We start from the raw sequence: 56,871 nt of genomic DNA, 5'->3' as shown, positions 1-56,871 counted from the left end.
GCTATTGCGGCAACGTCGTGGCCGGCAGCGTGCGCGTCGGCGAGCGCATCCGCGTGCTGCCCTCGGGCCAGCAGAGCGAGATCAGCGGCATCCTTGGCAGCGCCGGGGAGCAGCAGCAAGCCCTGTGCGGCCAGGCCGTGACCCTGACCCTCAAGGACGAGATCGATATCAGCCGCGGCGACCTGATCGCCCTGGCCGACACCCCGCCGGCGGTGGCCGACCAGTTCGAAGCGACCCTGGTATGGATGGACGAACAGCCCCTGCTGCCGGGGCGCCCGTACCTGATGAAGATCGGTTGCCGCACCGTCGGCATGAGCTGCGCCAACCTCAAGCACCGGGTCGATGTGAATAGCCTCGAGCACCTGGCGGCCAAGACCCTGGAGCTGAACGGCATTGGCGTATGCAACCTGCACCTGGACCGGCCGATCGCCTTCGATGCTTATGCCGACAACCGCGATACCGGGGGCTTTATCGTTATCGACCGCCTGAGCAATCGCACGGTCGGTGCCGGTATGCTGCACTTCGCCTTGCGTCGTGCGCAGAACGTGCACTGGCAGGCCATCGACGTCAACCGCGAGGCCCACGCCGCGCTCAAGGGCCAGTCGCCACGGGTGCTGTGGTTTACCGGTTTGTCCGGCGCGGGTAAATCGACCATCGCCAACCTGGTCGAGCGCAAGCTGCATGCCCTGGGCCGGCACACCTATCTGCTCGACGGCGACAACGTGCGCCACGGCCTGAACCGCGACCTGGGCTTTACCGAAGCCGACCGGGTGGAAAACATCCGCCGGGTCGCGGAGGTGGCCAGGCTGATGCTTGATGCCGGACTGATCACCCTGGTCTCGTTCATCTCGCCGTTCCGGGCCGAGCGTGACATGGCCCGCAGCCTGGCCGGTGACGGCAACTTCCTCGAGATCTTCATCGATGCGCCGCTGGCCCTGGCCGAGCAGCGCGACCCCAAGGGCCTGTACCTCAAAGCCCGGCGCGGTGAGCTGAAGAACTTCACCGGCATCGACTCGCCCTACCAGCCGCCAGTGGCGCCGGATATCCATATCGACACCCGGCACGAGTCTGCCGAGGCCGCCGCCGAACGCATAGTCGAAGCCCTGCTGGCGCTGTAAGAGCTACCGGGCGCAGCCTGCCCCTTGGGCATGCGCTGCGCCCGTCAGTGCCTAGGCCAAACGGACGATTTTGCCGCCGTGACCCCGGTCGATACTCGCCCATGACAACACGCAGCCAAAGAGGCGCGCATGACCCTGCCCTTTTCCACCTGCCCGGACCTGCACGCCAGCATCGACATCCCCTCTGCCGAGCTCAGCAGCCTGCTCGGGCTGGTCTACCACGGCACGCTGGAGCCCACGCCCTGGGCCAGTTTGCTGGAAGCCCTGCGCCAGCGATTCGCCGCCAGCTTCTTCACCCTGGTGCTGCGCAACCCCGACCATGAACGCCCCGGGCTGATCGTCAATGCCTCGGTGCATGGCGCGCTGTTGCCCGGCGAGCCCTCTTACAGCGAACACTTCTATTCGATCTGCCCGTTCCTCGACTGGCCCGCGGACCAGGTGGCCAGTGCCGACCAGGTGCTGGGCACGGAGGCCTGGCTGGCCCATGATTTCTACCGCAACTACCTGCACCCCCTGGACCTGCGCGATGTGCTGGTGGCCAACATGCGCACTGCCGCCGGCATGCACTGCGCACTGTTCGCCTGCCGCGACCACGCCAGCGAAGCGTTCACCCCGGCGCAAATCAACCTGATCCGCCTGTTGCTGCCGCACCTGCAACAGGCGGTGGACCTGCACTCGGCGGTGGATCAACTGGATGCCGAACGCCAGCTCTACGCGGCAACCATCGACCGCCTGATGGTGGGCACGGCCATCCTCGACGAGAACGGCCGGATGATGCGCTGTAACCGTGCCGCCCAGCGCCTGTTCGACAGCCATGACGGTCTGGAGTGCAAGCACGACAAGCTCTGTGCCTTCGCCAACCATGAGAACCGCACACTGCAGCAGGCCATCCAGGCCGTGTTGAAACAACGCCCCCGCGGCCTCGACGACCTGCAAGTCCTGACCCTGTCGCGGCCCAGCGGTGAGATGCCGCTGAACCTGCTGCTGCGCCCGATTGCCATGAACTACCAGACCCACAACAGCGCCCAACGCCCGGCAGTGGTGGTGTTCATCCGCGATCCCGCCGACTCGCCACAAGCCTCGCGTGACCTGCTGCGTAGCCTGTTCCAACTGACCCGCACGGAAACCGAAGTGGCCATGCTGGTCATGGACGGCCAGACCCTCGATGAGACAGCCGAGGCACTCGGGGTTTCGCGCAACACCGTGCGCGCTCACTTGCGCGGTGTATTCGCCAAGACTGGCGCCACGCGCCAGGCGCAACTGGTCAAGACCTTGCTCAATAGCGTGGCGTCGTTGGGGTAGCTGTCTGCATAAACTCAACCGCGCACCAGGTAGGCCCCCGGGGGAACCCGATGTCGCAGCTTCTTGCATTTGCCGGGTGCGGGCTGATGCCCCGCCGGGCGATCAGGAAACCAGATTCGGCATTTGCCCGGACGCGGCATATGGCCGCGGGGAATCTCGACCTCAGCGTACGCCCGCTCTGGCTCGACATTAGCCATTTGTAATTTTCCTTCGGGCCCGGCTCTGCCCACCGACGGCGCATCCAGAACCCGATCTGCCTCTGCGCGAGCCAAGTTGCCAGCGTCGCTCCCAGTGTCCGGAGTGGATTGCTCAGCAACGGCCATTTCCGCTTCGCGACGCCTTTGGGCCTCCTCTTCCAGCCCCTTCTGTACTGCGACCAAGTCCTCTTTTGCGTTGGGTGGAGTACCCGAAGACTGGGCCTGCTGCGCCGCCTGGATCAATTGGAAGTTGCGGTTGCGGAGCTCGACGTTGCGACCAACCCGTATGTTCGAGCGCGCCGCCAGGGTTTCAGCCTGCTGGTACTGCCCCTGCTGAAGGCGCAACACACCCAGGTAATGCAACGTCGCGGGATTGTTCGGCTGGATATGCAGGGCACGCTCCAGCGTAGCGGCGGCCTGGTCCAATTGGCCATTTTCATACTGCCGCGAGGCGGTTTCGATCAAGGTGGTTGATGCGCTGTTACTCTGCGCCGGCGCGCTTCGTTCGGCAGCAACCGAACAAAGCGACGGGACAGCGCAGAACACCAGGATGAAGCCCGGCAGAAATCTCTTGGTTGGCATCAGGGGGCGGACTCGACTGAATTCAAACGGCACTGCCGTAAAACAGGCCACAACGCTGCTCGGCATTTGCGATACAGGGCCGCTATTGACCTGGCCAATACCCTGAAGTTCCTGCTGCAACGACCGTTGCGACCAGTACCATTTTTTACCACCCCCAACATCCAGGCACGATCTGTTGCTGTTCTTCACGCAGGGCGCAAAACGGCCAAGAGCCGTCGTTCAGGACAGTACAAACGGCTGACTTTTCACTCTGGCGAAGAAGAGTGAATGAGATATCTTGTCGAGCTGTCGATACGCTCAACATTCCAAGGAAGCCAATGCTCAGTTCACTCGTATCAAATGGTCAGCCACAAACGCCTGACCGGTTAGAACTGACGGCCCCCTGGTGGAGTTTTACGAAAACAGTCCTGGCTGCGACAGCCCTGTCGTTGGTACGTGACGGGCTCATCGGACTGGACGACCCGATTTCTGATCAGCCTTTCACGTTACGCCAGCTACTGCGGCATGAAGCAGGCCTGGCCGATTACGGCGAACTTGCGGAGTACCACGCCGCTGTTACGAACAGTGAGCCAGCCTGGTCGGCAGATGAAATGATGCAACGCCTTGACGGTGCTCGACTTCGATGCAATCCCGGAACCGATTGGCATTACTCGAATGTTGGCTACTTGCTCATCAGCAGGCTTATTGAACGGCTAACTGATCTGACGCTTGATGATGCGGTGACTCAACGTGCACTTACTCCTCTGGGCCTGTCGAACGTTCGCTTTGCTAAAACGCGAGCAGACTTGCAAAAGACCCATCTTGGAAGCACCTCGAATTATGACCCCGCGTGGGTCTATCATGGCTTGCTGATCGGCCCAATTTCCCAAGCAGCGCTATTTCTGGATCGACTCCTCTGCGGTGAACTGCTCTCCACGGGCTTGCTCCAGGAAATGCAGACAGCACGAACATTGGGCGGCCCGATTCCCGGGCGCCCATGGATCATTCCGGGCTATGGCCTAGGTGTGATGCAAGGGTCGATTGACGGCGGACATTCCCTATGCGGGCACACAGGCTGCGGGCCAGGCAGTGTCATTGCTGTCTACCGTATCCGCGACGGCGACGCATCGGCTTGTTGCGCTGTTTTTGAAGCGGGTGCCAGTGAAGGTGCCGTCGAAGCCATCGCGGTGAAACAGCTGATGCAAGTTATGCGCGGTGGCTGACGACGGCTAAGTCCTTTTGGCGTCGACCTCATGATTCGCCGGATGACCGCTTCACGCCCTGAGGAAGTCAGTCAACCAAAAATCGTCAGGCGTATTCAACGGAACATTCCATTTAAGAGTTTTCTGCCTCGGGCGCACGGAAGGCCTTACTGTAATAGCCGGACTGGTCGAAACAGCAAACCTGCTTCTTGCCGGTTGCAAGCATATCGCAGGCATCACCAATTCGCTTTTCGCGCGTTTTGAGTTGCTTGGCTGAAGTAATCCAGTGGATCCAGTCTACTCGTGCAATGGTCGTTGTATTATTCCAAACTTTACGAGCCTCAGGAGTGGCTGCCAGTGCTTCCTCAAAATCTGCCGGGATGTCAGGCTCGGGTTCCTTTTTCACAGGGGTAAGCTCGAGTGTAACGATATCCCCAACGGCCACACCTGCGGCGTCGAGTAACTCGCTACTTACCTTCAGCCAATGGCTCAGCTGACCATCGGGCTCAAGGGTTGCCTGGAAATGGTGCCCATTGATTGTGCCTTCAACTGTCGTCCTTCCCCGCCTCGGAAGCGGTTCACTCGCGTCTCTTGGCAGTACTGCGAACGCCCAGGACGTATCATTACCGGGCTTTGCCGGACGAAGAAGCTTTGCTTCGAATCGGGATTTCACATCGATTATTGTCATTGCCACTCCTCCAACTAATACGCCTGACTACTTTCTGGCAACATCACTGTAGCGTTCAAATGCGACATTGATGTCGCCAAGATGGGCGCTTAGTTATCCATCACCTCGTCCAGTGCCTTCTCGAGGGTGCTGACCGTGCGCTCGATATTGTGCAGCTTTTCGAGTCCGAACAGACCGATGCGAAAGGTCTGGAAATCGGCCGGCTCGTCGCATTGCAACGGCACTCCGGCGGCGATCTGCAGGCCGTGGCTGGCAAATTTCTTACCGCTCTTGATGTCGGCATCATCGGTGTAGCTCACCACTACGCCAGGAGCCTGAAAGCCGGCTGCGGCCACGCTTTTGATGCCTTTGCCGGTCAACATTGCGCGCACCCGATCGCCCAGAGCCTGTTGTTCGCCGCGGACCTTGTCGAAACCGTAGGCTTGCGTCTCTTTCATCACTTCGTTGAATCGCGCGAGGGAATCGCTGGGCATGGTCGCATGGTAGGCATGTCCGCCCTGTTCGTAGGCCTGCATGATCTGAAGCCACTTTTTCAGGTCGCAGGCGAAGCTGCTGCTCTGCGTCTGTTCGATGCGCTCGAGGGCCAAAGCACTGAGCATCACCAGGGCGCAGCACGGGGAGGCGCTCCAGCCTTTCTGCGGTGCGCTGATCAGCAGGTCGATTGCGCATTTGTGCATATCAACCCAAATCGTGCCTGAGGCGATGCAGTCCAGCACGAACAGGCCACCCACCGCATGCACCGCGTCGCCGACGGCCCGCAGGTACTCGTCGGGCAGGATAATCCCTGATGAGGTTTCAACGTGGGGGGCGAAGACAATCTGCGGTTTCTGCGCCGCAATGGCTGCCAGCACTTCGTCCAGAGGGGGCGGAGCGTAGGCAGCCTGGCGACCTGTGTCGACCGGTCGGGCTTTGAGCACCGTGGTGGCCGCCGGGATGTTGCCCATCTCAAGGATCTGGCTCCAGCGATAACTGAACCAGCCGTTGCGTATCACCAGGCATTGCTGGCCGGTGGCAAACTGTCGTGCCACCGCTTCCATGCCGAATGTGCCGCTGCCCGGGACCACCGCAACAGCCTGGGCGTTGTAGACCTGTTTCAGGGTCTTGGAAATGTTCTTCATCACGCCTTGAAATGACTGCGACATGTGGTTGAGCGAGCGGTCGGTGTAGACCACTGAGTACTCGACCAGCCCCTCGGGATCGATACTGGGATAGAGCTTTGACATGGGTGACTCCTTTGGCAGGGATCTCAGTGGTATCGACCCTGCCCTAAGCCTTGGCAAATGACAAGATTGCTCGGGATTGAATTGCGACTTCTGTCGAGCGGCTGGCAGCATCAGGTCGATTACTGGACGTAGCAATGCTCGCAGGTCGCTGCTGAGTTGTGGGAGGGGGGCTTAAAGGTTCCTACCTCCTTACATTCGTTCGATAGCGACCAGCTACAAAGGGCGGCAGCCGACCCATTGCAGCCATTCATAAAGTCCCCTTGAAGGGGTTAGTCGTCACGCTAGATTGATTTTGTCGCCCAACCTAATGCGGCATGCTTACTCATTGACGGAACCCCTCCCTGACGCACTGCAAGTAGTTCACAGGTTCCGGACTGATGTCATACCGATTAATTCCCCAGCAATCAGCTTCGCGGCTGCTAATCCAGACAACTTCGGCGGATGGAATTTTCTCGATAAATGCCATCACTGCACCGTATGCGGTTCCATGAGCTATGGCGTGCTCCGCAATCGCTTCGTTGCAGAGAGTGACGATACTTCCGGTTTGTGCGTTAAAGCAGCCATAAAATCCGAGGTAGGACCCAGGAACGGCTACATGCTCTCGTCCAGCGATGAAAACAATTGCGGCGCAAGCGGAGATACACCTCCCGCCCGGGGCTACATAGGTATTTACATAGTGGGCATCTATGACCCGGGATAGCTCGAAAGCAGCCTGAACGCTCCCCCCAGGGCTTTCTAGAATCAATGTGTAGTATCCGTACGAGTGTTTGGCATTCGGCGTCAGAACACCTTTGAGGCGAGTGGCATCTCCAGTAACAATTTCACCGCGACCACGGATTACGGGTTCGCCTTTCATCGTCACCACGTCAAAGGTCATTGCAAACGCGCTCTCACATGCAAGCGACCATAAGGCGATTGCGACTAGCTGCGCCATAGCCGATCTCATGGTATTCGATTCACGTCGGCTCATAAGCGGTCCAATTCCTAGTAGTCGACATATCAGTCGCGATGTAAGTCGTTGTCTAGCTTAGACGTGGGCACGGCAAACGCGACACTGCCCAGAGAGAAACACGGCAAGTTGATGGCAAACCCTGCTGTCTATAGTGATGATGCCAATCTGTTGCATCGACCAGTTGAATCCACAGCCGATTGCGGCCCGTCGCGAAGGTCTTCAATCAACCCAGTCCGGGCACGTCAATCAATTTGAAGGCTTCCATTTCTGAGCATTTTTGTCAGCGTCTATCTGGCTCATCGCGTACAGTCAGGTGAAAATTTACCCTTTTCGCGTATTGCACCGTCCGCCCCTGACAAGGATGCAGACGCTTGCCCACTCAGTCCAGAAAACTTGGCTGACGTACTCAATCTTGATCCGCTTACTCAATAGATATCTCTAGCGAATACAGCTGAATAGACAGAGATTTGCTCATGACTGGCAATAGCAAAAACCTTTTGAAAAGACTTGGAGCCGTCTCATCGATGGACGAGACGCGAGAGCAATTGGCTGCGTTGGCCAACCCATCGTATCTGATAGATATGCGTGAGCAGATGGCTGTGATGTTGAACTCCCTCGAATAAGGCCTTGAAATGAATGGAATGAAATGGGGCTTGCTGGGACCTGACACAGTGGTGAGTGCACGGCGTGCTCGCACTCTAGGTTTGGGGGCAACGGTTCGATTTTTTAATGAGCAGGCGGTGCCTGGGATTGGAGGTGTCTGGTACGGGAAACAGCTTTGGTATGCGGTCTTAGGTATTGCCCTGGCAGGTAGAAGTCAAGCGACGGGGCAAAAAAGCGCCAACATTAAGGCCGCAAATGCAATTGAAGCCTTAGCTTGCTGGCTAGCACTTGATGGCAATAAATGGCAGACCGATTCACGCCTACGCGGCACTACCAAGCTTAGAGGCGTCAGCGATTTATCCTTCAAATCGGTATCCAAACCTGGATTTTATGTGACCCAGCCAATGCGTATGGCAACGGTGCAGGTGCTGCCTGCATTGGGCTTGGTGCAGTCGGATGCGACACGTTTTAACCAGTACCAACTCAGTGAGCATTGCTTACGCCGATTTGATTTGGGCGATAAACCCAATGGCGGCTATGGCCGGGAAATCTTCGATCATATTTACCTCTGGAACCAAGGTAGGCGGGAGGCGCATACCGGGCGTTATAAGGCTTTTTTTTATAAGGCCTTATCACCACTTGAGCCTATGGATGAACCATTACGATGCCTGCTTACCGATGTGCTACACAGCGGTGGCGAAAGTGAGCCGCATGCCAGCAAGCTACGCCGGCGTAAAGCCCTGCAATGGGTTGAAGGGCTGCGTCAGCAACCGGAGCAAGCTCTCAGTTGGAATAGCCGCCCAACCATGCTCGATGATGAGCATTGGCATGACCTACGAACTGGCGCTGCCTTTTTTGCGCTGCGTGATCAGAGTCTAGGGGTACTCGATGCGCTCGAGTCGCATCTCGGGACCTTACAAAATGGCCGATCTTTTGACTTGAGCACCGCAACCTTGCCGCAGTCGGTGCTGGTGGCACTCGCTGAGTTGCGTCAGCTGGCTTCTACGTACAAGGCGTTGGGTCATAGCGAGCCCGCGGCCTTTCAGTTCTGTCGCGAGTGCAGTGCTGAAGCTGATGCAGCAATTGTTCGTCACCTTGTGGAGCGCGATGGACGTGTGTTGCGCCTGATGGGTTCCGTTGTTTTGCCAGGCCCTGCATTCGATGGCGCTCCTAGTGTTAACAGTACTGAGTCTGAAACGCCACCGGAAGAAGTTGATCAGCGTCGTTTGAAGTGGCCCACAGGCATGTCGAGCCGTATAAGCAATTTGTTCTTTTTGAACGCTGACCTGCATGGCGATCTAGATACATGGCTCAGCGCAGCCCCACTCCCACATAGTGAAGAATCATGATGAGCACACCATCTCTGTTGCATCATTTCGAAGCTCCTGATCACTATTTGGGCAGTTTTGGTTGGTTGTGTGGTTATTCCGCCGATTGCAATTTTCTCGATCAGGCCGCCGAGCGTTTCACCCGGCAAACCACCGCACAGCGTGCCCATCAGGGACAATTGGCATTGGCGCTTATGCTCGACCCCGCGCACGCACCTATCGCCTTGACGGACGCTCCAGGGGTTGCTCATCTGATCTTCACGTCGGAACAAAAAAAGCCCTTTGCTTTGCTGCATGCGAAAGTGGCGGTGCTGGGCTTTCGCCATGAAAAAGAACCACATCGCTGGCTATTGCGCTTGATCGTCTCCACAGGTAACTGGACGGTCCAAACTGTTACCGAGTCGCTTGATCTCGTTTCGTGCATTGAATGCAGCAGTGAGGAAGTGCAACAGCAGCCTGCTTGGCTTGGGCAAAACTGCACGGACATTACTGCAGCTTGGCAGATGCTAACGTGGCTTAGCGGTTATTTCGATACACGGATTCTGCATGCCAAATCTCGTCACCAGTCAGCCTCTTTAACAGCGCAGTCCATGCAATGGCTGAGTGGCTGGTTAGGTATTGTCGCTGCTCACGCGGCGAATGCACCCTCGCGTTATTTTGATAACCGCAAACAGTCTTTGCTTGCGCAATTGGTGCCTTTGATCAAACAGCATGCCTCCGACGTTAAGCGTAATTATCTTGGTATGGGCTCGGGTTTTTTTGAAGGCGTTAATGGCCAAGGGCAACTGCCCTCGGTGCTGAGCAAAATCACCTCAATGTTGAAAGACTCTGGTCTATTAACTGCTCGCCCTAAAGTCGACGTTTTCGTTAACCCGGGAGCATGTCAATCCGTTGCCGAAGGGTTGAGTGCTATGCAGTCGGCTGGCTACATCGTTCGCGCAGCTGCGCAAAATACTGAGATTTTTGGTTCGGTTACGCCGCGTTCGCTGCATGCTAAGTTTATTTTCTCCGCCAACGCCCGGGAAGACAGTTCGCGCTGCAGCAGTGCCTGGGTTTACCTGGGGTCGGGAAACTTGACTGGTCCAGGGTTTGCCAGCCCGATGTCAAATGTAGGCGGTAACCTTGAGGCTGGCATACTGCTTAGTCCTGACGGATTGTATTGGCGCGCAGAGGGGGGGGCCAACACGACACGGATAATTACTAACCTACTACCAGTTCAGTGGGATACGGTTATTTCCGCGCTTGAGCAATTGTCTGCCGGTGAGCCCATGCCAGAACATGACGATGGCCCGCTTTCCGCGCCGCTTGCATGGCTGAACTGGCAAGAGGCCGAGGAAGGAAGTTTACTGTGTGCCCCTGAGCAAACCGAAGTGCCAGTAACGCTGCTGGATGCCAACGGTGCCGGATGCGCCAACCTGCAGTCCGGTGTGTGGCAATGGCTTGGTCATCCACCTCGAGTGGTGACAATTCAATGGTCAATTGCTGGGCAGGTGCATAGCGCTGTGGTGCCCGTACTCGATGAGTCCGGGCGCTTAGCCGCAACACCTATGCCTGAACTGGATCTGGATGAGGTCTGGTGGCAGCTGGCCAATTTCCCGCAGGCCGCTGTGGATGAGGACCAGTCGCTGAATGAGCTCGAAGAGAGTGCAGCCAGTACGGGGCAGGCCGGGGCTGCTGTAGGGGATGATGCCAGCACTGCCGGCTACCCGATTCGTCGGATGATGGCGCTCATTGAGCAGATAGCTGCCAGGCAGGTAGAACTTCACCCGCTCGACTGGTTGGCTTGGTGCACGCGACTAGAACAGTCTCTGCTGCAAGTCGCTAAGGATCCAGTCATCAGCGTATTCCGGTCTATGCGCCTCAACCCTCTAAGCCCGTTGCGCCAAGCTGCATTCTTGCCAATTTTTGCCGAGCAGGCGTCGAGCCCTGAGGGCGCTGATTATCTTGCCATGCTTGCCCGTATCGAGACCTCCTGGGATGTAGCAAACCTGTGCCAGATTGGAGAGCAGCAATGATCCATAAATTTCAAGGATGGCAGGTTGTTGCAGACAAGTTGCTTGAACTCGTTCAGCAGCAGGACCCAGGTACAAACCCAAACCCTTGGCTAAATCAGGGACAGTGCGCCAGTGTGCGTGCATTGGCCAAACGATTGCCGGATAACGGGGTAATCGTGGCGGATGAAGTCGGGATGGGCAAAACCCGCATCGCCGTTGCGGTGATCCGAGCAGTGGTTGCCGCCGGTGGCCGTATTGCAGTGTTGGTGCCGCCAGTACTGGGTTACCAATGGCAGGAAGAGTTAACCCGTGGGGAGGTCAAAGCTGCCCCTTTACTGCGCAGCCTATGGCAATACATTTCGGCCTGGGATTCGGAGCAGGTTGCAGAGCAGAAACCATGGTTTGCTGAATCAGTGGTCATGGTTTCTCACGGCTTTTCTAACTGGCGCTTGGGTCAAGATTCGGCTGTATGGCGCTGGGCATTGCTGCCTGAGGTCTATGCCCATTGGCGTAAGAGAACCCAAGGGCGTTTTCCGCGTGGTTACTTTCAAGAAGAGGCCCTCAACTATTCCTGGGCTGAGTACACATCAATAAAAAATGCTGCTGCCAGCATCTGTAGCGCCATACCGGCAGACCCACAGCATCCGCTGTATCAGCAAATGGACGCGCTAATAAGTCGTACACCATGGCCGGGCGCCTTGGATGCAAGTGAATACAAACGCTATGAAATACTCCGTCCCTGCCTCGAAGAAACAGTCGGCTTGGGTTTGGGCCACTTTGATCTGGTCGTCATCGACGAGGCGCACAAAAGTCGTAATGACGACAGTGGCCTTTCCGGCCTGCTTGGCCGCTTGATCCAGGCAACCCATGATGTCCGGCGCTTTGCGATGACTGCGACTCCAGTTGAATTGGATGTCAGTCAATGGCAGCAAATCCTCCGTCGTATCGAACTCAAGCCTGAGCAATTGCAGGTCGTCGAAAGCTCCGTAACGGCTTATGCCTATGCAGTGCAAAAGGTCCGTGCCACCCCTACCGATGCGACCATCAGAGCCGCCTATACTGCTGCGGCTGCAAGTTTTCAGGAGACTTTGTCGCCTTTCGTCTTGCGCCGTGACAAACGACAGGACCAAGCCGTACAGCAGTTTGTAAAGGCTACCCAATTGTCCCATGACGCCTATCGGCAGGAGAGCGACATTGCTATTGATGTGGCAACGCTAAATCCCGCCTGGCGGCAGGCCGTTTGCGCGGCCGAAGCCCTGTCGGTGGTGACTGTTGGCCTGCGCGATGGTCAGAATGAACAGCTTAAACGCTTACGCCTGACGATGGGTAATGGCCATGGTCTCGCTGCTGTAATCGATAGCCACAGTTATGTTGCCGAGCAAGACAGCGAAGCCGATGAGTTGGCGGATAATCAATCGGCTGCGATAGGCAAAGCCTCGCAAAGCTCCGCAGAGCTCAAACGCCTGCAGCGTGCGCAATGGTGGAACAGGGTTATGCAGCAACCCTTCGTAGATACAAATGGCGATGAGGTACTGTTTAACCATCCGGCGACCTTGGCAGCAGTAGAAGCCATTGAAGAGGTCATTGAACGTGGTGAAAAAGCCCTGGTCTTTGGGCGCTTTACTCGACCATTGACTTGTTTAATGCAGCTGCTGAATGCCCGTGCCATGTTACGCGCAGTCGCGACAGGCCAATCGTGGCCTCAAGCCAAGGTGCATGGTGAAATTGATGGCGGTGCCCATGAGAGCGATTGGCCTGCGGTGCGCGCGGCGCATCAGCAGTTGCAATCGGGCTTACGCTTGGATTTCCTGGACGCCGCATTAGCCGAGCAATACCGCGAGTTGCAAAAGCGCCGGCAAAGCCAGCGCAATAGTCTGCCTGGTTTGCTCGAAGAGGGTTTTCGCCGGGAGCAATTCGAACCCCGCGTGCATAGCCTCTACGGTGCATTTTGCAACATGTTGGTCAATGCCCAAGAGGGGGAAGATGACTCTCACAGCCTAGCGCTGGTTAGCCGTGCCCTGACCGAGCAATTGGGTGAGTCGGCCCAGTTGCTAAGTCCTGAGCGTTATACCAAAGCCTTTGCCGATCTGATGCAGGCCTTGTGCGAACGCAATGAAGGCGATCAGGACGGCGATGGCCAACTCGATGAGCAGGAAGCTGAACGCTTGTGGCCGCATTTACAGCAGCGCCTAAAAGATGAGTACGGCAGCAGTCAAGGCACGTTTGCCCGTTTGATGTACGGCGGCACGAGCCAACATAGCCGACGCATGATGCAACTGGCATTTAATCGTCCGCACAGCTCAATCAAGGCGCTAGTGGCGCAATCAATGGTTGGTCGCGAGGGGTTGAACCTGCATGAAGCCTGCAAAACCGTGATCTTGCTTCATCCCGAGTGGAACCCCGGCGTGGTTGAGCAGCAAATTGGTCGCGTTGATCGGGTTGGCAGCTTCTGGCAGCAGCAACTGGCCCGCGCCATCGAGAGTAATGCCGAGATTCCACGGATTGTTGTGCGCCCGGTGATTTTCCAAGGCACTTACGATGAGCATAACTGGCAGGTTCTGCGCACTCGCTGGGCCAACTTACGTGCGCAACTGCATGGTATTGTGGTCCCACAGAGCAACTCGGATGACCCTGAGATACAGTCTTACTTAGACGAAATTGCGGCTGCAGCGCCACGCTTTTTCGCCACAGAGTAAGTCTGAGTGGGCTTGCAGGAGGCCATGTTGGTCTAGGCCTCCACTAGCCCTATGTCCGCAAGCCGTTAAGTTTGGTTAAGGTGGGTTGCGGGTTGTTTTTTCATCAGGCCAACTTGCGCAACATCGCAAGGTGAACAGATTGCTAATATTAGCAATCTACAAACGCGTCAATATTTCGGCCAAAAGACCTGGTTTTGCTTGGCGAGAATGGTCGAGCCCCATGTCCGCAAGTTGCTAAGTTTTGCTAAGGCCACTTTTCCCATCAGGAAACGGGAGGTCAGTACGTAATTGCATGGCTTTAACCAGCCATTGGCATTGCCACTGAGCAGTAAATTGCATCCGTGCTCACCAACCGTTTGCATTCGACTTGACCAGAACACGCCGTAGTGGCGACCGGCAGAGAACGGCCACTAGCTGACAATCGCATTCACTTTTGTATCACCGATTGAACTGGCTGGGTGCTACCAATGCAGTTACGGGTTGCGATGTTTTCTCGGGCAGTCGCCGCAGCCTGATTTGGTCGCCGGCACTCCCGGCTTGCCGAGTCAGCCCGCCGGCCATACGATTCGACTATTCCTCAGGCGGAGGAGTCATTGTGAAGCCGGTGATGCTCCTGACGCGCATCCTGGCGCCTGCCATCGCTCTGGCGTTGGCATCTGCCGGTCTGCATGCCGACGACCCGTTCGCGCCGTTGCGCGATGCCATGGTGCGGGAGATCGCCAACATGTCGTCCGTCACCCGCGACGAAACCGGCAGAGTCGAGTTTGCCGCGCCGGTGATGGCCGCGATGGCCAAGGTGCCACGCCATAAGTTCGTCCCGCCCGACGAGGTGCCCTACGCCTACGAAAATCGTCCGCTGCCGATCGGCTACGGCCAGACCATCTCCCAGCCGTACATCGTCGCCTTGATGACCGACCTGACGCAGGTCGGGCCCGGCGACGTGGTACTCGAGATCGGCACTGGCTCGGGCTACCAAGCGGCGATCCTCGCCGAGCTGGCGCAGGCGGTCTATACGATGGAGATCATCGAGCCGCTGGCAGTGCAGGCCGGGGAGCGCTTGGGCCGTCTGGGATATGCGAAGGTGCAGGCCCGGCTGGGCGATGGCTACCACGGCTGGCCCGAGCACGGGCCTTACGACGCCATCCTCGTCACCGCCGCCGCCAGCCATGTGCCGCCGCCACTGATCGCCCAGCTCAAGGCCGGCGGACGGATGGTAATCCCGGTCGGCGCGCCGTTCATGATCCAGTACCTGCTGCTGATCGAGAAGGCCGGCGATGGCAGTGTGTCCACCCGGCAGGTGCTGCCTGTGAGCTTCGTGCCGCTGGTCGGAGGCGGTTGAGCATGCATTCGCCGCCCTTGCTCGCCCTGGCACTGCTGTCCGCCTCCGCGCTCGGCTATGAGGTGCTGCTGCTGCGACTGCTTTCGATCATCCAGTGGCACCATTTCGCCTACATGATGATCAGCGTCGCGCTGCTCGGCTACGGCGCTGCCGGCACCGCCGTGGCGCTGGCACGGCCTGTGCTGGCGCCGCGCTTCCACGGCGTGTTCATTGGCGGCGCGGTGTTGTTCGGGCTGAGCGCCATCGCCTGCTTCAGCCTGGCCCAGCAGGTTCCGTTCAATCCCCTCGAGATCCTCTGGGACGCGCGGCAGTCGGCACGCCTGCTGATGATCTACCTGCTGCTGTTCGTGCCGTTCTTCTGCGCGGCGGTGTGCATCTGCCTGACCTTCACCTGCTTTCAGGAACAGATTCACCGGATCTACGCCTTCGACATTCTCGGCGCCGGCGTGGGCAGCCTGGCGATTGTCGCCGCGCTGTTCGCCCTGACGCCCGTCGATGCGCTGCGGCTGCTGGGCGGCACCGGCATCGCCGCCGGGGCGCTGGCCGGAATGGCTTGCACGGGGCATAGGCACTGGCTCGCGCCGTTGCTGCTGGCGGCGGCAGTCGCGGTGCCGGTCGGCGTGCCCGGGCGCTGGATCGCCCTGTCGCCCTCCGAGTACAAGGAACTGAGCCAGACGCTGCGTATCAAGGATGCGCGCGCAATCGCCCAGACCTGGAGTCCGCTGGGTCTGCTGACGGTCGTCGACAGCCCGACCATTCCCCTGCGCTACGCGCCTGGCCTAAGCCTCAACGCGACACAGGAACCGCCCGCACAACTGGCTATCTTTACCGACGGCGACGGCGTTTCCGTGCTGAACCGCTATGACGGGCGCCGCGAGCCGCTCGCCTACCTGGACTACCTCACCTCAGCTCTTCCCTATCACTTGCTGCGCCAACCCCGCGTGCTGGTGCTGGGCAGCGGCGCCGGCGCCGATGTGCTGCAGGCGATCTATCACGGCGCCAGCGCGGTGGATGCCATCGAACTGAACCCACAGGTGATCGATCTGGTCCAGCGCCACTTCGCCGACTTCTCCGGCAAGCCGTACAGCGCGCCCAACGTCCGTGTGCTGATCGGCGAGGCGCGCGGCCTGGTGGCTTCGCGCGGCGAGCCTTACGACCTGATCCAGATCGCCCTGCTGGACTCCTTCGGCACTGCTTCGGGCGGCCTGCATGCGCTGTCCGAGAACTACCTGTACACGGTTGATGCCTTCGCCGAGTACCTGCGCCATCTCGCGCCCGGCGGCTTGTTGGCCATCACCCGCTGGGTCACCCTGCCGCCGCGCGATGTTCCCAGGCTGCTGGCCACCGCGGCCGCGGCCATCGAGCGCGACGGGCAGGCCAGCGCGGCGCGCCGCATCGTCATGATCCGCGGCTGGAAGACCGCGACGCTGCTGGTCAGCAACAGGGATTTCGACGACGCCGGCATCGCTGTGCTGCGGGAGTTCTGCCGGGCGCGCTCCTTCGACCTGGCCTACTACCCCGGGATGACCGTGGCCGAGGCGAACCGCTACAACCTGCTCGACCGGCCCTGGTTCTTCGAAGCGGCGCAGGCCCTGCTGTCCGGCGAGCGCGCGGAGTTCCTGGCGCGCTACAAGTTCGACGTGCGTCCGACTACGGATGATCGGCCGTATTTCTTCCACTTCTTCAAGTGGCGCTCGCTGCCGGAACTGTTGGCGCTGAAGGCGCAGGGCGGCCTGTCAATGTTGGAGTGGGGCTATCCGGTGCTGATCGCCACGCTGCTGCAGTCCGGCCTGGCCGCCGTGCTGCTGATCCTGGCGCCGTTATGGGTGGCGCGGCGGCGCCAGCGGCGCTCTCGAAATGCGGCTTTGGCCAGGTTCGAACTTCGGGTCGTGTCCTACTTCGCCGCCATCGGCTTCGCCTTCATGTTCGTGGAAATCGCCTTCATCCAGAAGTTCACCCTGTTCCTCAGCCACCCGTTGTATTCGGTGGCGGTCACGCTCAGCGCGTTCCTGATCTTCGCTGGCCTCGGCAGCCGTTACTCCGGCCGGCGGCGGGGGGGCATTGGAGCTGGTGTGGGGCCCCGTCATCCGCTCGCGCGGCCAGTCCTGGCGATCTGCGCGATCGCCCTGCTCTACCTGATCGCCCTGCCCCCGTTGTTCCAGCTGCTGGCGCCGGTGGGGACCCTCGCCAGGTTCGGCATCTGCGCCGCGCTGGTAGCGCCGCTGGCGTTCGCCATGGGCATGCCGTTTCCGCTCGGACTCGGGCGCGTCTCCGCGTGCGCCGAAGCACTGGTGCCGACCGCCTGGGGCGTCAACGCCAGCGTATCGGTGGTGGCGGCCGTGCTGGCGACCCTGTTGGCGATCCACCTGGGTTTCACCGTGGTGTTGCTGCTGGCGTTGCTGCTGTATCTCGTGGCGGCAGTCATGTTTCCCTGATCGCGGCGGTTCGCAGCAAAACGTCAACAGACCCTGGTGAGACGAATGGCCTGTTGGAACGCCGCTTGACCAGTTCACACGTCTCGCCGGTGGTGACCGGCAGAAACCGGCCATAAGCAGCCAGTCGGAAATGTCCACGAAACCATGGGCGATTCACTCTGGGGCACATTGGCATTCAGCTTCCCTCCGCCCTCGGTTCCCGACCGGGAGCGCGGCGCCTACAATGTTGCCATTATCATTTGTCGTCCATCTTTGTTGACGATTGTGGCCGGCGCTCAGTGCTCTCTTCGGCGTTGGGCGCTTCTGGAAAACTCCCTGGCGTGAACACATGGGTCTGCAAGTCGCTGGCATCGACTTCGGCGACACCATGAACCGAACGAGCCAGAACAATGGCCTGTTCACACTGTCTATGAGTGTTGACGCGGCCGCTTAACCCCACTATGCCCGCATGGGTTTTGACATTGATATGCAGGCTAAGGGTCGGATCGGAAAATGCCAGGGCCGACTTCACCTTGGCGGTAATCCATGCATCGTGAACGGCCATTTCCAGACCATGGGAGTAATGCTGGAAGGAGTGAATTTTCATGGCTGAACCCTCTGTCGCGTAATCAGACGTACCGTCCATCCCATTTGCTGTGTCGCCCTCTGCCTGTCAGGTGAACGCTATGGATACCTGATTCGCTTTGGAGCGCTCGTCACGCAAACATTGACAGAAATTAATTATAGTACGGCCGTTGCCTGCGGTCAGAGCGCTGTCCCCGTGAACGTCCGCCTTGGTCGCTCGGTGCTTGGCGACTGCATAAATCAAAAGGGACCGCGCATGAGCAAATATTTGGTTTTGTTATTGGCTGGCGCCACAGGCGTTGCTCAGGCGCAATCCATATGCACTTACCCGTGGTATCAATCGATCGATAAGATACTGCACACATCCGATGCGCAAGGGCACGGGCCAGATATAGGCTCCGACGAATGGAAATCGGTGATCGAATTCAAGTTAGGGGTTCGCGATGGAGCAAACGTCCCTGAACGAAGCTCCGAACAGTGGTGCCAGTACATTGATCAGCATATCAATGCAATGCAGCCGACTGGGGGCGGCACGGAAAAATCGTCGACTGCCAATGTGACACCTGGCCCTTCATACGATTGCGCCAGAGTGGAGCCTGGCGGTATCGAAGCGATGATATGTGAGGACAAGGCGTTATCCGCGCTCGATCGCAATCTGTCGGCAGTTTATGCCAGTGCGAGTATTAAGGCCGGCAACGAGCATCCTCCCCGGCTAAAAGCAGAACAACGTGGATGGATCAAGGGACGCGACGACTGCTGGAAGAGTGATGACGTCAGTGCATGCTTGCGCATGGAATACCAGCACCGCATCGCCGAGTTGCAAGCACGCTACCGACTGGTATCGGGCACTGGGCCTGTCTATTACGAATGCGACGGCAACCCTGCTAGAGAGGTGACTGTCATGTTCTTCAAAACCGATCCGCCGACATTAATCGCCGAGCGTGGTGACAGCGTATCGCTGATGTACCAGCAGCCAAGTGGCAGTGGCATAAAGTACCTTGGGCGCAATGAAACGCTTTGGGAGCATCAGGCCGAGACCATAATCACTTGGGGATACGGTGGGCCCAAGTCGCAGTGCAAAAGAAAGCCTTGAGCAACGATTCAATCAGCTGGGTAATTGCATATTGCTGCCCCTCGTGACAGGCAGAAATCGGCCAGAAGCTGTCGTTCGAACACCAAGGTTAAACGGGCTTGTTCAAGCCACCATTGCAACCTTACGGATTACTAATCCTTGCGAGTAAGGGCTAATGACGAAGCATCTAATGATGCCTCGTCTTGAAGCTTAGGCTGGCTTGAAACAGTACGCAGCCAGCTTGTTCCCATCGAGATCCCGCGCGTAAGCCGCATAGGCGTCAGGTGCCCAGCCTCGCGGACCCGGTGCACCTTCGTCGGTGCCGCCACTGGCCAGCGCCGCGGCGTGGAAAGCGTCAATGGCCGCACGATTCGGCGCTTCGAAGCTGATGGTGACACCGTTACCCACGCTGGCCGGGGCGCCGTTCGCCGGTTTCAGCACGAAGAAGGACGGAGCGCTCTCCCCCCAGATCGACCCCTTGTCGTCCAGATCAGCGATGCGTTTTTGGCCCAGGGTACCCAGGACATTGTCATAGAAGCTGCGCGCTTTTTGCAGGTCGTTGGTACCGACGGTCACATGAGTGAAAATGGTCATCTTTGTGCTCTCTTTGGTGTAGATATGCTGGGTTGATGTTGCAGGTTTTCGCGCCTTTGACTGGCCCTGACGGGTTTCGCCAAACCTGTTGAGTCAGCGATCGAAATGGATAACGGTGCGGATGCTTTCGCCTTGGCGCATCAGGTCGAAGGCTCTGTTGATCTCCTCCAGCCCCATGGTGTGGGTAATGAAACTATCCAGTGGAATGTCGCCCTTTTGCGCGTTCTCGACATAGCTGGGTAGCTCGCTACGTCCTTTCACACCGCCAAATGCCGAGCCGCGCCAGATGCGCCCGGTCACCAGCTGGAAAGGACGGGTACTGATTTCCTGACCGGCGCCAGCGACGCCAATGATCACCGACTCACCCCAGCCCTTGTGGCAGCACTCCAGGGCGGCGCGCATCAGATGGACGTTGCCAATGCATTCGAAGGAATAGTCCACACCGCCCTCGGTCATCTCGATGATCACGTCCTGGATCGGCCTGTCATAATCCTTGGGGTTGATGAAGTCGGTAGCGCCCAGTTGCCTGGCAATCTCGAACTTGGCCGGGTTGATATCGATCGCGATGATCCGGCCGGCCTTGGCCATGGTCGCACCGATAATGGCTGCCAGGCCGATGCCGCCCAGACCGAAGATCGCCACACTGGCTCCCTCCTCCACGTTCGCGGTGTTGAGCACCGCGCCAATGCCGGTGGTCACACCGCAACCGAGCAGGCAGACCTTCTCCAGTGGCGCATCCTTGGGGATTTTGGCCAGGGAAATTTCGGGAAGCACGGTGTATTCGGAGAACGTCGAGGTGCCCATGTAGTGAAAGACAGGCTGCCCTTCGTAAGAGAATCGGCTGGTGCCATCTGGCATCAAACCTTTGCCTTGAGTGGCACGGATTTTCTGACAAAGATTGGTCTTGCCGGAGGTGCAGAATTTGCACTCGCCACATTCCGGGGTGTAGAGCGGGATCACATGGTCGCCCACCGCCAGTGAAGTTACCCCCTCGCCAACCGCTTCGACGATACCGCCACCTTCGTGGCCAAGAATAACGGGGAAGATCCCTTCGGGATCGGCGCCGGATAACGTAAACGCATCGGTATGGCAGACACCTGTCGCAACAATGCGTACCAGCACCTCACCGGCTTGCGGCGGCGCTACATCGACTTCGACAATTTGCAGAGGCTGGTTCGCCGCGAAGGCGACGGCCGCTCGTGATTTGATCATGTTCGTGATTTCCCGGACGCAAAGAGGCGCCGTTCCTGTGTAGAAACAGTCAAGAGATTGTGTTCATAGGAGCGTTACAGAGGGCGGGCGTCCTTGCCCTTGAGGCCGATTAGAGCGATGCCTCGATCTTCTTTGCTGCGGCTTCGTCGACCCAGGCATGCCAGATTTCCGGGTGTTCCTTGAGGAACATCCTGGCCAGCTTCGGCGATTCGATGCGTTCCCGGGTCATCCTCGCCAGGTTCTGATTCAACAAGTCGATCGGAATGTTGACCTTCTCCAGTACTGCGACCAGTTCAGGAGCCTGTTCATGAAATGCCTTGGAGAGTCCCACCATGGTGATGACGTCTTTGTTGGCGCCGGTCTTTTCCTCCAGCCTTATCGCATCGATCTGCCCCATCAGCGGCGTCGGTGACCAGTAGTAGAACAGCACCGGCTCACCGCGTTTGTAACTGGACAGGACAGCCGCATCCAATGCCGCACCGGTACCTGGACGAAAGTTTGTGAACGTGTTTTCAAGACCATACTCTTTCAACATCTCGGTATTGTCCTGCTCACAGATCCAACCCGCAGGACAGTTGTAGAAACGGCCTTTGGACGGTTCTTCCGAATCGCGAAAAACACTCGCGTACTTGCTCAGGTCCGCGACTGTCCTGAGGTCGGGCGCCTGCGCTGGCCGGTTACGTTTAGCGTCCCCTTCAACGACGTAACGCGGCACATACCAGCCCTGAGTCGCACCAATGATCGGAGCGCCAACCCCGACAACCTTTCCGGCCGCCACCGCCTTTTTCCAGACTTCGCTGCGCTCCATCCACTCTTCGCCAAACACCTGAATGTCGTTGCCGGCCAGTGCGGTCTCGAGAATGATGGTGTTACCCACCAACTGATCCGTTGTACAGCCATAACCATCCTTGAGCACGATCATCATGATGTCGGTGAGGAGCATCCCGCTCTCCCAGTTCAACCCGGCAAATTTCACCGACTTGCCCGATTCACACCACCCTGAGGCCTGGCTTGAAGCACTACCGACAAGCAAGCCAAGGGTGAGCAAAGAGGCCAACAAACTCTTCCTGTTTTTCATGATCAGACGCTCCGAATCATTATTATTGGGGGCAGCGAACTGTTGTGTGCGACACAGGAGCAAACGAGTCCATCAGATTTAGCATGGACAAGTGCGTGCGCAAACACGTGAAACAAAGGCGTGAATCAATTGCATTTATTGTTATTGGCGAAGCTCAAGCTAATGGATCAACAGAAGTACGCCCGTAGAACAACTGGCGCGCATAGGCACTGAACTCGACATCGGGCTGGTCCACGTACGCAAACACCGCGTTGAGCCTCAGCCTGTCCCCTTCCACCGGCGTGACCCGGTGCAATGAATAGCGGCCGCGGAACAATGTCAGGGTGCCGGGCACTTGAGGGAGAACCTCTACCTGCTGTGTTTGCGAGTCATCGAGGAATTGCCTGACCGCGTCATAGCAATCGTCTCTTTCATTGCGCAGCATCCGCACATACTCGAAATCCCCACCGGCGCTTGCAGCCTGAAGCGACAGCGTGACGCTGAAGTCGGAACGATCAAAGTGCCACCCCAACTCCTGCCCTGCCGTGAAGCCCTGCAAGTTAAGGGCGGCTAATGGATCGGCATGACGATAGAGCGTGTCCAGAGCCAAAACATCTTTGATGAAAGCAAGGACTTCGTCCGATCCATAGATCTGCCGGATCAAATGGTCGGCAGGAATATCGGCATAGGCAACAGTGTCTTTTGCCGTGTTCATCAAGCGTCGTAGCGGGTGTTCCGGATCAACGCTTTCGTCCTGAGGTTTGAAATAAACCGTGTGGTTTTCCCGAAAATGAAACATGCGCGAGTGCAGTGCAAGTGTCTGCTGCGCCATCGCGACAACCGTTGGATTGCGAACAAAACCCGGAAAGATCGCAACGCCCTCTTGTGCCAGCAACGACTGACTGTGAGTGACCAGTGCGAGATAAGCGGGGCTGGTGCGATCGGTGATTGGGTAACGCTCGAGATCGACGAGATCGCCCAGGGTTAGCGCAGGTGTGAAAGGCAGGGTAGTCATTGTTGTTGGTCTCCGTTGGCTCTGCTGGATTCAGATTGCATCGGCACCAAAAACAAGTCACGCTCATAATTTTACGCAATTTTGTGAATTATTTTCAGGTCGTATAACCATGAGACTGACGCTGGATCACTTGGTGATGTTGCAAACCTTGTCGGAAGTCGATTCGATCACCGCGGTGGCCGAACGTTTATGGCTGACACCTTCAGCCGTCAGTCACCGCATACGCGAAGCGGAGCGGCGGCTAGGTGTGAGCCTGACGGAAAGATCAGGAGGAAAGCTCAGACTCAGCCCTGCCGGCGTGCGCCTGGAACGGGCCGCCAAAGACATCATTGCCATACTCAATGAGGCTGAGTCCGAGGCCCGGTCCATGGCTGGTGGCGTCACAGCGTTTGTCCGTATGGGTGTCACCTCCTACGGCCCATTTCGCTGGATTCCAAAATTCATCAAGCACTACTCAAGTCTTCGGCCGGACATCGAAATCACACTGGTGACCGTGCCCCGTAACGACGTTTACGCGAGCCTGATGCAAGGCAGACTGGATGTGTCCATTATCGATGACGGCATGGTGCCTAGCGGTGTCGCGAAGTTGCCACTTTTTCGGGACGATTTGATTGCAATCATGGCAACCGATCATCCCCTTGCGGGAAGGAAAAATATCTATGCGGAAGACTTCAAGACTTACAACCTGGTGACGTATTCGACCGATCGCGCCAGTGGCTGGGAGTATGACCGTTTCTTCGCCCCCGCCAGCATCTTGCCGCGCCGCATGATCACGGTGGAGTTGATCGAAGCCATCGTTGAACTGGTCCGCTCAGGATACGGAATCAGCATATTGCAACGGGATTTGGTAACCCCCAGTCTTGAACGCGGGGAGCTTGCGTGGGCGGCCCTGAATGACGGCCTGGATATCGCCTGGAACGCAATCGTTCGCCCCTCGGAACGGGAAGATAGCGAGGTCAGTAAAATGGTTACGGAGCTTGATACCTGGATAAAAAACGCAGGAAAACCTGAACGCAGCTAATCGCTGGTTGATGCGTAAAAATGGTTTTTTGGTCGATGGCTGCCCCTCGTGACAGGCAGAAATCGGCCAGAAGCAGCCCTTCATGATCGGCTGCTAATCGCTTGGCGGCTTGGGGTGTACTCTGCCCCTCGTGATAGGCATCAATTGGCCAAAAGTTGACGATTGAGAACCGGGCGTGCTCGACCAGAAGCTATTACGACGAGGCGAAAATTTTTAGCCTTCATGCTCCTTTATGGACATCTTCCACCGAATGGGCATATCGCTTCGTGGCCTCCATAACCAAGCCCTTTCGCTCGTCACGATTGATGAAACCTTTGATTGAATAGTCCTCGGCAAGCCGAAGTAATTCTTCGTATTGCTCTTGAGCAGTCGCTCGAATTTCGGGCATAACCAGCATTGATTGCCATGTCTCAAGCGCTTGCGCTTTTCGGTCTTCGTACATGATTACGACTCCCAAAGCCCTTGTTGCGATAGAGCCATGCGAGCAGCGGAATGTTCACCAAGGACGACGTGTGGCATTTCCCAGTCAGAAGGATTGATGATGACACCCACGAACAACATACAGACCGGCGTGCCATAGCCAGGTCTTTCGGTTGCGCAAATGGGACCTAAGACGGGACGCCCATTCATCAACGCAAAGCATAATGAGGTGAACGTCCACGACAAAAAAATGGACATAACGTTGAGGGATTAACGCACAAGTTATGCAAATCCCAGGAACGACAGGACGACCGCGACCACCACTACTAATCCGACAATGTAGATGATGCTGTTCATGATTTTCACCTCTCAACCTGAATGAAATTGCGCGGCGAAGGTGTGCTTTTGTTATCACTAAACCTTGCCCGCTGTTCAATCGACAACAACGAAGCTCAATTTGCTCCTGTGCAAACTTCTCTGAGTGACGAGGTGGCAAAAGATGCGACAGGTGGGTAAATGCTCGAAGCAAAGACGCTGAGCTTGCCCACTACACCGTCCTGAGCGAAACGTTCAGAGAATCCGACATTCAAATTCCGGTTTACCCGCACCTTGAGCTTTTGCCTGAACCTGGGCTTCGAGTTTTTCCTAGCCAGGCGCTAATAGAATTTTGAGGCCCCTTCAGGAGGGCGTAAGGATGAATGTGAGCGAAGAAGCACATCGACTAGGATTGCCGACACCGTAATGGCCGTTCTGCATGTCCGCTATGGTCATTTGCTGCCCTGCGTGGCAGGCAGCAATCGGCAAAAAGCAGCCGCTCACGAACGACTACTTCCGACCCAATATAGCCTGTCAGTAATCTTGGAGGTTCCTTCCTTTGACAGGTTCATCTGCCCACCCCGGCTGCCGCTCGAACGCCTCGAACAGCTCGAAAATGGTCGACTTGACCTTCTGCACGGCATTGCTCTCTACAACCGTGTCATGCCAGCACAGCGAAAGATCCCGCTTGAACAGTCGATGATCGATCCTGGCCAGCTTGAGCCTGTGTTGCACAAGCTCAACATGGGCCGCGGCCCACGGCAGGATCGTGACACCGAGCTGCGCCTTGACGGCTGAGAACAACAGGTCGGTGGAATTGGCTTCGAATTCAACCTCGCATTTCAAGCCGGCCTCCTGCAGTGCAAATTCGACCCGACTGCGAATAGTGTTCGGAGCACAGGGCAGCACCAGCGGCATCTTCGCCAATGCCTCGATCGACACTGGTTCATCCGATAATGAAAATTCCGGCCACGCCACCAAATACAGCGTTTCGGTTAACAGCCGCCGGAAAGCCATGCCCCGGGTTTCGACCACATCGACATTCACCGCCAGTGCCACTCGCCCTACCGTGATCAGACGTCCGAGTTCGGCGCTCGGAGAATCAATCAATTCCAACTTGATACCCGGATAACGGCTGCGAATCGTGCGTGCGAGCGGAATTGCCAGCATGCGCGCCGTACTCGACGGCATGCCGACCGAGACTTTGCCTTGCGGGAATTCGGCGTCCTGGCGCAGCAGTTCGTGGGTGCCGTCGGCCTGGCGCAGCAGTTCGATGGCATGCCGATAAAGCGTTTGCCCAGCCGCCGTGGGAACAACGCCATGCACGCTGCGCTCGAGCAGTTGCATCCCCATGTCCTGTTCCAGGTTGCGCATCTGCTGGCTGATGGCTGGCTGCGCGATATGCAGCGTTTCACTGGCGCGGGTGATGTTCCCGCACTCGACCACCTTGATGAAATACCGCAACTGGCGCAGGTCCATGTGTACCTCCCAAGCCATATGATTTTCCGATGACTGTAGAGAAATATCATATTTGAAGGTTATGAGATACGGCGCCTAGACTCGTCTCACAACGCGAAGCGCTAACGGTCGTCACAGGCGAATGGCGCTTCAAAGGCCTTAGTGCAATGACCGGTATTCAACCCTTCAATGGAGAACCCTATGCAAGCTATGCAAGGCGTGAAAATCGTCGACCTGAGTCGCGCACTGTCCGGGCCGTTCTGCACCATGGTGCTGGCAGACCTCGGTGCCGATGTGATCAAGATCGAGCCCGGCCCGACTGGTGATATGAGCCGCACCTGGGGCCCCTTCGACCGTGGCGTGAGCACCTACTACTTATCGTGTAACCGCAACAAGCGCGGCATGTGCATTGACTTGCGCACCCCCGAAGGGTTGACCACTATCCAGCAGTTGATCGATGACGCCGACGTCGTCATCGAGAACTTCAAACCTGGCACGCTGGAAAGCATGGGCCTCGGTTATGAGGTGCTCAGCGCCCGCAATCCGCGACTGGTATTGGGCAGCATTAACGCCTTTGGCGCCGACGGGCCGATGAGCAGTTGGCCCGGCTTCGACCAGATCGCCCAAGGCTACTCGGGGCTGATGAGCCTGACCGGTTTCGTCGATGGCGACCCGACACGCACCGGCACCGCCATCGGCGATTTGACTTCGGGCATGTGGCTGGTGACAGCGGTGCTGGCCGCGCTGCTCGAGCGCGAGCGCACCGGGCGTGGCCAACATGTCAGCACGTCGCTGCTGGCCAGTCTGGTCGGGTTGCTGAGTGTGCACGGCCAACGCTACCTCAGCCTGGGGGATGTGCCGCGCCGCACCGGTAACGCCCATTCGGTGATTGCACCTTACGGCGTGTTCCAGACAAAGGATGGCCCGCTCAATCTGGCGCCGATCACCTCGGCCATGTGGGGGCGTTTGTGCATACTGCTCGATTTGCCCGAGCTGCCGGATGATTCGCGCTTCGCCACCAATGAAGCGAGGGTCGAACGTCGTGACGAATTGAGAGAGATTCTGGAAAGTCGTTTGAAAACCCGCAGCAAACGCGAGTGGACCTCGCTGTTCGTCGATGCAGGATTACCCGCCGGCCCGATCAACACTCTCGATGAGGTCTTCGACGACCCGCAGGTGCTGCACAGCCAACTGACCGAGACACTCACGCACCCGACCCTTGGTGCACTGCGTCAGGTAGTGACCCCGGTGTTCTGCGCCAATGACAGCGTTGTCAGCCGCCCACCGCCGCTGCTTGGCGAACACACCGTCGAAGTATTGCGCGAAGCCGGTTTCGACGCTGCATCAATCAACGCACTGCTCGCCGCTAAAATAGTGTTCCAGAATTCCGATGACATGACCGGCGCGCAATCGACAGGAGCCGCACAATGAATTCAGCCTCTTCCGCAACAGTGACCGTCAACCGGGTCGATGAACGCATCGCGCGGCTGGTCTTCAGCAACCCCACACACCGCAATGCACTCAGCGCGCAACTGCTGACGGCGCTCGACGAAAGCCTCATCGCACTGGCGTCACAACGCATCCCGGTGGTGATCCTCGGCAGCGAAGTCGGCCAATCCGTGTGGAGTGCCGGCCACGATATCCGCGAACTGCAACACGACCGCGACCCGATTGCCTATGGCAAACCGCTCGAACAGGTATTGCGCCGCATCCGCGCCTATCCCGGCGTGGTGGTTGCCCTGGTGTCCGGCTCGGTGTGGGGCGGCGCGGTGGATCTGGTAATGAGCTGCGACATGGTCGTCGCGGACCGCAGCGCAAGCTTTGCCATGACTCCGGTGAACATTGGATTGCCCTACACCACCAGTGGATTGCTGCGCTTCTTCAACAATTTGCCAATTCACGTGTTGAAGGAAATGTTTTTCACTGCACAAAAGCTCGATGCGGTGCGGGCGGAACGGTTTGGTCTGGTCAATCGACTGGTCGACACTGATGTGCTGGAAGCGACCGCGCTGGAACTGGCACACGGCATCGCCTGCAAAGCGCCGCTAGCCGTTGCGGCGGTCAAGGAACAGCTGCGTATCCTCGAAGACCTGCAACCGATTCCGGTGCAGGCGATGGAGCAGATTGCCGAACTGCGCCGACAAGCCTGCGAAAGCGCTGACTTTGGCGAAGGACTGGCAGCCTTTGCCGAGCGCCGGCCAGCAGCATTTAATGGCAATTAGCACGACATCGTTGAAAGCTTCTGTGTTTGTACGATCGACTTCGCAGGCAAGCCACGCTTCCTCGTTTCGTCACGCTCGGCCCGACGCGAGTCGATTGCTAAACATCCCGAGACAATAACAACAAGGACGGTACCTGCGGGACCGTCCGAATGCGGGGAGTCAGATTGAAATGAATAATGAAATTCTGTCGATTTTAGTGCTGGTGGTCATTTTCGGTATCGCCAGCGTGTTGCCCATCAATATGGGCGCGCTGGCGTTCGCGGCGGTCTTTATCGTCGGTTCGGTGATAATGGACATGACACCGGCGACCATCTTCGCCGGCTTTCCCAGTGACCTGTTCCTGACTTTGGTCGGTGTCACCTATTTATTCGGCATCGCCCAGAACAACGGCACCATCGACTGGCTGATCGAACGGGCAGTGTTGATGGTGCGTGGCCATGTCGCCTGGATACCCTGGGTGATGTTCGTGGTGGCGGCGCTGCTCACCGGTTTCGGTGCGCTGAGCCCTGCGGTGGCAGCGATCCTCGCGCCTATTGCTCTCAACTTCGCCGTGCAGTACCGCATCAACCCCGTGCTCATGGGACTGATGGTGATTCACGGCGCTCAAGGCGGCAGTTTTTCCCCTGTGAGTATTTTCGGTGGCATAACCAATCAGATCGTTGCGTCCTCCGGGCTGCCTTATGCACCGTTCACTCTGTTCATCGCCAGCCTGCTGTTCAACCTGGGGATTGCCATGGTGGTATTCGTAGTCTTCGGTGGTTTACGTAGCGCTCGCCTGTCATTGGTGGTGGTCCCGTCCGGTCCCGAATTGCATGCTGTCGGTGCATCGCTGGCCATTCTTGGCCACGGTGGTACGCCGGCGTCCCCTGCTTATCATCGTACTGACCTGACGGGTGCCGGTGCGCCGCTACAGACCCTCAGCGGCCTGGACGGGGCCAAGCTGTCGACGCTGGTCGGGCTGTTGGCCCTGGCGATCTCGGCATTAGTGTTCAAGTTCAATATCGGGTTGGTGGCCATGACGGTCGCGGTAGTCCTGGCCATGTTCGCACCTAAGGCGCAGAAGGCGGCCATTGACAAGGTCAGTTGGTCGACTGTTCTGCTGATCACCGGGATCATCACCTACATCGGAGTGATGCAGACCATCGGTACCATCGACTATGTCGCCCATGGCATCTCCGGCTTGGGTGAACCGCTGCTGGTCGCTTTACTGCTGTGCTTCACTGCCGCAATTATCTCGTCCTTCGCTTCGTCCACGGCGTTGCTAGGGGTGATCATTCCCTTGGCCGTGCCATTCTTGAGCCAGGGCCACATCAGTGCGGTCGGCGTGGTCGCGGCTATCGCCATTTCCACCACCATCGTCGACACCAGCCCGTTCTCCACCAATGGTGCGCTGGTGGTTGCCAATACCCCCCCGCTGGAACGAGAAAAAGTGTTGCGCAGTCTGCTGATCTATAGCGCGGTGGTTGCCCTGGTGGGACCCTGTGTTGCCTGGTTGACCCTAGTGGTGCCCGGGGTGCTCTGAGCTTTCGGGTCAGGCCCTGATCAACCTGATGGACTCAATTTTTCCGTCACCTGCCACAAGGGGTAAATTCCTGCACGATTTTCGGAAGGGAAGAATCGAAGCCATAAGTGCAGAACCTGCCCGCCCGCAAAAATGAGCCTTTTGAAATGGAAGTCATCTCATGTTCGAACGTAACAAACTGGTTCCGGAGTTAATGGTAAGCAACCTGGATAGCAGCCTGGCTTTTTGGGTTTCTTGCCTGGAGTTCAAAGTAGCTTATCAACGCCCGGAAGATGGATTTGCATACCTTGATTTGAATGGTGCTCAAGTAATGCTTGAACAGGTGGATTCGGACGCGGGTCAATGGCTGACTGCGCCGTTGACTAAGCCGTTTGGAAGAGGCATCAACCTACAGATTGATGTTGAGGCTGTCGCACCCATCATCCAAAAACTTGATCAGGTTGGATTCCCTCTCTATCGAGAATGCAAAGACACCTGGTATCGGGCGGACAATGTAGAAGTAGGCCAGCGCGAATTCATCGTCCAGGATCCCGACGGTTATCTCGTAAGGTTGGTAGAGCGGTTGGGTGAGAGACCGGCTTGCTCAATCTGAATCTGAGCCAAGCCGACCGTCAGCTTTGGGTTGTGGATTCAACCGGTCGGTAGCTGCCCATCGCGTCAGGCAGCTATCGGCCAGTCGGCGCCCCTCCCCCTGCTGCGCACCCTTCACACTCACGCCTGATCCATAGCCTCTTCTACCACGCCCTTATCCTCCCCCAGGAACCCGCCGCTTTGATGCTGCCAAAGCCGCGCATAGACGCCGTTCTTCCCGAGCAATTCGGTGTGGGTGCCCTGTTCGATGATGCGTCCGTCATCCATGACGATGAGCCGATCCATGGCTGCAATCGTGGACAGCCGATGGGCGATGGCGATCACCGTCTTGCCCTGCATCATTTCATCGAGGCTTTCCTGAATGGCCACTTCGACTTCCGAGTCCAGCGCGCTGGTGGCCTCGTCAAGAAGCAGGATCGGGGCGTTCTTGAGCATCACCCGGGCAATCGCGACGCGTTGGCGCTGGCCGCCCGACAGCTTGATGCCGCGCTCACCCACAAGGGTGTCGTAGCCGGTATGGCCTTGCCGGTCGCTCAATTGGCTTATGAATTCATCGGCCTGGGCATTGGCCGCGGCGCTGCGGATTTGCGCATCGGTCGCATCGGGACGGCCGTAGGCGATGTTGTCGCGAATGGAACGGTGCAGCAGGGAGGTATCCTGCGTGACCATACCGATGCAGCCGCGCAGGCTGTCTTGCGTCACTTGTGCGATGTTTTGGCCATCAATGCGAATCTCTCCGCTGTCGACGTCATAGAAACGCAGCAGCAAGTTGATAAGCGTGGATTTGCCGGCGCCAGAGCGGCCAACCAAGCCGATTTTTTCGCCCGGGCGGATGCTCAGGCTCAGACCATCGAGCACCTGGCGTTCGCCATTGTAATTGAAGCTCACCTTATCGAAGGTTACCGCGCCGCCGGAGGTCACGAGCACGCCGGCACCCGGCGCGTCCTGCACCTTGGTGCCCTGGGTCAGCGTCGCCATGCCATCCTGCACGGTGCCGATGCTCTCGAACAGCGAGGTCATTTGCCACATGATCCAGTTCGACATGCCATTGATACGCAACGCCATGGCGGTGATTGCCGCCACGGCACCTGCGCCGACCTCACCCTGGTGCCATAGCCATAGGGCATAACCACCTGCTGCCATGATCAACGCCACCACCAATGCCTGGTTGACGATTTCGAACTGGCTTACCAGGCGCATCTGGCGAAAGCCGGTGTGCTTGAAATCCTCCATCGCTGCGCGCGCGAAGTGCGCTTCACGATTGGAGTGGGAGAACAGCTTCACCGTAGTGATGTTCGTGTAGGCGTCCGAGATACGCCCGGTCATCATCGACCGCGCATTAGCCTGTTCCTGCCCGACTTTCCCCAGACGGGGCACGAAGTACAGCATGGCCAGGCCGAACAACACGACCCAGGCAACGAAAGGCAGCATCAGTTTCAAAGCGAAGCCACCGGCCAGTGCGATGATCGCAATGAAATACACCCCGATCCCGGGCACGATCTCGATAAGGGTGAATAGCACGTCGCGCACCGCTAGCGCAGTCTGCATCACCTTGGTGGTGACTCGGCCGGAAAACTCATCGGAAAAAAACGAAAGGCTTTGTCGCAGCATCAGGCGATGGAAGTCCCAGCGCAGCCGCAACGGCAAGTTAATCGCCAATATCTGGTGCTGCACCATGGTGCGCAATGCCACCAGCCCGACACTGGTCACCATTACGATGCCCATGCCCCACAACACGCGACTTTCCTGCGCAGCCGCTTCACCGCCTGCCTGCCAGGTCGAGAGCAGGTCCACGACCTGCCCGAGGAAGGAAAACAGCCAGGCTTCGTAAATCGACACACCGGCACTTAGTAGCGCAAGTGCAAGGATGTAACCGCGGGCGCCCCGCGTACAGGCCCACAGGAAGCGAGCCAGGCCATCGGGTGGCGGTGGTACCTCGTCAGGAGGAAAGGGGTCGAGCCTTCGTTCAAACGCACGAAGCATGGTGTTCTCCAAAACGATCAAGTTGAGGGGATTCTGCCATTGAACGGTTGCTTTGAGGGTTTTGCGAAGTTGAGATGTGGCGCTGTTGGCAGGTCGCTCCCAGGATTGGGTTGCCGGGTGCTGGCTATCAAACGTTGCCAGAGACCCGGTCGGCAGGGATAAATCGGCCGGTATCGAAGGGAACTGGCCAAGACCGGACGTTCATCCAAGGACTGCTTTCGGCCGACTCGGTTGAAAACAGTCGACCATGGTTTCCGCAGCAGAAAACAACCGGGCCTCGCGCTCAGGACAATTCAATGGGACCGAACATATTCTGCAGGTGACGTGACGAACTGGATCAAAACTCGGGTTGAAGCTATACCGAAAGGGTTCAGAGTGGGGATGGACCACACGCTCGATTAGCGACTGAGGAGAACTTCGCGGTGTCGAATCAGCTGGTCATACGCAACATGACCCGTCCCGAGTTGGACGAGCTCGTCGATTGGGCTGCCCGTGAGGGTTGGAATCCCGGTCTCCACGATGCCGAGCTGTTCTGGGCGACGGACCCTGCCGCTTTCATCGCAGCGTCCCGGGGCGGCGAATTGATCGGCGGCGGTGCCATCACCTCCTACGATGGCGAATTCGGTTTCATGGGCTTTTTCATCGTCCGGCCTGAATATCGCGGTCAAGGTCTGGGCAATACCCTCTGGCACGCACGCCGCGAGCGACTCCTCGCCCGCCTGCGCCCAGGCGCGAGCATCGGCATGGACGGCGTCTTCGCGATGCAGGACTACTACGCCAAGGGCGGTTTCGTCTTCTCCCATCGCAACATGCGTTTTCGTGCCGAGATCACCGAACGCCCGGCGACCTCGCAAGTAGACGACCAGGACATCGTCCCGCTGGCCACTTTCCCGCTCGATCAGATTGTCGATTACGACCGCACCTGCTTCCCCGTCGCGCGCGCAACCTTCCTGAGCGGGTGGATAGCCCAAGCCGATGCACTCGCCGTGGGTTGCCGGCGCGACGGCAGGCTAAGCGGCTATGGCGTAGTCAGGCGCTGCCGGGAAGGCTGCAAGATCGGCCCCTTGTTCGCCGATGACGCCCTGGCAGCCAACGCCCTCTACGCGCGCCTGGCGGAATTTGCGCAGGGTGGCCCGCTGTTTCTCGATGCCCCGGAGAGCAACCCCGCCGCGATGGCGCTCGTGCACCAACAGGGCATGATCGAAGTTTTCGGCTGCGCACGCATGTACCTCGGCCCTCCTCCGGCGATCGCGCACGAACGTGTGTTCGGCGTCACGACTTTCGAGCTGGGCTGATGTCCGCTCGCGACCTCATCGGTTATGGCGGCTGCCCACCTCACCCGCGCTGGCCCGGTGAGGCGCGCGTCGCGGTCCAGTTCGTACTCAACATCGAAGAGGGCGCGGAGTCATGCATCCTCAATGGCGATGCAAAGTCGGAGACCTGGCTTCACGAGCTACCGGGCCGTCCGCCGCGTGTGGGGGAACCGGACTTGAGCGTAGAGGGCATGTACGAATACGGATCGCGCGCAGGCGTGTGGCGCATTCTGGAGCTGTTCAGCGCCCGAGGCCTGCCGCTGACCGCTTTCGCCGTCGGCCGGGCACTGGAACTCACCCCGGCGATTGGCCATGCGCTCAGCGCTGCCGGGCATGAGATTGCCGGGCATGGCTACCGTTGGCTGGACTATCGCGACATGCCTGAAGACCAGGAGCGGCGCCATATCCGCCTCACCCTCGACGTGATCGAGCAGATCTGCGGTAAACGCCCCACAGGTTGGTACACAGGAAGGGTCAGCCAGAACACCCGCCGCCTGTTGCGTGAGGAAGGTGGGTTTCTCTATAGCTCGGACGCTTACAACGATGACCTGCCCTATTGGCTCCCGGGCTCGCCCGCCCACCTGGTGATCCCTTACACGCTGGTCAACAACGACGCCCGCTATCTGCTGGCGAATGGTTTCGCCTGCGGTGAAGACTTCTTCCGGCTGCTCAAGGATGCTTTCGACCTGCTGTGGCAGGAGGGCGCGCACCACCCGAAGATGATGAGCGTCGGCCTGCATGGGCGGATCAGTGGCCATCCTGGTCGTGCGATGGCGCTGGCGCGTTTTCTGGATTACGTGCAAGGCCACGACGCGGTGTGGATCTGCCGGCGCGAAGAGATTGCCAGGCACTGGATTGCCCAATTCCCCGCCTGAGTGATAAGTGGCTCGGGACCGCCTGAGCCACGCTCAATGATGCGGCAATATGTTTCGACCCCCAGTACGCGACCGTGCTGGCTACAAACAAATCGGGTGGGCGCGCTATGCGGTTCAACACCTCAATCCGCTAATCCACAATGAACAACTTCGCTGTGGTGGTGGCGGGATCCACCGGCTGAATCCAGAAGAGATGACTGCTCATGCGAGCTTTATGGTGCCGCCCTGGATATCGTCGCGCGCCATCCGCAAGTCATTGGCATCGCGGTTGAGCTGGTGAATCATGTTGAGCAACCGCTGACGAAGCACCTCGTCCTGGAGCTGTTCTGCTGCGCGCATCACATCAAGCGCCGCTACCTCATTATTGGTTGCGACGGAGTCGAGCAGTTTGCGCATGCTTCTTGATGGCCGATTCATCTCCAACCCCCCAGGTTTCAGTGACGCGAATCATAAGGCTGGAATGTTTCGCCAGTGTTTCAGCTGCACGAACGGGTTCTGAATCGCCGACTCCGGCTGAGTCGACGCTAGCCGAATCCATCAGTGATGAAGCTAAGCGGCCCGCTCCAGGGCATCCAGCAAGCCAACAAACTCCAGCGAAAGCCTGTGGCGAGGAGCCAAATGGACGAGAGGGACTGAAACTTCGTGAGATTCACGCATCTTGACGGAGCTGCTCAGGTAAACCGGTAGCAGAGGTAAACCCTCTGCCAACAGCTCATCAATGAGACTTTGGTGCATGCCAGTGCGCTCAGTGAACTGGTTAACCACCACCCCTTCCACTTCCAGTGATTCGTTGTGATCACAACGTAGATCTTCTACCTGCGCAAGAACGCGATACAGCGCCTGACGAGAAAAGCTGTCGCAATCGAACGGAATCAGTATTCGATCGGCAGCCACCAGTGCACTGAATGTGTAGAAATTCAGCGACGCAGGTGTGTCGATATAGATGCGTTCATAATCCCCGGACAGCTCAACCAATAACTTGCGTAGCTTGTTGATCTTGAACTTGCTCTCAAGTTTTGCCTGAATGTCTGAGAGTTCAGGGCTGGCAGCCACCAGGTGAAGGTTGTCGTAAAGGGTCTCGGTTATGGCCACTCGATTCCTTCTGCCTTCGAAGCCGCTGGACAGTGTCTGTTTGAAGAAATCGGCTATGCCTGCGGGAATGCGCTCGTTGAGTAGTCCCGTGAGGTAGTGAGTCGAGTTTGCCTGGGGATCGAGGTCAACCAGCAGCGTTCGGTAACCTTCGGCAGCACTTACAGCGGCAAGATTGCAGGCAATGCTGGATTTTCCAACACCACCTTTCTGATTGAATACGACACGACGCATCGGGCTTGCTCATCCATGAAAGTGGCCTAAGGCCAACTGAAGGAAAATCTAAGTAGTCATTTCAATTCTATGACCGCAACATTACAGTTTTACGACAGCCCGTCCATCAGGCCAGCTTCAATCACTCGGAGTGCTGATGCACATCAATGACTAATCAGTACAAGGGGGACCGTTAAGCAACTTGCGCAGATACTTCGCCGATGCAGGGCACAAATGCTTGAATTGAACTGTCTGGGTGATAGCCGCAGGCGCCTCGTCCCTGCCAAGCAGTTCGTATCCATTGGCAGAGAAAAAACCGGCAGCGCCTTGAGTCAACAGGTGCAATCGGACTGCGCCTTGAGAGACCGCATAGCGTTCCAGTTCAGACAACACCGCTTTACCCAGCCCCTCTCCACGATGCGTCTCACAAACGACTATTGAGCGAAGCAACAGATCGGAACCCGCACCCTCGAGCCCCCCATAAGCCACCCACTCCCCATCCACTTCGAACCGGTAAAACTGTCGATCTGGTTCACTGACATCACTGAAGGGCAGCCCTGCCTGGCTTAATGACTTACACAGATGATCCAGATCACTCGGCCCTACTTTTCTTGCCTGCATTGCCGCCCCCCCCTTGCTTCTGACTCACTGAGTTTCACGGTAGTAATTACCGGTGTCGACAAGATCACTGCAACGCAAGAGAGCGGTTAATGGCATGCTGACCTCGGTCTGTGATTGAGCACTCTCAAGATCGGTACCCATTTCTCATCCAAGGTCAATAGGACGCAGGGTCGGCAGGAGGCATGCAATGGAACTGAAGTTCAGTCACATCGATGTATTGGTCAAGAATCTCGACGAAGCCTGTGCTTACTACGTACAGATACTGAACGCCAGGATCTCCAAAACGCTCGTCTGGGAGCGAGGTGGTCTGCACGTGCGCTACGCGATTGCGCTGATCGGTCAAGAGCGTTTCATGTTAGTACAGCCGTTGGCCGGGAACCTGAGGGAGCTATTGGACTCCTCGGGTGAAGGGATGATTTATCGCCACTGCTATTCGACGCCGGACATCGAGAAGGCCTATGACGAACTGATGGTCGCCGGTGTCCAGCCAGAAGACGAAAACGGAAAGCCATTGGCCCGCGCGAACCTGCAATCCCCGTCCGGGACACGCATTATCTGGTTGCCCAAGCGCTTCGGGCACTTCTCTATCGAAATCCTGGAAGACAAGGCGCTAGAGGCATTTGTAGAAGCTGCATTTGCCTGAGTGATGCGGCGATAAACGTCTGCTTGCTGTGGATTCAACGGTCATACCCATTTTTCGCATGCCCGAGAAGCACCTCCAAAACAGCACTGACAGACAGGGGAGCTGCTTTTTCAACAGAACCGGTCAGAAGCAGCCTCCCCCCACAAAATCCTGAAATAAACAGAAGATGTGCCGCGCCGATCACAAAGGTAGCGGTCTGTCTTGAATGACCCGCTTCATGACCAGGGTCGAGGTGAGCCGTTGCACATTAGGCAATGTCGAGAGGCTCTCATCGTAAAGCCTTTGAAAGGCGGGCAAGTCCTGGGCAATGACGTGCAGCAGGTAGTCCGGCTCCCCAAACAGCCTTTGGGCATCGACCACCTGAGGTATTTCAATGAGCGCCGCCTCGAACGCCTCGACGGCTTGCCGGTCACCCTCGCGGAGCGTGGCAAATACCATTGCGGAAAAATTCAGGCCCAGTGCACCGGGATCAAGCTGCGCACGGTAGCCCAGCAATACACCGGAGTCCTCCAGTGCCCGCACTCGCCGATGACAGGGTGAAAGGCTCAAGCCGACGCGTTCGGCAAGTTCAGTGACCGAAAGACGGCCATCCTTTTGCAGCTCGGCAAGAATCTTCCGGTCAGTTCTGTCCACGTAGAATAATCTCCCTCACTGCGACGAAAATACGACCACCTTTGAAAGTTAATTCTAACAACATTTCATTAATCTTCCCCCATCCATTAACAGCCGTACTCCTCTTCAGGAAACAAGAGGGGCGGCCTATGAGAGGCGGGATGATGAATAACGCGATGATTGATGAACGGGCGTGGGTGACGCCATGACCTTCAGTGTCTTTGTTGCCTTCTGGGCGGTGTCGTTTCTGTTCGTCGTTACGCCCGGAGCGGATTGGGCCTACGCGATATCCGCTGGCCTGAAGCATCGCGTCGTCATACCGGCTGTGGGCGGACTGCTGTCCGGCCACCTGATTGCCACATTGGTGGTAGCCGCTGGTGTCGGCACCCTGGTCGCCAACCATTCTGGGGTCATGTCAGTGCTGACGGTGGCCGGGGCGGGTTACCTGCTTTGGTTGGGCATCAACATGCTCACCCGTCCCTCCACACCCCACACCGATGAAGTTCAGGCGTCAGGCTCATGGTTGCGCTGGGCGCTCAAGGGGCTTTGCGTCAGCGGCCTGAATCCGAAAGTGTTCCTGCTGTTCCTGGCGCTCTTGCCCCAGTTTGCCGATGCCACTGCCCCCTGGCCTGTACCGACGCAGATGATTGCGCTCGGGCTTGTCCACACCCTCAGTTGTGGCGTTATTTATCTCCTGGTCGGTTTTGGCTCACAGGTTGTTCTAAAGGCACGCCCAGCCGCCGCTCAGTGGGTCAGTCGTTTCTCCGGAGCGATCATGATCATCATCGCCGTGACGCTGTTTACCGAACAGATGCCGGCTTGATTGCCTCATCAGGACAGGTCGTCGTTCTCATCCAGAGGTGATGATTGATGTGCGCATTCTCGTAGCCAGTTCATGAAAACCAGCAGTCGCTTAGGGATAGTGCCGAGCGACGGGTGAACCAGATAGTAATCGTAGTGGCCTGAGCGGCTGAATTCAGCGAGCGGCAGGACGAGCTCGCCGCGATCAACCCGCTTCTGCACAAGCTGCTGACGGCCAATCGCAATGCCGGCGTGGTTCATGGCTGCGGTCACACATAAATCAGAGCGATCGAAGGTCAAGCTACGTTTGGGAAGTGCCGCGAGCATGTTGTGTTGCTCTGCCCAAAGCGTCCACTCGGCATCATAGGCCGCATGATCCCACGCCAGGGAGTCATGCAAGATTGTGCAGTTCCTTAAGTTGTCCGGGTTCTCCTCCAGGCGGTGGCGTCGCGCATACTCGGGACTACACACCGGGGCCAGCCGCTCGCGCATCAACCGATGGCTCGTCAACCCGGGAAACTCGCCATTGGCGTAGTACAGGGCCAAGTCGATTTTACGGGTTCGAAAGTCGACATTGTCATTGCCTACCCGCAGGTCCAATGACACCAAGGGATATCGCTCGATAAAATCCGCCAGCCTGGGAACCAGCCAGCATTGGGCAATGGAAGGCCTGACATAGAGCGCGATCGAGCCGGCAATTTCCGCCTGTGTCGATTGCTCGAGTGCCTCGGACAATTCTCCCATCGCATTCTGGAGTATTTCGAAGATACGCTCGCCTTCGTCGGTCAGGCTGACCTGCCGGGTCAGGCGCTGGAACAGCTTCATGGATAAGGCGGTTTCCAGACGACTTATACGGTGGCTCACGGCGCTTGCGGTCAAACACAGCTCCTCTGCCGCACGGGCGAAGCTCAGATGACGAGCGGCAACCAAAAAGGTGTGAAGGTTCGCGAACTGGCTGCTGTTGAGCCTGGAGCTGATACGTGGAGGAAGGTTGAGCACGACAGTTTTCCCTCAAACCCAAAAGCCGCCTTGCGTTGTACGCATTTCCAGCGGGCAAACGTAACGGATGTGGCAAGACGTTGATCTTGCCACATTCGGTTCAGGCTTAAATCAGCGAGAACTCTGTCGAGTCCAGGCAATTCGGGTCCATTCAGACCAGATTAACCTTTGGCGAGCAATTCACGGCCCTTGGCCAGATAAGCTTCCATCTCGTCGCAAGGCACCATATTGCCGCCCGTTGCCCAAACCAGATGGGTGGCTTGCACCATGGCCTGACGGTCCAGGCGCGCGCGAGCCAGGTAGCCCTGCTGGTCGGCCTGGACTCTGGCAATGCCGGGCACGCCGGCGAGCGCGGATGGCTCGAGGCGCACACCTTCGCTGCGCTCCATCAGTGCCAGCAAACTGTACATTTCCTCGTCGCTGACCGTGTAGAAACCATCAAGCAAGCGCTGCATGGCCTTGCCGACAAAACCTGAAGCGCGTCCGACGGCCAGGCCGTCCGCAGCCGTCACGTTGTCGATGCCGAAGTCTTGCACGCTCACTTCGTCGTGCAGGCCGGTATAGACGCCCAGCATCATGCATGGTGAGTGTGTGGGCTCGGCGAAGATGCAATGGACAGCGTCGCCAAAGGCTAGCTTCAGGCCGAAGGCCACGCCGCCTGGCGCGCCACCCACCCCACAGGGCAGATAAACAAACAATGGATGTTGCGCATCCACGGTGATGTCAGCCGCTGCCAATTGCTTTTTCAGGCGTTCGGCAGCCACCGAGTAGCCCAGGAACAGGTTGACCGAGTTTTCATCGTCCACAAAATGGCAGGCAGGATCGGACTCCGCTTGTTGACGGCCTTGCGAGACGGCCACGCTGTAATCGGAGGAGTACTCAATAACGGTAACGCCGTGTGAACGTAACTTGTCTTTCTTCCATTGCCGCGCATCCGCCGACATATGCACGGTCACCTGGAAACCCAATGCCGCCCCCATGATGCCGATGGACATGCCAAGGTTGCCGGTCGAGCCAACGGCTATTTTGTATTGGCCGAAAAAGGCACGCGCCTTATCGCTGTCCAGCACCGCGTAGTCGTCATCAAGCGTCAGCAGATTCGCGGCCAACGCCAGGTCTTCGGCATGCTTGAGCACTTCATAGATGCCACCACGCGCCTTGATGGAGCCTGAAATCGGCAGATGGCTGTCCCGCTTGAGCCACAGCGCCCCTTCCAACGCCTGACCGTAGCGCTCGCCGAGCAATTGCTGCAGGTGTGGTACGGGCAGAATGTCCGATTCGATAATGCCGCCACTGCACTCCGTCTCCGGAAACGCGCGCCGCAGGTAAGAAGCAAAACGCGTCAGTCGCGCGCTGGCATCGGCGACGTCTGCGGCCGTCAACCCCACATCGCCAATCGATTCCGCGACCGGCGCCACAGCAGGGTTGAACCAGGTGGTTTCTTGCAGCGCGACCAGATCGCGAATCAAAGGATAACTGGCGTACCAGCTTTCAAGTGTCTTGCCCAAAATCATGGCGTGATCCCTTTAAACAATCAGGCGGAAAATACGGGTTGAATCAAACGAATTGCGACAGCAGCAGGGTCAGCCCCAGCGCGATCAATGAAGCCAGTACGGTGGCCGAGGTGAATTTCTTCAACGCTTCGGCGAGCGAGACTCCCAGGTACTCCTTGACCACCCAGAAGGCCGAGTCCGTCACATGGGTCCAGCCAATGGCGCCGGCACCGATGGCAATGCAGATAATTTCCTTACTCACGGTGGGATGAGCGCTCAGCATCGGCATCACCATGCCGGCGGCGCTGATCATTGCCACCGTTGCTGAACCGACGGCGAAGTGCATCAGCCCCGCCACCAACCACGCCAGGACGATGGGATTCATATTCAATTGCGTCAACGAGCCGGACAGCGCGTTACCCACGCCGCTGTCGACCAGGATGCCGTTGAATGCCCCACCGGCACCGATGATCAGCAGAATGCTGGCCAGCGGAGGAAAGCTCTTCTGAGTGTGCGCGAGCAAGTCAGGCATTGATAAGCCACGGCGCAAACCCAGCGCCCAGTAAGCGAACACCACAGCAATGGACAGTGCTATCAGCGGCGTCCCCAGGAACGAAACGATGCTGAAGAGCCCGGAGTCATGGGGCAGTCCGGCCGCAAAACTTTTGCCGACCATCAGCAGCAGTGGCAGCAGGATGGTCAGCAGTGTCAAGCCAAGGCCTGGCAAGTCCCGGGTCGCGCTGTCAACGCAATGTTCGTCCAGAAAAGCTTCTTGAGTGTCGGGCGCTTCACTCTTGCAGACCAGCTTGATCCACAGCGGCCCGGCAATGATGGCGGTAGGCAGCGCGATAATGAGGCCATACACAATAACCTTGCCGACATCGGCGCCCAGCAGCCCGGTGATGGCCATCGCGGCAGGGTGCGGGGGCAACATGCAATGAACTGCCATCAGCGACACGGCCAAGGGCACGCCCAGGTACAAAAGGTTGATCCGGGTCTCTTTGGCGACCACATAGATCAGGGGAATCAGCAGAACGAATCCAACCTCGAAGAACACCGGGATGCCCGCGATAAACCCTACTAGCATCATGGCCCATGAGGCACGCTCTTTACCCAGGGTGCTCAATAGCGTCTGGGCAATGCGCTCCGCGCCACCGGATTCTTCCAGCATCTTGCCGAGTATGCCGCCAAGGCCAATGATCGTTGCCAGGAATCCGAGTGTTCCACCGACACCTTTTTCATAGGAAGAGGCCATTTGCGCCAGTGGCATGCCTGAACCGATGCCCACCACAAAGCTCGCTGCGGTCAAGGCCAGGAATGCGTGGACACGCACTTTGACGATTAGAAAAACGATCAGAATGATGGCGGAAAACAACACCACCAATAGAGTGGGACCACTGTGCATACAATCTCCTGAAAGAGCTTTTATTGTTGAAATAAGTGATCTTGGTCACTCAGCTTTTCGGCATTAGAGAGCGCAACACAGGGACCTGACAAAGGATGGATTTTCAAGGGATGGATGACATGAGGTCATCTATGGTGAGTGCATGGCGTGAAGTGATGAAAGTTCGAGCCATATCTACAAGGGACTGGAGGCTATCAAAGCCTGGAAGCAAGCCTCGCAGGCCAAGTGAACCTGAAGCACGGGGCCAATGAGTTTTTTTATCATGTCAAGGAGCGCAAAATGAGCTGGCTGGCGTTCGAATGATGTGTCGCAGTCGGCTGGAGTGCAGACATCTCGGGCACCATGGGTAAGGACTGTCTCGAGTACGATGAGCGCGCGCTTGCTGTCGACTGCAGGGGCCGGAGGAGGCGTTTTGAAACCATTCGCGCTCAGACCTGGCGCCTCGACGCTGAACATGTTCCTGCAAGGGGGCTTGCCACGCCGTGATGCTGTGCCGCAAACGTTAACGGAAAAAGCGGTCATCCCTGGCATTCCCAATGCTCGCTATTGGTTGGACCACGACCTGACTCTGTTCATTCAGGATGCAACTGAGGGCAACAAACGCGAGAGCGAGGCTCTCGCCAAGGCAGGGAAACCGAACAACATCCTGCCGCTGGCAAATATGCTGGCAGTTTCGGGAGGCGGTGACGCAGGCACATTCGCAGCAGGACTCATTACGGGGTGGACCACGCATGGGACTCGCCCCATGTTCAAGGTCGTCACGGGCATTAGCGCGGGCGCCCTGGTCGCCCCGTTCGCTTACCTGGGATCCGGGTACGACGAAGTCATTCGGTATATCGCCAACGCCATCGGTCCAAAAGACGTTTTTCATTCGCGAAACGTGCTGACCCGTCTTGCCAGCGACGGTATAGCGGACAGCAAACCACTGTCGCGGCTCATCACAAAGTACATCACCGCGGAAATTCTTGCGGCGATTGCATCGGAATACGCCAAAGGGCGAATCCTGCTGATCGGCACAACCGACCTTGACTCAGGGCGGCCAGTCACTTGGAACATGGGCACTATTGCCGCAAGCGAAGCACCGGGAGCGCTCGACCTCTTCCGCAACATCATGATCGCGTCGATGAGTATTCCCGGCGCCGTCTCACCCGTCATGATCGATGTAGACGTTGACGGCAAACAGTTTCAGGAAATGCACGTGGACGGTGGGGTAATCACTCAGGTGTTCCTTTACCCACCTGGCACAAAGATGGCGCTGAACAGAGCCACCGGAGCACCTTTGCGACTCGAACGGCATTTCTATGTCATTCGTAACGGGACACTGGAGCCGCAGTGGTCCGGGACGAAACGCCGTACATTGAGCATCGGCGGTCGAGCCATCAGTGCATTGATTCAAACTCAGGGGATCAGCGACCTGGAGCGAATTTACCGTATGGCGCAGCAGGATGGAGCGGATTTCAATCTTGCGTACATTGGCTCCGACTTTTACTTTCCGCGCAATAAGAAATTCGATGGCGAGTACATGAAGCGTTTATTCGATTACGCCTTTCAACTCAGCGCGAAGGGCTATCCGTGGCATAAATCACCGCCCTCGGAAAACTCTGAACTACGAAACACCCGCTGAACGATTGAGCCAATCTGTTGCGTCGACCGGTTGAATCCACTGCCAATGGCCAGAAACCAAAACTCCACCTGGCAGCGCGAATGCCCCTACCGCCGATCTATTCCTTATAGACCCCGACCTTCACATTACAGCCCGCCTTCGTGACCTTTGAATAACAAGGGAATCGACCGGCATTTTCTCAGGGGCCGAGTGGGATGCAAGGTGATTGACCATGGCTTGAAATACTCGTATAGCTCATGTCAGGCCACAGAGGTTTGTCCTATGATCACGATTGGCTTTGTTTTGCCGCACGGCTTCCAAATCATGGGATTGGCAGCAGTTTCCGCGTTCGAACTCGCTAACGGCACGGCGAATGAGCCGTTGTATGGCATCCGACTCCTCTCGGAGAGCGGTGGCGCTGTTCCCAACTCGTTTGGTGCCCCTGTTGAAACGAGTCCGCTGTCGAGCAGCAAGGTTGATACGCTGATCGTCACTGGCTCGATGCATCCGGCACCCTCTCCGTCTGACTTGATAACGCAACTGCGTAAGGCATCCGAGTCCACACGGCGCACTGCATCGGTCTGCACGGGGGCCTTTATACTTGGTGAAGCAGGATTGCTCGATGGTCGACGAGTCACCACGCACTGGTTTCATGCGCGCGATCTTCAGAAACAGTTTCCGAAAGCACATGTAGAGGACGATCGAATTTTCATCATCGACGGACCTATCTGGACCTCCGCCGGGATGAGCGCCAGCATAGACTTGGCGCTTGGCATGATCGAGAAGGATTTTGGCCCGGAACTGTCCCGTAGGGTTGCCCAAGACTTGGTCGTCTATCATCGACGTGCTGGCGGACAGTCTCAGCACTCGGCGCTGTTGGAGTTAGACGCCAAGTCCGATCGCATCCAACGTGCATTGGCACACGCCCGCCAGAACCTGCGCGCCCCACTTACAGTAGAAGAACTGGCAATGGCAGCCCATCTGAGCCCAAGGCAGTTCAGTCGAGCGTTTCGAGCCGAAACCGGACAATCGCCCGCCAAAGCAGTCCAACACCTTCGTTTAGAGGCAGCGAGGGTAATGGTAGAGCAAAGCCGTCATTCAATAGACGAAGTCGCCTCCGAAACCGGTTTTATCGATACAGAGCGAATGCGCCGAGCATTCTTGCGTGCATTCGGGCAGCCCCCGCAGGTTCTGCGACGCAATGCGCGATTGGCGGAAGTTTAGGAATGCTGATCACTATGGGATTGAATTAAATTTTGCGACCCGGACCAGTTAAGTCCGGGCCATGACTAGACGTATCTCCGTTAACCACGGTTACACAATTGATACATGTCCTATCGTTCAGACGGAGCGCGCTACCGCTCCTACTGCCGCCTCCACGCGACGAGCAAGTTCAAGGAGCTTTCGGTCGTCACCATTCTTGCCGTCTATTTCCAGACCGATAGGAAGTCCGTTGCTGGACATTCCCATCGGAATGCTAATGCCCGGCAACCCTGCGATGCTCCCAGCGACGGTATGCCTCGCGAGAGCCAGGTCGTCGACCTCCTGCCCTGCGATGGTGAACTTCGTCTGTTGCTCAATCGTTGGTGCAGGACAGGGTGTAGTTGGCATGATGAGCGCCTGAGCCCCACTGCTGGAAAATGCCATGTTAAATCGGCGCTGGATTTCCGGACGATCATGATCAAGCGCGGTTTGATATGTCTCATGGGAAATGAATCCAGCGCCACTCGGCAATACAAGATGGCCCCAAGCATCTTTCAAGCCAGGCTTCAATTCATTGTAGATATCTTCAAATGAGCTCGGTATCCGATTCTTGCGAAGGAAGCCTGCGACCGACTCCATCGTCTCATGGAAGAAAATACTCCACGTCGACCTTTCGGTCATGGCGAAAAAATCTTCACCAAGGTCTACTTCGACAACTTCCGCACCAGCGTCACACAGCCGACGAATCGTCTCTTTGAAGTGCTCCTCAACTTCATGATTGATACGCTCAAGATGTTGCCGGGGAGCATAGGCTAGCCGGATTCCTCTAAGACCCGTCCAGTCACCATGAACGGTAGATGTGGTCTTCGTGACGACCTGGTCGATCAGTGCGCAATCCTCGACGGTGCGCGCGAATACACCCGCTGTATCGAGCGTATGGGAGATGGGAGCAATCCCATCACCAGACCACCGCCCCGGGCTGGGCTTGAACCCCACTACACCACAGAACGACGCTGGCACGCGGATAGAACCCACGGTGTCACCGCCGAGAGCCGCGGGCACGATCTGAGCGCCTACCGATGCTCCCGCGCCACTCGAAGAGCCTCCGGTCACGTGTTCAGGATTGTGCGGATTTTTCGCCTGGCCGAAGTGGCTGTTATGTCCGGTCAAACCATATGACATTTCCACAAGATTGTTCTTGCCGAACACTATGCCCCCGGCATCCTTGATCGCTCTAACGACCTCTGCATCTCGAGCTGGCACAAAGTTCTCCAAACTGCGGATGCCGAGTGTTGTCCGTAAACCTTGCGTTAGATAACTGTCCTTGACCGCAACCGGAACGCCCAACAACGGGGCGGTAGAACCAGTAGCGCGAGCGGTATCACAGGCTCTCGCCGCGGCAAGTACTGCGGCTTCGTCGATCGTGATAAAGGCGCCCAGGTCAGAGAAAGTGTGAGCTCGCCGAAGTAGCGCCGCAGTATAGGATTCTGACGAAATGTCGCCTCTACGTATGGCGGCAGCCGCAGCAGCAACACCAAGTTCGCTGAACCTGTCAGGTGATATTCCAGTGTCATCGCCCTTAAGCATATAAACCTCACGGTAGGTTGGGTTGAGACGAGGGATGCTCCCGTCATGACTTGAATCTACCCACACCGCGCAAAGTCCGAAATGTCGAATATACCTCGTTTAGGGACATTGCCCGTCCGCCAATGGATCAGAGCGACCTAACGAAGATCCACATCGCGTTGAGATAAGGTCAACATCGTCGGCAGAAACTTGCGGCGGCTGAATTAAATGCAGGCACGGCTGTACACATAAAAAAACGCCCCCGCGTAAAGCGGAGGCGCATGACGATGAAGTGAATGGTTCACTCCTTGGTAGAGAACAGACCATTGGGCAGTTCCTTGCCGTTCTCGTTATAGGCCGCCTTGACGCTCAGGTACGACTCCATTTCATCAATGTAGCCGTCTGTGTTGGTGTCCTTCTTCGCGAATACGGCTTGCCCCTTCGGCTCAACCACGAGGAACTCGGCGCGCGAGATTCGCGCATCATCATCAGTATCGATCGCGTTGAAGATCGCATCACCGCACTGGCCTTCACCGCACTTCCCTTCGGTGGTCTTTGCCTGTGTCTTGGTCTCCGTGCCACCGCACTTACCTTCACCACACTTCCCTTCAGCTCCGGTGTGCGACGCGGCAAGCATGTAGCCTTGCGGCAATTGTTGTACGGCAAAAGCCGATCCACTCAGTACGATCCCGGCCAGCGCAACACTCATCAGACCCATACTCTTGTTACGGATGGTTTTATCAGACATTACATTTTCTCCAGGTGGGGTGCGGCGAAGCCGCTGGGTAGCACTGCGAAATGCAGTAGCAAGTCAAGATTTGGAAAGCGGCATGTGAACGGAGCCAGGTCTGCGGGAAAAAACCAGCAGGATCGCTGCGATGCCCGCCAACGTTCCTCCCACCCACGGCAACAATAGCGAAACCGTCACCCCCAACGTCAGGAGCACAAGTCCCCAAACGCTCGGACCAGCAGAGCTCTTACTTGCTGAGTCTCGGAGGACTTCGATGAGATGATCGAGGCTTAGTCGACCGGATCCGTTGAGGATGAGAGGCAAAAGCATCACCAGGTAGATCAACGGCAGCTTGTAGTTGCCGTAGCCATCGTTGCTGATTGCGTAGCCTTGCCACAGCTCGCTCAAGCTCGACCAATCTGACGGCCAGTGAATGGTGTAGGTGGCCACTATTGTCAGCACCCACAGTGACAATGCGACAAAACGGGTGCCCAAGCCGAGCAGCAAAGCGAAGCTGCCGACCAGTTCGAACCAGGTTGCCATGGTCCAATTCGTATTCGAGCTCAGCAAAGAGAAGGGCATCGGGAACTTGTCGCCAAGGTCGGCGAACCAGTTCGCCCCTTGCAGCTTCTCAAGTCCGGATTCGAAGAATTCCCATGCGAGCAAAATGCGGAGCCCAAAGGGCGCCAACCAAAGCCCGACAACATCTATACGGGATGTCAGCGACTGCTCGACTTGTTGGTTTCGGTTCGACATCTGGTTTTCCTCGGGCAACGTGTGCCCTATTTCGAAGGGCCGGTCGCGCCGATACCCACATTGTTGACGAGCACGGTGATGTAGGAATCGGTTTGAAGTACGCGCTCAACACGGGCCAGATCGTCAGCGCCAGTGAGATCAGCTGCGATAGTCTCAACTGAGCGGCTAGTGCACGTGGTAATCGCCCGCGCCAGTTCGCGAAGCTTTTCGACGCGGTGCGCAACCAGGATCAGATCGTAGCCAGCACGGGGAAGCCGGTCAGCGTAAACAGCGCCAATACCAGAAGATGCGCCAGTTGCCAGCGCAGTACCTTGGTGGATGCGGGTGTTCATGGCAGTTTCCTTTAACCGGCGGGGTACCGGGTTCAGGAACAAATCTACGCCAACAGGCTTTTGACCTAAATGACGCAGATACCTCCTTTTGCGCCGTCACGTTAGCGAAGCTCACGTCTTTGAGTCTGCCCGTTCGGGCTCGGAATGAAGCTCGCACCCGCAAGCTGAGCTATCCCGCGCCAGACGCTGGCGCGCTGGGTGATTCGGTGCGGTGAACAGCTACTGCCCCTGTTCAACCTCATTCGAGATGAGTTGCTGGATTAGAAGTAGCTTGTTTCTACGGACAAAAAAATTGTCGAACAGCAAGCGGCCTGACTGATCTGACCGGTTTCTGCCGGCTCTCACCGGCAGCTATTGGCTGAAGCGCACTTCCGCTACACGAGCTATGGCTCAAGCCTTTTTCTCCGATCGCCTTCTATCAAACTCGTCTCGAATGTCTGTCCAGTGCCGGGGCCTACGCCGAATCAAGAGTGCAATCTCGATTTCGGTTCCCCGCGAACAACATAGCCAACTCATTCGCGCCCATGAGCAGGGCTGTTGCTTGCATGGCAAATCATTCCGTCCTCCAGCGAGACGTCGGCGAAAGGCTCACCCTACTCCCTCGATCGGCGTGACACACATAAACAATTTTGTGCCATTATGCTTGGCGCACAATTTGATTTTTGTGCCATAACCACCACTGGCGTCACAGAGCCCAACCCCGGGCTGAACCTTCGTCAGTAGCCTTTCCCCAATGACATCACTCCCAAGGAGGCGTCATGAGCAGTGCATTGCTTGGTCCGATCAGTCAGATCGGTTATCTGGTCGAGAGCCTGGAACAAAGCATGGAACGCTGGCGACAGCATCTCGGTGTCGGGCCCTGGACGCTCTTTCGCAACGTCAGCCTCCAAGGCAAGTATCGAGGTGAGCCGGTCACTGTCACGATCGATGTCGGGCTTGCGTATCAAGGGGATATCCAGATCGAGCTGATCCAGGTGACCAACGATGCGAAGTCGCCCTATCGCGATGCTGAAGGTCAGCCAATCCGGGGGATGCACCATGTCGCCTGGGTCGTCGATGATTTCGACCAGACGCTGGCGCGATTGACCGCGACCGGTTTGCAGATGGTTTTTAAAGCCAGCAACCCGACGACCCGCGTGGCCTATCTGGAAAACCATTCGGAGCCTGGAGTGCTTTACGAAATCATCCATGGGATTGGAATGCGCGAGTTGATCCAGCAGGGCATTGAAGCCGCCAGGCACTGGGATGGCACGGATCCGGTTCACATTATTGATGTGGGGGCGTAAGGGACAGCATGTCGAAACGACTTGAAGGTAAAGCGGCATTGGTGCTGGGTGTGGCACCTGGCAACGTCGGCGAAGCCGTGGCTCGACGTTATGTCGAACAAGGGGCGCGCGTGCTGGTTTCAGGGCGCCGCGCCGATGCAGTGGCGGCGGTTGCACAGTCACTCGGGGTGCCTTGGCTGGCGTGCGATATCACCTCGCAGGCCGAGGTCGACGATCTGGTGGCGCAGAGCAAGCAGTGCCTGAACGGCCTGGACATCGGCGTCAATGCCACGGGCTGGGGGCTCTTGAAGCCGTTCCTGGAACACAGCCGCGAAGACCTGGAGAAAATGAACGCGGTGCAATTCACCGGCCCGTTCCAGTACTTTCAGGCACTGCTGCGTCATATGCCGACGGGGGGATCAATCATCCAGATCTCGTCGGTCACGGCCAGCATCATGTTCGACAACCACGCCGCGTACATGGGCACCAAGGCCGGCATCGACCACGTCATCCGTTGCATCGCTCACGAATTCGGTCAGCACGGGATCCGGGCCAACTCCATTGCCCCCGGTGGTGTTGCCGATGCGCCGATGTCGGGTGGCGGGCTGCTGAACCCGTCTATCGCTGCCCTCTATCACCGCGAAATCCCCCTCGGGCGCAGTGGTGTTTCCGCCGACGTGGCCGATGCGGCACTCTGGCTGGCCAGCAACGAGTCCAGCTTCGTGACCGGTCAGGTCATTCATGTCAGCGGCGGACAGACGCTTCGGCGCAATCCCTCTATTTCCGAGATCTATGCGGCGGCCACTGCACCCGCAGGCCCGGCCCGGCACCTCTGATAAACAGCACGGCCGGCATTGCCGGCCGTGCGACGGTTCAGGGCTTGATGATGACTTTGGCCGACCGCTGTGGGTCAGCCGCCGTTTTATAAGCCTGCGTAACGTCATCGAGCGAGAAACGGTGGCTGATCATGGACTCCGGATCGAATGCGCCGGATGCCAGCAGTTCCAGTGCCTGCGCGAACTCCGTGGGATAACACAGGGTGCCGATCAGTTCGAGTTCCTTGACCTGCAGGATCGAGAAGTCAAAAGCCTGCGGTTGCTTGTAGACACTTGCCACGGTGATGCGGGCGGCATCCCGGGCCCTAGCGATGGCCTCGTGCAGCACGCCGCTCACCCCTGAACACTCAAAGATCACCTGGGTCGCGGGCGCTTGCGTCCCCAGGAAAGTCGGCACGCTGCCATGGGCCCGTGCGAGTTCGCTCCACAGGTCGTCTCGTGTCGGATCGAGCGTCAGATTCGCCCCCAGCCCGGCAGCAATCTCCAGGCGCCCGGCAGACAGGTCAGCCACAGCGATCTGGCTGATGCCCCGGGCCTTCAGGCACGCGACGATTCCCAGGCCAATGGCCCCGGCGCCAAGGACCAGCACGGACTCACCGGCCGTCACCCGTGAGCGATTGACCGCGTGCAAGGCCACCGCCAGCGGTTCGACGAGGGCGGCCACCTCCAGGGGAAGGTTCGCGGGCAGTTGATGCAGAATCGGGCCGCTGTTTACGTTGCGCACCCGGACCAGGTTCGCCAGCGCCCCCTCATCGCTGCCCACGCCGATCATCGCGCCGTTGGCCATGGGATTGACCACGACCCGCATGCCGGGCCGGTAGTGGACGACCGCCGTGCCCACCTCGCGGATGACCCCGGAGAACTCATGCCCCAATGGCATCGGTGCCCCATCGCGGCGAATGCCCCCGCTCTCATAGAAGCCCAGGTCACTCCCGCAAACACCGCACGCGGCGACTTCGACCAGCACATCTGTCTCACCCGGGGATGGTAAAGGGACTTCGTCCACCCGCAGGTCTCGAGGGCCGTGGAGTCGTACCTGTTTCATCACATGGTTCATTGTTGAGTCCTGTTGGTGGCTGACGCCGATTCGGCGGCGATGTGATCGGCGGCGATGAAGGCGAAGGTCATCGCCGGGCCAATGGTCGAACCGGGGCCGGGATAGGTCTTGCCCATCAGCGCAGCCGAGGTGTTGCCCACCGCATAGCAGCCGGCAATGGCCGAGCCGTCCGGGCGCAGCACGCGCGCGCAGGCGTCGGTGCGCAGTCCGCCTTTGGTACCCAGCTCGCCCGGATCGATGCGCAAGGCATAGAACGGCGCGCGATCGATCGGGCCAAGGCAGGGGTTGGGTTTGCAGGTGGTGTCACCGTAGTAGCGGTCGAACAGGTTGCCACCCTTGCCGAACTGCGGATCAACGCCAGCGGCGGCGTATTGGTTCATCTGCACGAGGGTGGCTTCGAGCCCGGCGACGTCGACGCCGATCTTGGTTGCCAGCTCGGCCGGTGTTTCGGCGCGGTAGATCACATTGTCGAGCCAGCCGGCGGGGATCTTGCTGTCCGGCTGCACACTGCCCGGCAGCAACACACCGCAGGGATAGCGCTTGCGGTACTCGGCATCGAATACCAGCCAGGCCGGTGCATTGGCCTGGGTGCGTTGATGGTCGGCATACATCGCATAGATGATGTCCGTGTAGGGCGCGGCTTCATTGACGAAGCGCTGGCCCAGTCGATTGACCATCACGCAACGGGGCGCCGCACGCTCAACGAACAGGGCGCGCTGGCTCGACTCCCCTGGCACCTTCACTGTCGGAGCGCCCCAGGTGTGTTCCATCAGCGCCACCGCACCGCCGGCCTCCTGCCCGGCGCGAATGCCGTCGCCATGGTTGATCGGCGGCGCCGCCGTCCATTGGGCCTGTGTGGGCCGGGGCAGATACAGTTCGCGCATCGCCTGGTTCGACTCGAAACCGCCGCAGGCAAGCACCACACCGTGCCGCGCCCGCAGGCGTTGAATGCGACCCTCGCGCAGCACATCGATGCCAACCACCCGGCCCTCATCCAGTTGCAATGATTGCATCGAGGTTTGCAGCCACAAGGGAATGCCCCGCTCGGCCAAGGCTGCGCGCAGGCTCGCCACCAAGGCGTTACCTAGGGTCAGGCGGCGATCTCGCCGGCTGCGGCGACGCCAGCGAAAATCACTCAGGTAGCGCAACGCCAGCCCGGCGGTCAGCAGCAACCAGCCGCGCTCCTTGGCAAGGATGGTGTGGGCCTCGACCTGGGTCATGGCGATACGCCCGCCAATCAGGGTCGCCGGCGAAGCTGCCCGCAACAGCTCGAAGTGTTCACCCAGGCGTGCCCCGTCGAACGGGGCCGGCTCCATGGTGCGGTAGCCGGGCTTGCCACCTTTACGGTCCGGGTAGTAGTCGGGGTAGCGCGGCACCGCGCGAAAATTCGTGCGCGCCTGACGTGCCAGGTACTCAACCATTTTCGGACCATTGTCGAGATAGGCGTCGATGCGCTGCTGATCAAAATCTTCGCCAACCACCTCGCGCAGATAGCTGATCGCTTCGTCGTATGAATCGCTGCCCCCCAGTGCGGCAATCTGGTCGTTACACGGAATCCAGATCCCTCCCCCGGATACCGCCGTGGTACCGCCATAGACATCGCTCTTTTCAATCGCGAGTACCGACAAGCCGTTGTCGTGCGCTCGCAGTGCTGCAGTCAAGGCGCCGGCGCCCGAACCGACAATCACCACATCAAACTCATCGTCCCGGTTCGAGTCCTGCTGATTACTGGTCATGGCTATGCCTCCTTTTAAATGGCCGACCCTATGTCACACTTATTATTATCTGTGCCAGAGATTGGCACGAAATGGCTTTTTGTGCCATGCCATGTGAAAATCGGGCTCAATTGCTTTTCCCAAGGGCCGGGCACGAATGCCCGCCCCGCCCCCCGAGCGTGTGAAGGTGCAAATGAGTCGACAATTACGCTGGGGTGATGCCAGCAGGATGGAAAACGCCAGTGATGGCCGGTCGCTGATCCTGCGTGCCGCCCTCGATGCGATGATTGCCGAGGGCGCCGAAGGTTTCTCGATCGATGACGTGGCCCGCGGTGCCAACATCTCGCGACGCACCCTGTACCGGTATTTTGGTTCCAAGAAGGAGCTGATTCAGGCTGTCGTCAGTGCAGAGAACGCTGCCTTTTTTGAGGAAATGCAACGCTCCCTGAATGAGTTCGAAGATGACTTCGAGGCCTATCTCACAGAGTGCGTGTGTTTCTCCGTACGCTACCTGGATCGTCATAACGGCGGCTTCCACCACAGCTATCTGACGAAGAACTCAACCTTGGAGGTGTTCACCTACATCCTCGAAAACATCGCACCGATGTGGCGTGATTTGCTGGAAGAGCCCTATCGTCGTTATGTCGAACGCAACAACAGGTCTGTCGCGTCGCTTGAGAACATCATCGCGCTGATCAGTCGAATCGGGCTCGCGTACTGTCTTGTTCCTGCCGATGAACATGCAATTCGTGAGCAACTGGCAATGCTTCAGCCGACACTTGTTTGCAGGACTCTTGAGTAAGAGATTAATCCGGTTTTCTGGCCGAAAATTCAGCGAGTCCTGATTGTCTCGATGAAAAAATTCGTGACAGGCAACTATCAGCTGTCACTCAAACACCGTCACCCTCACCCACTGCCCTATCGATTAACTTAGTCTAAAGAGTTCGCCGATCCGCCTTAGCCGGCGCCGATACTTCTTCCAAAGGCCCACGAATTTTTCAGTAACCGGAGTCACCTACATGGACGTCATCAATCAGTTGCAGCCCGAAGAGTGTGCAGGAATGGAGGATATTCGACGTGAAATCGATGCCCTTGATCAGGTTGTTATCAAACTGTTGGGCAAGCGTTTTCACTACGTACTGGCTGCCTCGAAGTACAAGACCTCAGTGACTTCGGTGCGTGCTCCGGAGCGTTTCAAGGCCATGTTGGCGACAAGACGCGAGTGGGCCGAGGCTGAGGGACTGAGCCCGGATGCAATCGAGAGGATGTACAGTGACCTGGTGAACCACTTCATTGCAGAAGAGATGAAACACTGGGCGGCTCATCAATCCAACACCGGACTCTAGTGTCCGGACTGTCCGCCATGGGGTGACAGGACTGGGATACCTTGTTGACCCGGTTACTCACCGCTCAGGGAGAGCACCATGTCTGTAGAAATCCAACTTTCTGAAAATGCTACTGAAGCAGAGCGGCTGGGAATTTTGACCCCGTTGCTGGCCCATAACCAGGTCAACGGTGGAGACGACGCACATGAAACATTTGCTCTGTTGCTACGAGACCCAGACAGTAACGAAGTCATTGGCGGATTGTACGGCAAGGTCTCTTATCGATGGCTGCTCATCGATCTTGTCAGCGTTCCCGAGTCGATGCGTGGCCAGGGTATCGGAGAACGGCTAATGCGCATGGCTGAAGAAGTCGCGCAGAAAAAGCACTGTATTGGTATCTGGCTGGAGACTTTCAGCTTTCAGGCACCCGGGTTTTATCGAAAACTTGGTTACTCCGAATTCGGCCGCCTGGCAGATTATCCACCGGGACATACCCGGTTCTATTACCAGAAGTCGTTGTGCTGATCGCGATTTGGATCTTGGGCCGATAGCTGCGCCTTGTAGCAGGCAGCAATCGGCCAAAAGCAGACGGTCAGACCCAATACGTCTTAACCGTAAACTGCCGTTGCACCTGACCATCGCAGGATTGACATGGTTGCCTAAGTCAATAATATAATTGCCAAAAGCAACTATATGGGGTTTTCATGACCGCAACCATCATGGAGCGCGCTGACACAGTCCGCCGCTTTAACCGTTTCTACACCCGGCAGATCGGCGCCCTGCAAGAGCACCTGCTGCAAGCCGAGTTTTCCTTGACCGAGGCACGCATCCTTTATGAATTGGGCGCCAGTGCTGGCCTGAAGAGTTCAGACCTCTGCCATATGCTCGGCCTGGATGCTGGCTACCTCAGCCGCGTCATCGGCGGATTCGAGAAAAAAGGATTGATCAGCAGGACTCGCTCGGCAACCGATGCCCGAGCATCTCAAATCCAGCTCACCGATCCAGGTCGTACCGTGCTGGCCTCGCTGGAGCAAGCCGCTCGTGAAGAAGTCGTGGTGATGCTGCAAGGCTTGCCTGAGCCACAGCAAGAGCAATTGATCCAAGCCATGAGACGGATACAGACGCAATTGGGCGACAGGGATCCCTCCTACCTTCTGCGCGATCCACGAGCGGGTGACATGGGCATTGTCGTTCAGCAGCAAGCTCAACTCTATGCCCGCGAATACGGTTGGAATACGGAGTTCGAAGCGCTGGTGGCGGAAATCGTCGCCAAATACCTTCGTGAGTTCGATCAGTCTTGCGAACGGTGCTGGATCGCGGAAAAAGATGGCATGGTCATCGGTTCGGTCTTTGTCGTCAGACATGATGAGACGACCGCCAAGCTACGGATGCTGTATGTGGATGCGAGTGCCAGAGGCATGGGAATCGGCAATCGGTTGCTGGAAGAGAGTCTCCGATTTGCACGCCATGTGGGCTACAAGAGCATGATCCTCTGGACAACCAGCGTGCTTTCCGATGCCCGAAAGCTATACCAGAAAGCAGGTTTTCAACTGGTCGAAGAAGAACAGGTACACAGCTTCGGAAAAGACCTCGTCAGCCAGACCTGGGCTCGGGACTTGTAGTGGCGTTGACGACACTGAAAGTGTTGGTGTTGCCCACCGTCCGCAATGGGTCGAAACCACACCTCTTTCTACCTGTAATTTTTTCGTTGGCTGTGGTTTGACCAACTCCGCAT

The 56,871-nt window shown here is 57.8% G+C and carries 49 protein-coding genes and 3 pseudogenes (1 of these 52 only partly in view); 27 read left to right on the top strand and 25 right to left on the bottom strand.

The annotated features are described in order from the left end of the window. Positions 1-1,118, top strand: the 3' portion of a protein-coding gene (cysN, locus tag AC1Q6Y_RS23555; RefSeq protein WP_492625257.1) for a sulfate adenylyltransferase subunit CysN. The gene continues 775 nt to the left of window position 1, outside the view; 1,118 of the gene's 1,893 nt are visible here — the last part of the coding sequence; its start codon lies off the left edge, out of view; the stop codon is at positions 1,116-1,118. A gap of 129 nt (positions 1,119-1,247) precedes the next feature. Next, a complete protein-coding gene (locus tag AC1Q6Y_RS23550) occupies positions 1,248-2,420 on the top strand; it encodes a helix-turn-helix transcriptional regulator (protein ID WP_492625256.1) in 1,173 nt (390 codons plus the stop codon). A 14-nt stretch (positions 2,421-2,434) separates the two neighbouring features. On the opposite strand, the gene AC1Q6Y_RS23545 is transcribed toward AC1Q6Y_RS23550, so the two are convergent. Further along, the gene (locus AC1Q6Y_RS23545) at positions 2,435-3,199 is read right to left on the bottom strand and encodes a tetratricopeptide repeat protein (RefSeq protein ID WP_492625263.1); all 765 of its coding nucleotides are present in this window, start codon (positions 3,197-3,199) and stop codon (positions 2,435-2,437) included. Between the two features lie 317 nt (positions 3,200-3,516). Here AC1Q6Y_RS23545 and AC1Q6Y_RS23540 point away from each other — a divergent pair, with 317 nt between their 5' ends. Beyond that, positions 3,517-4,401, top strand: a complete 885-nt coding sequence (locus AC1Q6Y_RS23540) for a serine hydrolase domain-containing protein (RefSeq protein WP_492625255.1) — start codon at positions 3,517-3,519, stop codon at positions 4,399-4,401. Between the two features lie 112 nt (positions 4,402-4,513). Here the strand turns inward: AC1Q6Y_RS23540 and AC1Q6Y_RS23535 are convergent, their stop codons facing one another. The 3 genes from AC1Q6Y_RS23535 to AC1Q6Y_RS23525 all read right to left on the bottom strand — a co-directional run bounded on the left by AC1Q6Y_RS23535 (position 4,514) and on the right by AC1Q6Y_RS23525 (position 7,261). Next, positions 4,514-5,068, bottom strand: coding sequence for a YdeI/OmpD-associated family protein (locus AC1Q6Y_RS23535; RefSeq protein WP_218498304.1), 555 nt, complete (start codon positions 5,066-5,068; stop codon positions 4,514-4,516). Positions 5,069-5,157: 89 nt separating this feature from the next. Further along, positions 5,158-6,291, bottom strand: a complete 1,134-nt coding sequence (locus AC1Q6Y_RS23530; RefSeq protein WP_492625254.1) for an aminotransferase class V-fold PLP-dependent enzyme — start codon at positions 6,289-6,291, stop codon at positions 5,158-5,160. A gap of 322 nt (positions 6,292-6,613) precedes the next feature. Continuing rightward, the gene (locus AC1Q6Y_RS23525) at positions 6,614-7,261 is read right to left on the bottom strand and encodes a COG3904 family protein (RefSeq protein WP_492625253.1); all 648 of its coding nucleotides are present in this window, start codon (positions 7,259-7,261) and stop codon (positions 6,614-6,616) included. A 614-nt stretch (positions 7,262-7,875) separates the two neighbouring features. Between AC1Q6Y_RS23525 and AC1Q6Y_RS23520 the strand changes: the two genes are divergently transcribed. The 5 genes from AC1Q6Y_RS23520 to AC1Q6Y_RS23500 all read left to right on the top strand — a co-directional run bounded on the left by AC1Q6Y_RS23520 (position 7,876) and on the right by AC1Q6Y_RS23500 (position 17,638). Continuing rightward, positions 7,876-9,195, top strand: coding sequence for a hypothetical protein (locus AC1Q6Y_RS23520; protein ID WP_492625252.1), 1,320 nt, complete (start codon positions 7,876-7,878; stop codon positions 9,193-9,195). After that, on the top strand, positions 9,195-11,189 hold the full coding sequence (locus AC1Q6Y_RS23515) for a hypothetical protein (protein ID WP_492625251.1): 1,995 nt from the start codon (positions 9,195-9,197) through the stop codon (positions 11,187-11,189). Before AC1Q6Y_RS23520 ends, AC1Q6Y_RS23515 begins: the two co-directional genes overlap by 1 nt. Continuing rightward, on the top strand, positions 11,186-13,864 hold the full coding sequence (locus tag AC1Q6Y_RS23510) for a DEAD/DEAH box helicase (RefSeq protein WP_492625250.1): 2,679 nt from the start codon (positions 11,186-11,188) through the stop codon (positions 13,862-13,864). Before AC1Q6Y_RS23515 ends, AC1Q6Y_RS23510 begins: the two co-directional genes overlap by 4 nt. A 595-nt stretch (positions 13,865-14,459) precedes the next feature. After that, positions 14,460-15,203, top strand: coding sequence for a protein-L-isoaspartate(D-aspartate) O-methyltransferase (locus AC1Q6Y_RS23505; RefSeq protein ID WP_224795391.1), 744 nt, complete (start codon positions 14,460-14,462; stop codon positions 15,201-15,203). Between the two features lie 2 nt (positions 15,204-15,205). After that, positions 15,206-17,638 (top strand): spermine/spermidine synthase domain-containing protein, encoded by a 2,433-nt coding sequence (locus AC1Q6Y_RS23500; protein WP_492625249.1) that lies wholly within the window; start codon positions 15,206-15,208, stop codon positions 17,636-17,638. Positions 17,639-17,873: 235 nt separating this feature from the next. Here the strand turns inward: AC1Q6Y_RS23500 and AC1Q6Y_RS23495 are convergent, their stop codons facing one another. Continuing rightward, positions 17,874-18,224, bottom strand: a complete 351-nt coding sequence (locus AC1Q6Y_RS23495) for a BON domain-containing protein (RefSeq protein ID WP_057715287.1) — start codon at positions 18,222-18,224, stop codon at positions 17,874-17,876. 234 nt (positions 18,225-18,458) lie between these two features. Here AC1Q6Y_RS23495 and AC1Q6Y_RS23490 point away from each other — a divergent pair, with 234 nt between their 5' ends. Next, positions 18,459-19,295, top strand: coding sequence for an MliC family protein (locus tag AC1Q6Y_RS23490; protein WP_492625248.1), 837 nt, complete (start codon positions 18,459-18,461; stop codon positions 19,293-19,295). A gap of 189 nt (positions 19,296-19,484) precedes the next feature. On the opposite strand, the gene AC1Q6Y_RS23485 is transcribed toward AC1Q6Y_RS23490, so the two are convergent. The 4 genes from AC1Q6Y_RS23485 to AC1Q6Y_RS23470 all read right to left on the bottom strand — a co-directional run bounded on the left by AC1Q6Y_RS23485 (position 19,485) and on the right by AC1Q6Y_RS23470 (position 23,152). Next, on the bottom strand, positions 19,485-19,868 hold the full coding sequence (locus AC1Q6Y_RS23485; RefSeq protein WP_057715289.1) for a VOC family protein: 384 nt from the start codon (positions 19,866-19,868) through the stop codon (positions 19,485-19,487). 93 nt (positions 19,869-19,961) lie between these two features. Continuing rightward, the gene (locus AC1Q6Y_RS23480) at positions 19,962-21,080 is read right to left on the bottom strand and encodes an S-(hydroxymethyl)glutathione dehydrogenase/class III alcohol dehydrogenase (RefSeq protein ID WP_492625247.1); all 1,119 of its coding nucleotides are present in this window, start codon (positions 21,078-21,080) and stop codon (positions 19,962-19,964) included. 109 nt (positions 21,081-21,189) lie between these two features. Further along, positions 21,190-22,158, bottom strand: a complete 969-nt coding sequence (locus AC1Q6Y_RS23475) for an ABC transporter substrate-binding protein (RefSeq protein WP_090454905.1) — start codon at positions 22,156-22,158, stop codon at positions 21,190-21,192. 154 nt (positions 22,159-22,312) lie between these two features. Beyond that, the gene (locus AC1Q6Y_RS23470; protein WP_057715292.1) at positions 22,313-23,152 is read right to left on the bottom strand and encodes a HalD/BesD family halogenase; all 840 of its coding nucleotides are present in this window, start codon (positions 23,150-23,152) and stop codon (positions 22,313-22,315) included. Positions 23,153-23,261: 109 nt separating this feature from the next. Between AC1Q6Y_RS23470 and AC1Q6Y_RS23465 the strand changes: the two genes are divergently transcribed. Continuing rightward, positions 23,262-24,173, top strand: coding sequence for a LysR family transcriptional regulator (locus AC1Q6Y_RS23465; RefSeq protein ID WP_057715293.1), 912 nt, complete (start codon positions 23,262-23,264; stop codon positions 24,171-24,173). Positions 24,174-24,393: 220 nt separating this feature from the next. Here AC1Q6Y_RS23465 and AC1Q6Y_RS23460 read toward each other — a convergent pair whose 3' ends face one another. Continuing rightward, positions 24,394-24,615, bottom strand: a complete 222-nt coding sequence (locus AC1Q6Y_RS23460) for a hypothetical protein (RefSeq protein WP_492588132.1) — start codon at positions 24,613-24,615, stop codon at positions 24,394-24,396. Positions 24,616-25,442: 827 nt separating this feature from the next. After that, entirely contained in the window at positions 25,443-26,387 is a 945-nt protein-coding gene (locus AC1Q6Y_RS23455) for a LysR substrate-binding domain-containing protein (protein WP_057715295.1), read from the bottom strand. A 180-nt stretch (positions 26,388-26,567) separates the two neighbouring features. Between AC1Q6Y_RS23455 and AC1Q6Y_RS23450 the strand changes: the two genes are divergently transcribed. The 4 genes from AC1Q6Y_RS23450 (at position 26,568) to AC1Q6Y_RS23435 (ending at position 30,702) form a co-directional block, all read left to right on the top strand. Then, positions 26,568-27,797, top strand: a complete 1,230-nt coding sequence (locus tag AC1Q6Y_RS23450; RefSeq protein ID WP_057715296.1) for a CaiB/BaiF CoA transferase family protein — start codon at positions 26,568-26,570, stop codon at positions 27,795-27,797. Further along, complete coding sequence (gene scpB, locus AC1Q6Y_RS23445) at positions 27,794-28,588, top strand: methylmalonyl-CoA decarboxylase (protein WP_492625246.1); 795 nt, start codon at positions 27,794-27,796, stop codon at positions 28,586-28,588. Before AC1Q6Y_RS23450 ends, scpB begins: the two co-directional genes overlap by 4 nt. 169 nt (positions 28,589-28,757) lie before the next feature. Next, entirely contained in the window at positions 28,758-30,110 is a 1,353-nt protein-coding gene (locus AC1Q6Y_RS23440) for an SLC13 family permease (protein ID WP_492625245.1), read from the top strand. A gap of 160 nt (positions 30,111-30,270) precedes the next feature. Then, positions 30,271-30,702 (top strand): bleomycin resistance protein, encoded by a 432-nt coding sequence (locus AC1Q6Y_RS23435; protein ID WP_090454899.1) that lies wholly within the window; start codon positions 30,271-30,273, stop codon positions 30,700-30,702. Between the two features lie 119 nt (positions 30,703-30,821). Here AC1Q6Y_RS23435 and AC1Q6Y_RS23430 read toward each other — a convergent pair whose 3' ends face one another. After that, on the bottom strand, positions 30,822-32,684 hold the full coding sequence (locus AC1Q6Y_RS23430) for an ABC transporter ATP-binding protein (protein WP_218498428.1): 1,863 nt from the start codon (positions 32,682-32,684) through the stop codon (positions 30,822-30,824). Positions 32,685-33,106: 422 nt separating this feature from the next. On the opposite strand from AC1Q6Y_RS23430, the gene AC1Q6Y_RS23425 reads away from it, so the two are divergent. Next, positions 33,107-33,979: a GNAT family N-acetyltransferase gene (locus AC1Q6Y_RS23425; RefSeq protein WP_492625244.1), complete on the top strand. Its 873-nt coding sequence runs from the start codon at positions 33,107-33,109 to the stop codon at positions 33,977-33,979. Beyond that, positions 33,979-34,872: an allantoinase PuuE gene (gene puuE, locus AC1Q6Y_RS23420; protein ID WP_492625243.1), complete on the top strand. Its 894-nt coding sequence runs from the start codon at positions 33,979-33,981 to the stop codon at positions 34,870-34,872. Before AC1Q6Y_RS23425 ends, puuE begins: the two co-directional genes overlap by 1 nt. Before the next feature lie 201 nt (positions 34,873-35,073). On the opposite strand, the gene AC1Q6Y_RS23415 is transcribed toward puuE, so the two are convergent. The 3 genes from AC1Q6Y_RS23415 to arsN2 form a co-directional block, all read right to left on the bottom strand. Then, positions 35,074-35,289: a hypothetical protein gene (locus AC1Q6Y_RS23415; protein ID WP_057715303.1), complete on the bottom strand. Its 216-nt coding sequence runs from the start codon at positions 35,287-35,289 to the stop codon at positions 35,074-35,076. Between the two features lie 132 nt (positions 35,290-35,421). Further along, entirely contained in the window at positions 35,422-36,195 is a 774-nt protein-coding gene (locus AC1Q6Y_RS23410; RefSeq protein ID WP_340315778.1) for a ParA family protein, read from the bottom strand. Positions 36,196-36,345: 150 nt separating this feature from the next. Continuing rightward, positions 36,346-36,795 (bottom strand): arsenic resistance N-acetyltransferase ArsN2, encoded by a 450-nt coding sequence (arsN2, locus tag AC1Q6Y_RS23405; RefSeq protein ID WP_090454895.1) that lies wholly within the window; start codon positions 36,793-36,795, stop codon positions 36,346-36,348. Between the two features lie 187 nt (positions 36,796-36,982). Between arsN2 and AC1Q6Y_RS23400 the strand changes: the two genes are divergently transcribed. Then, the gene (locus AC1Q6Y_RS23400) at positions 36,983-37,438 is read left to right on the top strand and encodes a VOC family protein (protein ID WP_057715305.1); all 456 of its coding nucleotides are present in this window, start codon (positions 36,983-36,985) and stop codon (positions 37,436-37,438) included. 180 nt (positions 37,439-37,618) lie between these two features. Here the strand turns inward: AC1Q6Y_RS23400 and AC1Q6Y_RS23395 are convergent, their stop codons facing one another. Next, a complete protein-coding gene (locus tag AC1Q6Y_RS23395) occupies positions 37,619-38,071 on the bottom strand; it encodes an Lrp/AsnC family transcriptional regulator (protein WP_090457843.1) in 453 nt (150 codons plus the stop codon). A gap of 184 nt (positions 38,072-38,255) precedes the next feature. On the opposite strand from AC1Q6Y_RS23395, the gene AC1Q6Y_RS23390 reads away from it, so the two are divergent. Further along, positions 38,256-38,873, top strand: a complete 618-nt coding sequence (locus tag AC1Q6Y_RS23390; RefSeq protein WP_340315774.1) for a LysE family translocator — start codon at positions 38,256-38,258, stop codon at positions 38,871-38,873. 8 nt (positions 38,874-38,881) lie between these two features. Here the strand turns inward: AC1Q6Y_RS23390 and dsdC are convergent, their stop codons facing one another. From dsdC to AC1Q6Y_RS23375, 3 genes are all read right to left on the bottom strand, one after another. Further along, positions 38,882-39,850, bottom strand: coding sequence for a DNA-binding transcriptional regulator DsdC (gene dsdC / locus AC1Q6Y_RS23385; RefSeq protein ID WP_090454881.1), 969 nt, complete (start codon positions 39,848-39,850; stop codon positions 38,882-38,884). Positions 39,851-40,011: 161 nt separating this feature from the next. Then, positions 40,012-41,364, bottom strand: a complete 1,353-nt coding sequence (gene dsdA, locus AC1Q6Y_RS23380; protein WP_492625242.1) for a D-serine ammonia-lyase — start codon at positions 41,362-41,364, stop codon at positions 40,012-40,014. Between the two features lie 43 nt (positions 41,365-41,407). Beyond that, positions 41,408-42,748: a GntT/GntP/DsdX family permease gene (locus AC1Q6Y_RS23375; protein ID WP_057715308.1), complete on the bottom strand. Its 1,341-nt coding sequence runs from the start codon at positions 42,746-42,748 to the stop codon at positions 41,408-41,410. Positions 42,749-43,115: 367 nt separating this feature from the next. On the opposite strand from AC1Q6Y_RS23375, the pseudogene AC1Q6Y_RS23370 reads away from it, so the two are divergent. From AC1Q6Y_RS23370 to AC1Q6Y_RS23360, 3 genes and pseudogenes are all read left to right on the top strand, one after another. Then, positions 43,116-43,952 (top strand): annotated as a pseudogene (locus AC1Q6Y_RS23370) (patatin-like phospholipase family protein); the annotation flags it as partial. Positions 43,953-44,274: 322 nt separating this feature from the next. Beyond that, positions 44,275-44,406: pseudogene (locus AC1Q6Y_RS23365) on the top strand (IS30 family transposase); the annotation flags it as partial. A gap of 227 nt (positions 44,407-44,633) precedes the next feature. Further along, a complete protein-coding gene (locus AC1Q6Y_RS23360) occupies positions 44,634-45,575 on the top strand; it encodes a GlxA family transcriptional regulator (protein ID WP_057715310.1) in 942 nt (313 codons plus the stop codon). Between the two features lie 117 nt (positions 45,576-45,692). On the opposite strand, the gene AC1Q6Y_RS23355 is transcribed toward AC1Q6Y_RS23360, so the two are convergent. From AC1Q6Y_RS23355 to AC1Q6Y_RS23340, 4 genes and pseudogenes are all read right to left on the bottom strand, one after another. Beyond that, positions 45,693-47,141, bottom strand: a complete 1,449-nt coding sequence (locus AC1Q6Y_RS23355; RefSeq protein ID WP_057715311.1) for an amidase family protein — start codon at positions 47,139-47,141, stop codon at positions 45,693-45,695. A gap of 280 nt (positions 47,142-47,421) precedes the next feature. After that, complete coding sequence (locus tag AC1Q6Y_RS23350) at positions 47,422-47,868, bottom strand: HvfA family oxazolone/thioamide-modified RiPP metallophore (RefSeq protein ID WP_492625241.1); 447 nt, start codon at positions 47,866-47,868, stop codon at positions 47,422-47,424. A gap of 255 nt (positions 47,869-48,123) precedes the next feature. Next, a pseudogene (locus tag AC1Q6Y_RS23345) lies at positions 48,124-48,606 on the bottom strand (HvfX family Cu-binding RiPP maturation protein); the annotation flags it as partial. A gap of 26 nt (positions 48,607-48,632) precedes the next feature. Continuing rightward, positions 48,633-48,938 carry an SDR family NAD(P)-dependent oxidoreductase gene (locus AC1Q6Y_RS23340; protein ID WP_429521988.1) on the bottom strand — a complete coding sequence of 102 codons (306 nt, stop codon included), beginning with the start codon at positions 48,936-48,938 and terminating at the stop codon, positions 48,633-48,635. A 758-nt stretch (positions 48,939-49,696) separates the two neighbouring features. On the opposite strand from AC1Q6Y_RS23340, the gene AC1Q6Y_RS23335 reads away from it, so the two are divergent. Continuing rightward, the gene (locus tag AC1Q6Y_RS23335; RefSeq protein WP_492625240.1) at positions 49,697-50,224 is read left to right on the top strand and encodes a VOC family protein; all 528 of its coding nucleotides are present in this window, start codon (positions 49,697-49,699) and stop codon (positions 50,222-50,224) included. A gap of 8 nt (positions 50,225-50,232) precedes the next feature. After that, positions 50,233-51,039 (top strand): SDR family oxidoreductase, encoded by an 807-nt coding sequence (locus AC1Q6Y_RS23330; RefSeq protein ID WP_090454869.1) that lies wholly within the window; start codon positions 50,233-50,235, stop codon positions 51,037-51,039. A gap of 37 nt (positions 51,040-51,076) precedes the next feature. Here AC1Q6Y_RS23330 and AC1Q6Y_RS23325 read toward each other — a convergent pair whose 3' ends face one another. Then, on the bottom strand, positions 51,077-52,096 hold the full coding sequence (locus AC1Q6Y_RS23325; RefSeq protein ID WP_492625239.1) for a zinc-dependent alcohol dehydrogenase: 1,020 nt from the start codon (positions 52,094-52,096) through the stop codon (positions 51,077-51,079). Then, positions 52,093-53,832 (bottom strand): FAD-binding protein, encoded by a 1,740-nt coding sequence (locus AC1Q6Y_RS23320; protein ID WP_492625238.1) that lies wholly within the window; start codon positions 53,830-53,832, stop codon positions 52,093-52,095. Before AC1Q6Y_RS23320 ends, AC1Q6Y_RS23325 begins: the two co-directional genes overlap by 4 nt. 172 nt (positions 53,833-54,004) lie before the next feature. Between AC1Q6Y_RS23320 and AC1Q6Y_RS23315 the strand changes: the two genes are divergently transcribed. From AC1Q6Y_RS23315 to AC1Q6Y_RS23300, 4 genes are all read left to right on the top strand, one after another. After that, the gene (locus AC1Q6Y_RS23315) at positions 54,005-54,613 is read left to right on the top strand and encodes a TetR/AcrR family transcriptional regulator (RefSeq protein ID WP_492625237.1); all 609 of its coding nucleotides are present in this window, start codon (positions 54,005-54,007) and stop codon (positions 54,611-54,613) included. 217 nt (positions 54,614-54,830) lie between these two features. Further along, positions 54,831-55,157 carry an isochorismate lyase gene (locus AC1Q6Y_RS23310; RefSeq protein ID WP_090454865.1) on the top strand — a complete coding sequence of 109 codons (327 nt, stop codon included), beginning with the start codon at positions 54,831-54,833 and terminating at the stop codon, positions 55,155-55,157. Between the two features lie 78 nt (positions 55,158-55,235). Beyond that, complete coding sequence (locus AC1Q6Y_RS23305) at positions 55,236-55,661, top strand: GNAT family N-acetyltransferase (protein WP_057715321.1); 426 nt, start codon at positions 55,236-55,238, stop codon at positions 55,659-55,661. Between the two features lie 179 nt (positions 55,662-55,840). Then, a complete protein-coding gene (locus AC1Q6Y_RS23300; RefSeq protein ID WP_057715322.1) occupies positions 55,841-56,758 on the top strand; it encodes a bifunctional helix-turn-helix transcriptional regulator/GNAT family N-acetyltransferase in 918 nt (305 codons plus the stop codon). Positions 56,759-56,871 lie beyond the last annotated feature (113 nt).

This window comes from Pseudomonas sp. GW823-FHT06E10 (assembly GCF_058794995.1).
This window is presented reverse-complemented; position numbering and strand designations above follow the sequence as displayed.

Coding starts and splice junctions, on each gene's coding strand:
- AC1Q6Y_RS23550 (WP_492625256.1), top strand. CDS start 1,248: ATGACCCTGCCCTTTTCCACCTGCCCGGACCTGCACGCCAGCATCGAC.
- AC1Q6Y_RS23545 (WP_492625263.1), bottom strand. CDS start 3,199: ATGCCAACCAAGAGATTTCTGCCGGGCTTCATCCTGGTGTTCTGCGCT.
- AC1Q6Y_RS23540 (WP_492625255.1), top strand. CDS start 3,517: ATGCTCAGTTCACTCGTATCAAATGGTCAGCCACAAACGCCTGACCGG.
- AC1Q6Y_RS23535 (WP_218498304.1), bottom strand. CDS start 5,068: ATGACAATAATCGATGTGAAATCCCGATTCGAAGCAAAGCTTCTTCGT.
- AC1Q6Y_RS23530 (WP_492625254.1), bottom strand. CDS start 6,291: ATGTCAAAGCTCTATCCCAGTATCGATCCCGAGGGGCTGGTCGAGTAC.
- AC1Q6Y_RS23525 (WP_492625253.1), bottom strand. CDS start 7,261: ATGAGCCGACGTGAATCGAATACCATGAGATCGGCTATGGCGCAGCTA.
- AC1Q6Y_RS23520 (WP_492625252.1), top strand. CDS start 7,876: ATGAATGGAATGAAATGGGGCTTGCTGGGACCTGACACAGTGGTGAGT.
- AC1Q6Y_RS23515 (WP_492625251.1), top strand. CDS start 9,195: ATGAGCACACCATCTCTGTTGCATCATTTCGAAGCTCCTGATCACTAT.
- AC1Q6Y_RS23510 (WP_492625250.1), top strand. CDS start 11,186: ATGATCCATAAATTTCAAGGATGGCAGGTTGTTGCAGACAAGTTGCTT.
- AC1Q6Y_RS23500 (WP_492625249.1), top strand. CDS start 15,206: ATGCATTCGCCGCCCTTGCTCGCCCTGGCACTGCTGTCCGCCTCCGCG.
- AC1Q6Y_RS23495 (WP_057715287.1), bottom strand. CDS start 18,224: ATGAAAATTCACTCCTTCCAGCATTACTCCCATGGTCTGGAAATGGCC.
- AC1Q6Y_RS23490 (WP_492625248.1), top strand. CDS start 18,459: ATGAGCAAATATTTGGTTTTGTTATTGGCTGGCGCCACAGGCGTTGCT.
- AC1Q6Y_RS23485 (WP_057715289.1), bottom strand. CDS start 19,868: ATGACCATTTTCACTCATGTGACCGTCGGTACCAACGACCTGCAAAAA.
- AC1Q6Y_RS23480 (WP_492625247.1), bottom strand. CDS start 21,080: ATGATCAAATCACGAGCGGCCGTCGCCTTCGCGGCGAACCAGCCTCTG.
- AC1Q6Y_RS23475 (WP_090454905.1), bottom strand. CDS start 22,158: ATGAAAAACAGGAAGAGTTTGTTGGCCTCTTTGCTCACCCTTGGCTTG.
- AC1Q6Y_RS23470 (WP_057715292.1), bottom strand. CDS start 23,152: ATGACTACCCTGCCTTTCACACCTGCGCTAACCCTGGGCGATCTCGTC.
- AC1Q6Y_RS23465 (WP_057715293.1), top strand. CDS start 23,262: ATGAGACTGACGCTGGATCACTTGGTGATGTTGCAAACCTTGTCGGAA.
- AC1Q6Y_RS23460 (WP_492588132.1), bottom strand. CDS start 24,615: ATGTACGAAGACCGAAAAGCGCAAGCGCTTGAGACATGGCAATCAATG.
- AC1Q6Y_RS23455 (WP_057715295.1), bottom strand. CDS start 26,387: ATGGACCTGCGCCAGTTGCGGTATTTCATCAAGGTGGTCGAGTGCGGG.
- AC1Q6Y_RS23450 (WP_057715296.1), top strand. CDS start 26,568: ATGCAAGCTATGCAAGGCGTGAAAATCGTCGACCTGAGTCGCGCACTG.
- scpB (WP_492625246.1), top strand. CDS start 27,794: ATGAATTCAGCCTCTTCCGCAACAGTGACCGTCAACCGGGTCGATGAA.
- AC1Q6Y_RS23440 (WP_492625245.1), top strand. CDS start 28,758: ATGAATAATGAAATTCTGTCGATTTTAGTGCTGGTGGTCATTTTCGGT.
- AC1Q6Y_RS23435 (WP_090454899.1), top strand. CDS start 30,271: ATGTTCGAACGTAACAAACTGGTTCCGGAGTTAATGGTAAGCAACCTG.
- AC1Q6Y_RS23430 (WP_218498428.1), bottom strand. CDS start 32,684: ATGCTTCGTGCGTTTGAACGAAGGCTCGACCCCTTTCCTCCTGACGAG.
- puuE (WP_492625243.1), top strand. CDS start 33,979: ATGTCCGCTCGCGACCTCATCGGTTATGGCGGCTGCCCACCTCACCCG.
- AC1Q6Y_RS23415 (WP_057715303.1), bottom strand. CDS start 35,289: ATGAATCGGCCATCAAGAAGCATGCGCAAACTGCTCGACTCCGTCGCA.
- AC1Q6Y_RS23410 (WP_340315778.1), bottom strand. CDS start 36,195: ATGCGTCGTGTCGTATTCAATCAGAAAGGTGGTGTTGGAAAATCCAGC.
- arsN2 (WP_090454895.1), bottom strand. CDS start 36,795: ATGCAGGCAAGAAAAGTAGGGCCGAGTGATCTGGATCATCTGTGTAAG.
- AC1Q6Y_RS23400 (WP_057715305.1), top strand. CDS start 36,983: ATGGAACTGAAGTTCAGTCACATCGATGTATTGGTCAAGAATCTCGAC.
- AC1Q6Y_RS23390 (WP_340315774.1), top strand. CDS start 38,256: ATGACCTTCAGTGTCTTTGTTGCCTTCTGGGCGGTGTCGTTTCTGTTC.
- dsdA (WP_492625242.1), bottom strand. CDS start 41,364: ATGATTTTGGGCAAGACACTTGAAAGCTGGTACGCCAGTTATCCTTTG.
- AC1Q6Y_RS23375 (WP_057715308.1), bottom strand. CDS start 42,748: ATGCACAGTGGTCCCACTCTATTGGTGGTGTTGTTTTCCGCCATCATT.
- AC1Q6Y_RS23360 (WP_057715310.1), top strand. CDS start 44,634: ATGATCACGATTGGCTTTGTTTTGCCGCACGGCTTCCAAATCATGGGA.
- AC1Q6Y_RS23355 (WP_057715311.1), bottom strand. CDS start 47,141: ATGCTTAAGGGCGATGACACTGGAATATCACCTGACAGGTTCAGCGAA.
- AC1Q6Y_RS23350 (WP_492625241.1), bottom strand. CDS start 47,868: ATGTCTGATAAAACCATCCGTAACAAGAGTATGGGTCTGATGAGTGTT.
- AC1Q6Y_RS23340 (WP_429521988.1), bottom strand. CDS start 48,938: ATGAACACCCGCATCCACCAAGGTACTGCGCTGGCAACTGGCGCATCT.
- AC1Q6Y_RS23335 (WP_492625240.1), top strand. CDS start 49,697: ATGAGCAGTGCATTGCTTGGTCCGATCAGTCAGATCGGTTATCTGGTC.
- AC1Q6Y_RS23330 (WP_090454869.1), top strand. CDS start 50,233: ATGTCGAAACGACTTGAAGGTAAAGCGGCATTGGTGCTGGGTGTGGCA.
- AC1Q6Y_RS23325 (WP_492625239.1), bottom strand. CDS start 52,096: ATGAACCATGTGATGAAACAGGTACGACTCCACGGCCCTCGAGACCTG.
- AC1Q6Y_RS23320 (WP_492625238.1), bottom strand. CDS start 53,832: ATGACCAGTAATCAGCAGGACTCGAACCGGGACGATGAGTTTGATGTG.
- AC1Q6Y_RS23315 (WP_492625237.1), top strand. CDS start 54,005: ATGAGTCGACAATTACGCTGGGGTGATGCCAGCAGGATGGAAAACGCC.
- AC1Q6Y_RS23310 (WP_090454865.1), top strand. CDS start 54,831: ATGGACGTCATCAATCAGTTGCAGCCCGAAGAGTGTGCAGGAATGGAG.
- AC1Q6Y_RS23305 (WP_057715321.1), top strand. CDS start 55,236: ATGTCTGTAGAAATCCAACTTTCTGAAAATGCTACTGAAGCAGAGCGG.
- AC1Q6Y_RS23300 (WP_057715322.1), top strand. CDS start 55,841: ATGACCGCAACCATCATGGAGCGCGCTGACACAGTCCGCCGCTTTAAC.